This is a genomic window from Neorhizobium sp. P1_A6, assembly GCF_056406795.1.
On sequence record NZ_JBFTZM010000003.1, the window covers coordinates 114,508 to 172,178 of the forward strand.

The window sequence follows — 57,671 nt, forward strand, 5'->3', positions numbered from 1 at the left end:
CGTGCGCATCAACGACCAGGCCGTCAGCGACGAACGCATGACCATCGGCACGGGCGAGATCACCGGCGAAGGTGTGATCAAGCTTTCGCTCGGCAAGAAGAAGCATATCCTGGTGCGTCCGGCCTGAGCCGCGCGTCTCGATAACAAGTTGAAACGGGCCGCGACGAGCGGCTCTTATACGCGGCTCTTTTTATTGGAACTCGAAAATCTGCCGGAAGATGCCGGGCGCGATCAGCGACAGCGGGTTCACGGTCAGCCTCGGCTTTTCGAACGGACCTTCGAGCTTGAAGGTGATGCCGAGCAGGCCGCGATCGCGACCGTTGCCGAGAATGGCACCGATCAGCGGCAGCTCGCCGAACAGGCGGTTCAGGCCGTAGGCCGGCATGAACGTCCCGGTCATCTCCATATTGCCCTTGGCATCGCGCACCAGGCCCTGGAAGGTCGCACCGATCTGTTCGCCGCGCACGACGCCGTTTTCTATGGCAAACGAGCCGTTCCGATAAAGCAGGCTTGCAAAGCCGCGCTGGAATTTGGCCGAATTGACATCGATGTTCTTTTTCGTGGCCGTGTTCAGGCTGCGGCCCTCCTGGTCCGGAGTCGCAACGAGAGACTGGAGTTTGGCCTCGTTGACCAGCGCGAAATTGCGCAGATCGATGGCACCGGTCCACGCATCGCCCTGCGCCTTCAAGCGCAGGTTCAGGAGGCCGCCGCGCATGTTGTCGTAGAGGTTCATGAAGCGGATGATCGCGCCGGCATCGCCGCTGGTGATGGAAATCGTGTCGCCCGCATTCATCTCGCTGACGACCGCCTGTCCGCTTTCCGTCGAGCCGGAAAAATCCGCCGCCGAAATATTGCCGCTACGGCTTGAAAACAGGAACGACACATTCGAGAGCGTCTGGTCATTGAACCCGATCATGCGGTCGAGCTTACCCCGCACGGTGGCGTTGCTCGTATCGTCGCCCGCACGTTTGGCGCCGCTGCCGCTCTTTCCGCCTGCCCGGATCTTGGTGACGACGGGCCGCATATCGACGACGGAGCCGCTGATCGAGACGTCGAAATTGCCCTTGGTGCGTTTGACGCTCACCGCATAATTGTCGGACGGCGAGAGCTGCATATGCGAGAAGTCCGCCGACGTCAGGCTGCCGCCATTGAGCGCGAAGCTCCCGCGCGCGCCAAACCCGTCGCCGGAGAGTTCGAAATTGCGGATATCGGAACGTTCTCCGGTGTCAGACAACTCGAATTGCGCCTTGGCCGGAATGCCGCCGCCCTTGGTCCAGCCGAGCCACGGGATGGAAAGCGTTGCTCGGCTGAGATCGAGCGAGACGGATTGGCGAGTTTCGTCGATCCGCGTCAACTGAGCCGTCACCGGCCCGTCGATCACGTCGGAGAGACCCGGCGCGAGTTTTTCCCGCTGATCGTTGTTGAGGACGGTCTTGACGATCCGCTCGCGCTTGACCGACGACGCCGGACCGACTGGTTCGACCAGTGTGATATCGGCCGGCACATCATCGATCGTCCCCTTGGCGACAAGCCGTGCCGCCAGGTTGTCGATGTCGAGCGTGCCATCCAGGCCGCCGATCTTGCGGCCGGAAAACTGCGGGCCGAGATCGATGTCGTCCAGATCGATATGGGCACTCCAGGTCGGTTTCGGCGGATTGTGCGCCAGGATCAGCCCCATATGGGCCTTGAGGTCGACGCGCGCGTGACCGGAAAAATCCTCCGGCTTGAACTCAGTCCCCTTCAACGCATTGATCGGCCGGAAATTCGCAAGCTCCGTCATCGCATCGGCCGGCCCCGCAATCTTAAGCGAAAGGTCCGCCATCAGCGGTTTTACATAGGTCGAGGGGATCGAGAACCGGCCGCCTTCAACGGCGACGAACCGACCGGATGGAAAGAAGGAAGATGCGCGTGCAATATCGACCTGCATCACCTCGCCCTTCAAGTCGAAACGGCCATCGATGTCGCGTAGCGGAGGCACGTCGCCCGGCAGGTTGATCCGGGTATTGGCGAGATCAAAACCGATCTGCAGCTCGTTCTTGTCGAGCTCCATCGGAATGCCCGGCCCCTTCATCCGGCCGGCCGGAATGAAGACGGCGATCGAGCCATTGGTGATGGTGCCGCCGAACATGTTGTCCATGACCCAATCGCGCGGCTTGCGGGCCATCCAGAACGGCCAGAGCTGCTTGACGCCGGTCACTTCCATATGCGGCAGCTGCGCCCCGAAACTGATCTCGGGAGACTGGTTGCCGAACCGCACTTTGAGAGATCCGGCCATGCGGCCGAGAGGGCTGGAAACCGCCATCTCATCGAACTGAAGCGCGCGATCTGCCGACAGGTATCGCCCATTCGCCTTGAGATCGAAGCGGGCGGGCTGCTCGCTTGCCGAGGCGCCGACGGCTGTTGCGCCGCTGATCAGAACATCGAGGCCGAACCCTGGACGCTTGTCGTCCGGATTGAGCCGGCTGAGATCGATCACCGCGCCAGTGAACGGCAGGATTGTCGGCCCGAAACGGACCTCGGATTTCAGCAGCTCGATCGAGTTCTTCGCGAAATCATAGGCCACGTTGATATTGGCACCGCTCAAAGTCTGCTGGATGCCATCGAAGTAAAAATGGYCGGGAGACTGGCGAAGCGTCGCGGTGATGGCCGGCTTTGCAGCCTCGCGTGAGCGAACCGCCGAAAGATCAAGATCAAGGGAGCCTTCGATCCCCTCGCGCGGCTGACCATCCTCGGTTCGCTGCAGCATGAAAGACGTCACCTCGAGGCCCGTCAGTTTGGCCGAGAGCGACGAACTAACCCCTTCGATGGTCTTCGACGCTGCGATGAGGACGGCTTTGCGGCCGTTGAGGCTGATCGCGCCGTTGATCACCACCTCGCCTTCGGCGCTGCGCGTCAGTTCGAGATCGTCGACGACCAGCATGATCGGCTTGCGTCCGGGCGCTGCCGGCAAGAGGATCTCTATTCCGGCGATGCTGACGGAGCCGGTCCCGGTTCGCTCGATGAGTGCCTTGGCTTCGTCGAGACGCTGGAAAATCTCCTCCAGCAGAGCCGGCATGGCATCGACGCGGACTTCCGAGATCGGCAACGGATCGCCGGAGGGCAATTGCGCCGTGTCGAGACGGATATGTTCCGCCTCCATATGCTTGATCGACACGCGGCCGCCGAGAAGCGCCAGCGGATCGACGGCCATGCGCATGGCGCCGGCACGGCTCAGATGTTCGCCGGTCGCCCGTTCGACGATATCGACGTCACGCGCTTCCAGCGCAAGGCGTAACCTCGAATCGAAACGGATGGCGGTCGAGCCGACGGAAGCGACGTAACGTGGACCGATGGCATTGTTGATGGCGCTCTGGGCACGCGACGAAAGCGTGCTGTCGACCATGCCGCCCTCGATCGCGAAAACGGCGCTGCCGATCGCAATAAACACCAGCAGGAGGAAAAACAGTACCGTCTTGCCGACTCGTTTGCCTCGCCGGCTCGGCGGCGGGCAGTGCACGATAATCGGATCCTCGACCTGTGCGGAGGGTAATTCATGCAGCGGAATGATTTCTTTCCGACTGAAACTGACCCTTTCTCCGCGAATTTCCGATACCAAGTTGAGGACTCATCTTTCTGCATTCGTCGTCGGGCCGGGCGCGACCGCTCTGGACGTCGCTCGGGCGACTATATACCGATTGTGGCGAATATCATCCACGATACCGGCGAAAGAAAGGAAATCCATGGCCGATTTGACTATTGGCGACATCGCACCGGACTTCGACCTTCCGCGCGACGGCGGCGGCTCCGTTTCCCTCAAGGCGTTCGCGGGCAAACCGGTCGTCCTCTATTTCTATCCCAAAGACGACACCGAAGCTTGCACCAAGGAGGCGATCTCGTTCACGGGCCTCTTGCCGGAATTCGAAAAGGCGGGCGCGCCAGTCATCGGCGTGTCGCCCGACAGCGTCAAGAAGCATGACAAGTTCGCCAAGAAGCATGACCTTTCGATTATCCTCGCGGCTGACGAAGACACTGCCCTTGCCAATCTTTACGGCGTCTGGAAGGAGAAGAGCATGTATGGCCGGACCTATATGGGCGTGGAACGCACGACCTTCCTGATCGGCGCGGACGGGCGCATCGCCCGGATCTGGTCGAAGGTGAAGGTAAAAGGCCATGCCGAAGAGGTGCTTGAAAGCCTCAAGGCGCTATAGGCAGGAGACAGATCGATGTCGGGCGAGTTCTCGATCACGTCGCTGAGGGGCGGCGCAACGGCGGCAATCCTGTCGGGCGACCTCGATATCAAGACGCGGCTGGCGCAGGAGACCGCCAGCCGGTGGTTCGAGCGGCGGCTGTCGCTCCGCTCTCCACTCGACCCACCCCTCCCCGAACGTCCCGGCCGGCCGGCAAAGCCGGAGCTGGTGCCGCCGAAGGCGGTCGGCAAACGCTCATTGCATACCGTCAACGGCCGGATCGCAACGCTGCATGCGATCGCCCATATCGAGCTCAATGCCGTCGACCTGGCACTCGACATCGTCGCCCGGTTTGCGACGGAGCCAGTACCGAATTCCTTCTTCGACGGCTGGATGCAGGTGGCTTTCGAAGAGGCTAAACACTTTCGCATGGTGCGGGCCCGGCTGAACCAGATGGGTGCCGACTATGGCGACATGCCGGCCCATGACGGGCTGTGGCAGGCGGCCCATTCCACACGCAACGACCTCACCGCCCGTCTTGCCGTCGTACCGCTCATTCTCGAGGCGCGCGGTCTCGACGTGACACCATCCCTGCAGGCGAAGATGCGCGAGACTGGCGATCTCGAAAGCGCGGCCATCCTCGACGTCATCTACAACGATGAAAAGGGTCATGTGGCGATCGGCGCAAAATGGTTCCGTTTTCTCTGCGCCCGCGAGCGCAAGGATCCGGCAGCGACGTTCCAGCAGCTGGTGCGCGCCAATTTCCGCGGATCGCTGAAAGCGCCGTTCAACGATATCGCCCGGGCCGAGGCGGGCCTGACGCCGTCATTCTACAGGTCGCTAACCTCCACCAGCTACGCCTGAACGCCTCGATTAAAGCGTTCGTTAACCATATCCATGTGTAATCCCGACAATGGGAACAGCGGCCGAACGAGTCGCATCTCCGGGAGATCCGCGTGGCGAAGGGAACCGAAAGCCGGGTGTTTGGGAAACGGGCGCCTCAGCACGTTCTCATTTTCGCCAGCGGTGAGAAGATCCGCCACATGACCATCCGGCCCTGGATGGCCGCGTTGACCTTCTGTTTTCTCGGCGTTTTCGCAATCGGCTATCTTGGCGCCACCTCCTATCTGGTGATCCGTGACGACCTGATCGGCGCGACCATGGCGCGCCAGGCCCGCATGCAATACGATTACGAAGACCGGATCGCGGCGCTGCGCGCCCAGCTCGACCGGATCACCTCGCGTCAGCTCCTCGACCAGCAGGTGGTCGAGCAGAAGGTCGAGAAGCTGCTGGAACAGCAGAACGCCCTGTTTTCGCGCCACGGCAAGCTGGGTTCTCTTTTGAACCGCGCCGAGGAATCCGGCCTGACGACACCCGAAACACCGACGCCGCCCATGCTCCAGCCACCGGCCCAGGAACGCCAGGCTTCGCTTTCCGGCGGCAGCGGCGGCGTCCAGGCAATTGAGAAGCTGCTCTCCGGCAAGACTTCCGCCACCCCGCTCCAGGCGCCAACCGCGCTCGGTTATGCGCCTCTGCGCGAAAACATCGCCGACCGCGCCGACCGGGTTTTCTCCAAGGTGACGCTGTCGCTGAAGAACATCGAGAAGGAGCAGCTTGCCAAGATCGCTGATCTGACCACCGGCGCTTCGGAAACCGCAGACGCTATCGCCGCGATCCTGAAGCGGACCGGCGTCGAGGTGGCATCCGCAGACAGTGGCACTGAAGATGCCACGGACGGCGTTGGGGGGCCCTATGTCGCACCGCAGACCAATATCGGCGCCTTCGATGCCTCGCTCGACGAGCTCGATGCGGCGCTCAGCCGGCTGGAAAGCGTGCGCGAGACGGCGCGCGACCTGCCCTTCGGCAATCCCGCCCCCGGCCGGCCGGTCACCAGCCGCTACGGCAACCGCATAGATCCTTTCCTCGGCCGGATGGCGCTGCATGCCGGTATCGATTTCCAGGCCTCTACCGGCGACGACGTAAAAAGCACCGGCTCCGGCAAGGTAATCTCGGCGGGCGCTGCCAGCGGTTACGGCAACATGGTCGAGATCGACCATGGCCAGGGCATCACCACCCGCTACGGTCACATGTCGAAAATCCTGGTGAAGGAAGGCGACGAGGTTGCCGCCGGAGAGGTGATCGGCAGGGCAGGCTCGACCGGCCGTTCCACCGGCCCGCACGTCCACTACGAGGTCCGCCGAGACGGCAATCCGATCGATCCCGTGCACTTCCTCAATGCCGGCATGAAGCTCACCACCTACCTCAATTGAGGTAAGCTGCCCGCCAAAAGGCAATTCTTCGCCCGCAGAACGATAGCCGGCTTGGTCAACGGCGATCTTCATTCACCAATCCGGCGGCCAATCGCCTTGCTTTCCTTGACTTTTGGACATTTTGGTCCTATGTCGCGGCCAGTTGTCGGCCAGCATGCGTCGACTCCCATAGTGTTCGCATAGAACCGGAACGGAAACAGAATTCCCTTTGACCACATTTGCTGATCTTGGCCTGAGCCAGAAAGTCCTCTCCGCTGTCACCGACGCGGGTTATACGATCCCCACGCCGATCCAGGCAGGGGCAATCCCGCATGCTCTGCAGCGCCGCGATATCTGCGGCATCGCACAGACCGGCACGGGCAAGACGGCCTCCTTCGTTCTCCCGATGCTGACGCTTCTGGAAAAGGGCCGAGCTCGCGCTCGCATGCCGCGGACGCTGATCCTCGAGCCGACCCGCGAACTCGCCGCCCAGGTCGCCGAAAATTTTGAGAAATACGGCAAGAACCACAAGCTCAACGTCGCGTTGCTGATCGGCGGCGTGTCCTTCGACGACCAGGACCGTAAGCTGGAACGGGGCGCCGACGTGCTGATCTGCACCCCCGGCCGCCTGCTCGATCACTGCGAGCGCGGCAAGCTGCTGATGACCGGTGTCGAAATTCTCGTCATCGACGAGGCCGACCGCATGCTCGACATGGGTTTCATTCCGGATATCGAGCGGATCGCCAAGATGATCCCGTTCACCCGGCAGACGCTGTTCTTCTCGGCCACCATGCCGCCGGAAATTCAGAAGCTTGCGGACCGCTTCCTGCAGAACCCGGAACGGATCGAAGTCGCAAAGCCTTCCACCACCGCCAAGACCGTGACGCAGCGCCTCGTCGCCTCGCACAACAAGGATTACGAGAAGCGCGCCGTGCTGCGCGAACTCATCAAGGCGCAGGACGATCTCAAGAACGCAATCATCTTCTGCAATCGCAAGGTCGATGTCGCCGATCTTTTCCGTTCGCTCGAGCGGCACGGCTTCTCGGTCGGCGCGCTGCATGGCGACATGGACCAGCGCTCGCGCACGACGATGCTGCAGAATTTCCGCGACGGCAATATCCAGCTGCTGGTCGCCTCCGACGTTGCCGCACGCGGCCTCGACCTGCCCGACGTCGGCCATGTCTTCAACTTCGATGTGCCGATCCATGCGGAAGACTATGTCCACCGCATCGGCCGCACCGGACGCGCCGGCCGCTCGGGCCGCGCGTTTACCCTCGTTACCCGCTCCGACACCAAATATCTCGCTGCCATCGAGAATCTCATCAATGAGAAGATCGAATGGCTGAACGGCGACATTTCGGCACTTCCCGCGCCGATGGAAAGCCATGAGAGCGAACGCGGTGGCCGCAAGGGTCGCGATCGTGATAAGGACCGCGGCCGCGGCAGACGAAGCGATTCGGGACGTGCTGATTCCGTGCGCGGCGATTCGAGTCACAAGGCTGACACGAAGAGCCAGGATAATCAGATTGAAGCAGTCGAAGAGGCATTTGTGGAAGCTAGGGTGGAAAACGTGAAACCGGAACGCAAGGCAGACAGGAAGCCGCAGAACAATGGCGGCAACCGCAATTCGCGGCCGACACCTGCACCGGCACCCGCAAACGACGACAATCGCGAGCGTCGCCAGCGTTACCACCGCGATCACGACGATGGCCCAACCCCGGTCGGCTTCGGCGACGATATTCCGGCTTTCATGCTGATCGTTGCAAACGGCGGCAAGGCTTAAGACTTCCGTGCCGAGACCCGGCATTGATTTCCCGGGCGTCGGCACTGGGCTCGTGATTCTGCGCGACGACGGCAAGGTTCTGCTTTGCCGTCGTCTGAAGGCGCCGGAAGCGGGCTTCTGGAACATTGTCGGCGGCAAGGTCGATCCGATGGAGCCTTCCTCGCAAGCCGCCCGCCGCGAAGCGGAAGAAGAAACCGGCCTGAAAATCGGCAGGGTCGAGCTTCTTTGCACGGCCGAAGAGATCATCGAAGCCGATCGGCAGCACTGGGTTTCGCTGATCTATATCACCCGCGACTTTACGGGCGAGCCTTCGCTCACGGAGCCAGATAAATTGTCGGACATCGGCTGGTTCGATCCTCATAACCCGCCTCAGCCGCTTTCGGCCTTTTCTGCCAGGGCCTTTTCATATCTCCCAAAATAAGTGCAAACGAAAACCGCTCCGGAGAACCGAAGCGGTCGACTTGATGAAATCATTTTGACAGAATTTCCGGATGCAAGCTTACCGAGAGATTCGGCGGCCGACGTCCCTCAATATGAGGTGGACGGTATGTGCTTCGGACCCTGTCGAGCAAGATGCGAAATCTAGCACTCGGAATCGAAGTTCAGGATTTGGAGTTCGCTCGCACGGCGGCCTCGAAAGCCAGCCGCACCCATTTGCGCATCTCGTCGGGATCGTCGAAGGCTTCTTCAGGCACCGACCAATAAGGCATCAGCACGGTTTTCCCCTTCTTTCCCTCATAAAACCATTGCTTGGCACCGGCGGCTTCGAATTCCGGTGCACTCACCGCATCGGCCTTCAGCATGATCTCGCCGCGCAGGTCGATCGCAACGATCAAACCATCGTGATAGATGCCCTTGCCGCCGAACATGCGGCGGATCGAGACCGGGCCGAGCCCCTCGAACATTTCCTCGATGTCGGGATTGTCCATTCGCTTACCTTTTCAAAATCCCGCCGGCGGCTGTTACCGCTTCGGGCGTATCGACGTCCAGATGCGCGGCAGGGCCGATATCCACATCGACCACCGAAAGTCCTGAATTCTCGATGATCGCACGAGCGCCGACATCGCCTTCCAGCCGCAATACGGCATCATAGGCTACTCGCGGCAGAATGATCGGGTTGCCACGTTTTCCGTCCGACACTGAACGGACCACGACACCGCCGCCGGCTTCCCGGAAGGCGGCGATCAGCATGTTTAGATGCTCCGTCGTGACGCCCGGCATGTCGGCCAGCATGACCAGAATGCCGTCTTTCTGGGCCAGTTCCGGACTTGAGAAACCGGCAACCAGCGAGCTTGCCATACCGGAGGCATAGTCCGGATTAAAGTGAGAGCGGATGCCGAGGCCGGACAGCGCCATCTCGATCTCGTCGCGCCGATGACCGGTCACCGCGACGACGGGCGAGGCCTGCGACGCCAGCAGCATTCCAGCGGTGCGGCGGACGAGCGGAACGCCGTCGAATTCGGCGAGCAGCTTGTGCGGCCCGTCCTTGCCCATGCGTCGCGCTTGGCCGGCCGCGAGCATCAGGGCGCCGACCGAAAGGCTCGCTGCCTTTTCCGACGTGGCATCGCGCGGGCGCGGGCGGGTTGGGATCTCCATCAACAGCCCCCCGACGCCCATGCCGGTGATATCGAAGGAGGTCGGCGTTTCGCCGGCCATCAGCCGGTTCAGCACCCAGTCGAAACCGTTTTCCTTCGGCGAGCGGGCGCAGCCCGGCGCACCCAGCACCGGAACATTGCCGATCCGCCCAAGAACGAGAAGATTGCCGGGGTCGACGGGCATGCCGACCTGATCTACCTCTCCGCCCGCGCGGCGGATGGCGGCGGGAATGACATCGTCAGGATCGGCCACAGCCGAGGCGCCGAAGACGATAATCATAGCCGGCTCATTAATTTCCTCCGGCCGCAGCTGTTGAAGAACCTCGGTAAGGCGTTCGGCGGAATGGGGGATGCGGATCTCTTTTATTAGCCGGCTACCGGATGGCGCAAGCCTTTGCTCCAGCAGCTTGGCGGTGCGGTCCATGACCGACACCTTCAGCGAAGGAAGCTCGGTGGCGACCAGGGTCACCGCGCGGGGACTGAAGGCTTTTACCTCGAAGGCGACCGATTCTACCACCAGCGCCACGGCTTCAGCGACTTTCGCACCGCCAACGGCAAGCGGGATGATCTTGACGGTCGCCACCATGTCGCCGGCACGCACCGCTACATGGTCGGCAAGGCAGGCGAGCGTGATCGCCGGATCGATACGGTTCAGCGCGTCGACCACCCTCTTGTCGGCGACAAAAAGGCCATCCACCTTGGCATAGATGTTGACGCGGCCGGTGGTCGCCTCCGAGAAACGGAGATTGTCCGGGGCGATCGCATCGGCAATCGCCTGGGCAGCGTCGTCCTCCAGCATGTCGTCGGGATCAAGCCGCACTGCGACGACGGATCTGATGCCTTCTACCGAAAGCCGGGCGATGTCCTCCCGCGACAGCATGTGCCCTTTCGAGATGCGGCCGGCCGGCAGTCTGATACTGTGCGCAAGCACTACGCCTTCCGCCTCGTCGAGTTCGAACGTCCCGTATCTCATGGCGTCACCCGGCAGTGACGAGATCACGTCGGCGGAACGCCTGGACGATCTGGGCAAGCGTGGCGAGCGCGATCTCGGCGGGGCTCGCGGCACCGATATCGAGGCCGATCGGCGCGGCGATGCGGCCAATCTCGTTGTCGGTGCGGCCCATTTCCTTCAGCCGCTCGACCCGCTTCGCATGGGTTTTCCGGCTGCCCAGCGCGCCGACGTAAAAACACCCGACCCGTAGCGCTTCGGAGAGGGGAAAATCGTCGATCTTCGGATCATGAGTAACGGCCGCCAGTGCCGTATAGGCGTCGAGCGGGCGGTCCTTCAACACATCTTCAGGCCAGTCGGCGATCAGATCGACGCCCTCGAAACGTTCCTCGGTCGCAAAAGCCGTGCGCGGATCGATGATCGTCAGGTCATATCCGGCGACCGGGGCCAGTCTCGCGAGTGCCTGGCTGATATGCACGGCGCCGATCACCACGATGCGCGGCGGCGGCAGGTGAACATTGAGGAACAGCGACTGTCCTTCGATCTCCGCCGTTCCTGCCTTGCCGCTGCGAAATGCCTTGGCTATCTCTTCGCCGAACGGGCCGGAGGTGGCTTCGCCTTCGAGGATGACCCGAACCTCATCGCTGGCGAGATCGGTTACGACAACGGCAGCCCTGCGCGAACGCCGGGCGGCGTTGAGCTTCGTCAGTACTTCCAGTTGCATCAGCCGAGCCTTTCCACATAAACGCGGATCCGGCCGCCGCAGGACAGACCGACCCGCCAGGCCGTCTCGTCGGCAACGCCGAATTCCAGCATTTTTGGCGCGCCGCTCTCGATGACGTCGATCGCCTCTGTGATGACAGCGCCTTCGACGCAGCCGCCGGAGACGGAGCCTTCGAAATTGCCTTCGCCGTCGATGACGAGATGGCTGCCTGTCGGGCGTGGCGCGGAACCCCAGGTCTCGATCACCGTTGCTATCGCCACGTCGCGGCCGGCCTGCTTCCAACTCTCGGCGGTCAGCAGCGGGTCCAGAATTTCGGAAACAGTCATGCGACCCTCCTCATGTTCAAATAGCGCCGCGGGTCCGCGGCCTTTGTATGGTCATCCGACAATGCAATCGCCAGGTCGGCCAGCGATCGCAGATTGTGGACGGCGCGAAATTCGTCCACATGCGGTAACATGGCACGCACACCGCGTGCCCGTGCCTCGAAACCATCGAACCGCAACAGCGGGTTCAACCAGATCAGACGGCGGCAGGACCGGTGCAGCCTGTCCATTTCCTGCGCCAGCTCCTCGACGCCCTCCCGCTCGAGGCCGTCGGTGATCAACAGCACGACAGCGCCCTGCCCCAGTACGCGGCGCGACCAGAGCCGGTTGAATTCGGCAAGCGTCGCACCGATCCGCGTGCCACCCGACCAGTCGCGCACCGCGTCCGTGCAGCCGGCCAGCGCTTCGTCCGGATCACGGCGGCGCATCTGGCGGGTGACGTTGGTCAGCCGAGTGCCGAACAGGAAGGTATGCACCCGGGTGCGCTTTTCCGTCAGCGCATGCAGAAAATGCAGGAAGATCCGGGTGTACTGGCTCATCGAGCCGGAAATATCGGCAAGCACCACGAGTGGTGGCGGCGCGGTCTTGCGCTCGCGAAACCGCGGCAGAATAAGATCGCCGCCGCTCTTCATCGCCTGGCGCATGGTGGCGCGCGGGTCGATCCTGGGCGGATGATTGAACGACCGGAATCGGCGTGTCGCCACCTTGTCCAGCGGCAGAGCGAGCTTGACCAGTCCACGCCGGGCTTCCGCCAGTTCGGCCGCGCTCATCTGGGCGAAATCCATGCGCTTGAGGATTTCGCCGGCAGAGGTCGTGAAGCGGGAGTCGACTTCGATCTCCGGCGGTTTCTTGCGGTTCGGGGTTTCCGGCTGCTCGGCGGTCAGCGCCTCGCTGACGCGTGTCGCACCGGCCTTCTGCTTTTCCCTTTCGCGATTATCGGCAGCCTTCGGCGACATCATCGCGATCATCTTGCCGACCAGATCGCGGGAGCGCCAGAACAGGCGAAACGCCTCGTCAAACACCGGCTGGTCCTCATGGCGCTTGACGAAAACGGCCGACAGCGCCGCATGGAACTCTTCGCGCGAACCGATGCCGATCGCGTCGACCGCGGCAATCGCGTCGGCGGCAGCGGCAGGCCCGGTCTTCAGCCCGGCACGACGCAATACGCGCGAAAAATAGACGAGATTGTCGGCGAGTCGGCCATCATCACCAGACCTCCCCAGACCAGCGCCGGCCGGGACCGGGGGCGAGATCATTCCGTCGTCGTTCAAGCCTGCCATGGCCCTACCCCGCTGCCAGAAGTTCGGCCTTCACTTCGGAAAGCACCCGTTCGCCCTCTCCGCCTTTGATGCGGGCGATATCGTCCTGGTATTTCAAGAGCGTGCCGAGCGTATCGGCGATCGTTTCCGGATCGAGCGCGATCCGGTCGAGCTCGGTCAGCGCCGTCGCCCAGTCGATGGTTTCGGCGACTCCGGGGTTCTTGAAGAGATCGACTGTCCGCAGCCTCTGCACGTAGGCGACCACCTGCCGCGACAGGGTTTCCGAACATTGCGGTACCTTGCGGCGGATGATCTCCAGTTCCTGTGCCGCATCCGGATAATCGACCCAGTGATACAGGCAGCGGCGCTTCAGCGCGTCGTGGATTTCGCGTGTACGGTTGGTGGTGATGATGACGATCGGCGGCTCCTCGGCCTTGATCGTGCCAAGTTCGGGGATCGTCACCTGGAAGTCGGACAGCACTTCCAGGAGGAAAGCCTCGAAGGCTTCGTCGGTGCGGTCGAGTTCGTCGATCAGGAAGACCGACGCCGGACCGCCCGGCTGGCCAAGCGCCTGCAGCACCGGCCGGCGGATCAGGTGGCGTTCAGAAAACAGATCCGCCTCGATGCGCGAGCGATCCTTGACGCCCGATGCCTCCGAAAGCCGGATATCCAGCATCTGGGCCGGGTAGTTCCATTCGTAGACTGCCGAGGAGATATCGAGACCCTCGTAACATTGCAGCCGGATCAGCGGCCGGTTCAGAGCCTTGGCGAGCGTCTTGGCGATCTCGGTCTTGCCGACCCCGGCTTCGCCTTCGAGGAAAAGCGGGCGTTTCATTTTCAGCGCCAGGAAAATCACCGTGCCGAGCGAGCGCCCTGCCAGATAATCCTCGGCGCCTAAGAGCGCGATGGTTTCGTCAATCGAGGTCGGCAGAGCGCTTTTTGTTCCGTCAGACATGACTACACCCTTTCAAACGGCACCCTATAATGTGCGAAAGCCGCGATCCAGATAGATGAGCGAGGGGTTCGCCTCGCCGAAATGCATGGCCCTCACTTCGCCGAACATGACAAAATGGGTCGAAACCCGCTTGATGTCGGTCAACCGGCAATCGAAGCTGACGACGGCATCGGCAAGAACCGGGGCGCCGGTCGCCAGTGTCTTCCAATCTCCGAGCGCGAACCGCTCGTCCGTCGGAACGCCGCTCAAGCCCGCAAATGCCGTCGCCAGCGCCTGATGATGCGCCGCCAGCGAATTCAAAGCAAAGATGCCGCTCTCTTCGAAAATGGCATTGTTGACGTTGCTGCCGTTCAGGCAGACGAGCACGGTTGGCGGGTTGTCCGATACAGAGCACGCTGCCGTCACCGTCACGCCGCGCCTGACACCTTCGAATTCCGTCGTCACAACCTGGACATGGCCAGCATACCGCGCCATGCCGTTTCGGTAGTGGACGGGATCGAGGAGAGGCTGGTCCGTCAAAGGCATCTCTTGAAAGGCATCCAGGGACTGCCGTCAGTCCTGCATTACTCTTCGAGATATGGTGGCAAAAACTCTTGATGTCCACCGGACTTGCGGCTTTTTACTTGCAAAAGCCGATTCTCTTTGACGGCTGCGACCAGAAGGCTAAATGTCACTTCAAAGAAGAATCCCAGGGAAAACATGACAGCACGACGTTTCATCATCGCCGGACTGCTGGCTTCATTTCTCGGATGCGGATCGGCATCGGCGGCAATGATCGGCGTCGTGGCGCCACGCTCCGGTCCATACGCACCGCTCGGCACCCAGGTCTTCCAAGGCGCCCGCGCGGCAGCGGACGCGGCCGGCGATACGATCGTCGAGATCGACGAAAGTTGCGACGAGAACGGCGGTGCTGCCGCGGCCAAAAATCTGGCCGACGCAAAAGTGTCCGCCGCAATCGGCTTCCTCTGCGTCGAAACGCTTTCCACCGCGCTGCCGCTGCTGAAGGCAGCCCAGATCCCGGCAATTACCATCTCTGTCCGCTCGAAGATCCTGATGGAAGACACGCTGCGCAATGGCTGGCCTTTCTTCCGCATGGCGCCGGCCGAAGGCGACGAGGCGGAAAAACTCTCCGAAACCATTCTCGGCATCTGGAAGGCAGAGCCGATCGCGCTGGTCGAGGACGGCACGATCTACGGCCGCGAGCTCGCGAGCGCCATCCGCCAGCGTCTCGAACCGATGGGCATCACGCCGATCTTCACCGACACCTTCCGGCCGGGCCAGGAACAGCAGGTGGCGCTGGTACGCCGTCTCGCCAAGGCGGGGGCAAGCCATGTGTTCGTCGGCGGCGACCGCAACGACATGGCGATCATTGCCCGCGACGGCGCTTCCGAGAACATTCCGCTCACCCTGCTTGGCGGCGATAACTTGCGTGCAGCAAACCGTCCGGTGCCGCTGCGCGACGGCGTTTTAGCCGTCGCCCTTCCGGATTATGCCGCCCTGCCCTCCGCGGCAGCAGCCGTCGCAGCCCTGCGCGCAAAAAATATCGACGCGACCGGCTACATGTTGTCCGCTTATGCCGCGACCGAACTGGTTCACCAGGCGGCGACTACTGCGGCAGGCCAGCCTCTGGCTCAAACGATCGGCAGCCGTTCCTTCAATACCGTGATCGGCCCGATTGCCTTCGATCGCGGCCATGAACTGAAGGATAATCCGTTCCGCCTGCTCGAATGGCGTGGATCGACGTTCACCCTGTCGCGTCCGGCGACCGAGTGACGTTGTTCCCGTGACATCGCGATGTTAGAGGGACAGCCGACAACCGGAGATTTTCGACCCATGACCCTGGCCGCGCCCCTGCCGATCCGCATCGCCCCGTCCATTCTCGCTGCCGATTTTTCGAAGCTCGGCCAGGAAGTTCGCGACGCCGTCGAAGCGGGAGCCGAATGGGTCCATCTCGACGTGATGGACGGGCATTTCGTGCCGAACATCTCGTTCGGACCCGATGTGATCAAGTCGCTGAGGCCGTATACGACCGCCTTCTTCGATTGCCACCTGATGATCTCACCCGCCGATCCTTACCTCGAAGCCTTTGCCAAGGCCGGATGCGACGGCATCACCGTACATGTCGAAGCGGGGCCACACCTGCACCGCTCGCTTCAGACGATCCGCTCGCTCGGCAAGAAGGTCGGCGTCACGCTCAACCCGGCAACACCGCTCTCGGCGATCGAGAACGTTCTCGACGACATCGACCTGATCCTGATCATGAGCGTCAATCCCGGCTTCGGGGGCCAGAAGTTCATCCCCGCGATGGTCGACAAGATTCGCGATGCCAGGACAATGATCGGCGGCCGGCCGATCGAGCTCGAAGTCGACGGCGGCATTACCGCCGAGACGATCGGCGCAGCAACCGCTGCGGGCGCCAATGTCTTTGTTGCAGGATCTGCGGTTTACAAAGGCGATGGAATCGCGGCCTATCGTGAGAATATCGCGCGGCTGAAAGCTGCGGCGGAGGACGGACGCAGATGATGTCAGGCTTGCGATCTTCGGTTCCGGCATTTGCGGCGATAATGTTCGCCGGTTCCACATCGGCTGCCGATATCGCAAGCGTCCGCCCGATCGGCTTTTCTTCCGACGGCGCCGTTTTCGCCTTCGAGGAATATGGCATCCAGGACGGATCCGGTTTCCCCTATGCCAATATCTTCGCGCTCGACCTCAACAAGGATACCTATCTGCCGGGTACGCCGTTCCGGGTCCGGCTGGAAGAAGACGGGGCGACGATCGCCAAGGCCCGCTGGCAGGTCCACAACGACGCGGATGTGATGGTCGAAACTCACGAGCTCGCCAATCATCCGGGTGAACTCGTCGCCTTCAATCCGATCACCGAGATCGGCGCCGACCCGCATCAGCTCCGCTATCGCGGCGTGCCGGCCCTGCCTCCTGTCGGAGAAGCCAATACGCTTGTTCTCGAGGAGGTCCCTCAGCCTCTCGATCCGCAATGCGAGGGCATAGTCGAAAAGACGGTCTCCCTGCGCCTGCGCTTTACCGAACGGAACGGAAAACCGGTCGACGACATGGTCCACGAAGACCAGCGCATTCCCGCCTCACGCGGCTGCGTCACCGGGTACCGGCTCGCCGGCGTCGTCACCGGCTCATCGCTCGAAGGTGCTCCGGTCGAAGTCGCGTTGGTCATGGTCCTCAGCGCCGGTTTCGAGGGCCAGAACGGACGCTGGATCGCCGTTCCGGTCAAAACGACGCCCTGATCTCGTTTGATCGGCCTCAAAAACTTGAGCTTCGCCGCGCTTCTTGCTACAGCGCAGCCGACACTCGTGAAGGAAACGACAAATCCATGATCTCCCGTTACTCGCGGCCCGAAATGGTGGCCATCTGGTCGCCCGAAACCAAGTTCCGCATCTGGTTCGAGATCGAGGCTCATGCCTGCGATGCGCTTGCGGCGATCGGGGTGATCCCGAAATCGGCGGCGGAGACGATCTGGGAAAAGGGCGGCAGCGCCACATTCGATGTCGCGCGCATCGATGAGATCGAGGCCGTCACCAAGCATGACGTCATCGCCTTCCTGACCCATCTTGCCGAATTCGTCGGTCCGGACAGCCGCTTCATCCACCAGGGAATGACGTCTTCCGACGTGCTCGACACCTGTTTCAGCGTGCAGCTGGTGCGCGCCACGGATCTGCTGCTTGCCGATATCGACAAGTTGCTCGAAGCGCTGAAGCGTCGCGCCTTCGAGCACAAGGATACGGTCACGATCGGCCGCAGCCACGGCATCCACGCGGAGCCAACGACGTTCGGCGTCAAGCTCGCCCAGGCCTATGCGGAATTCGACCGCAACAAGACGCGCTTGCTCGAAGCCCGCGACGAGATCGCCACCTGCGCGATTTCCGGCGCCGTCGGCACCTTTGCCAATATCGATCCGCGCGTCGAGGAACATGTCGCCGCCGCCATGGGCCTGAAGCCGGAACCGGTCTCGACCCAGGTCATTCCGCGCGACCGTCATGCCATGTATTTCGCGATATTGGGCGTCATCGCCTCGTCGATCGAACGGCTGTCGATCGAGGTCCGCCACCTGCAGCGCACCGAAGTGCTCGAAGCGGAAGAATTTTTCTCGCCGGGCCAGAAAGGCTCGTCAGCGATGCCGCACAAGCGCAATCCGGTGTTGACCGAAAACCTGACGGGCCTCGCCCGCATGGTGCGCTCCTATGCCTTGCCTGCGATGGAGAATGTGGCGCTTTGGCACGAGCGTGATATTTCGCACTCCTCGGTCGAGCGCATGATCGGCCCGGACGCGACGGTGACGCTCGATTTCGCCTTAGCGCGCATGACCAGCGTGATCGACAAGCTGCTCGTCTATCCTGAGAACATGATGAAGAATATGAACAAGTTCCGCGGGCTTGTTCATTCGCAGCGGGTGCTGCTTGCCCTTACGCAAGCCGGCGTCTCTCGCGAAGATGCCTATCGCCTCGTACAGCGCAACGCCATGAAGGTCTGGGAAGAAGGCAAGGATTTCCTCGAAGAGCTGCTGGCGGACCAGGAAGTCCGCGCCGCACTGTCCGAAGCGGACCTGCGCGAGAAATTCGACCTCGGCTATCACACCAAGCATGTCGACACGATCTTCCGCCGGGTTTTCGGCGAGGCTTGATCTTGACCCTCGGCGAACACAGATAGGCGCCATGAAGGCATCCGAAGCAGATATATTGATCGTCCCCGGCTACACCAATTCCGGGCCACATCACTGGCAGACCCGTTGGGAGCAGAAGCTGACGACGGCCCGCCGGGTCGAGCAGGACCAATGGTCAAAGCCGGTGCGCGAGGACTGGATTGCACGGGTCGCCGAAGAGGTGAACTGCGCGACGCGGCCCGTCGTCATCATAGCCCATTCGCTCGGCATCCCGACCGTCATTCACGCCATTCCGCTGTTCACGAAACCGGTGGCCGGCGCCTTTTTCGTGGCCCCGCCGGAAGTGGACAATCCGTCCATCCGGCCCAGGCACCTGCAGACCTTCGGGCCCTACCCGCGCGATCCGCTCCCCTTCCCGTCGCTGACGATCGCGAGCCGCAACGATCCGTTCGGCTCCTATGAACACGCGGACGACATCGCGTCTGCCTGGGGTTCGATGCTCGTCGATGCCGGAGAAGCTGGCCATATCAACCAGGATTCCGGCCATGGCCCCTGGCCCGAAGGCACAATGGTTTTTGCCCAGTTCCTCAGCCGCCTGAAGCCATAAAAACATGGTGCAATGGGCGGCGCCCCATAATTTCAGGGTGTGTCAATTCGAACAGCATTTTTAAGCCGGACTTAATTGACACTTGCTAAGGTGCCCGCTCGTTTTGTAGCGCCAGGCTGTGCCGATGCCGTCAAATGTTCTCTCGCGCCTATTGGACTCCGGCCTAGGAGACGAGATCGGCGTTCTTGAGACAGTGTTCCAGGCGGCCCCGTTTCCGATTGCCATCGTCGACCACGCCGCTACGCTGTTGTTTGCGAATGGCACATTCAGACGCGAATGGATGGGCGACGGCCGTCAGCCGGCGGCTTTGTCAGCCATCCTGCATCCGGGTGACCAGGACAGTTTCCATCGGACGATCCAGGGCCTGTCTCTCGATTCTCCCGCGGAACGCCTGGAACTGCGCGTCCCGGATCCGAACGGTTCGCAGCGATGGGTGGTAGCCACCTTCGCGCCGCTCGGCAAAAACCTAAAAGGTCAGATTCTCTCTGCGGTCCACCTGACCGACATCACCGATCAGAGACGGCAGGTCGAAGAGCTTATCGAACGTGAAAGCCGTTGGGACAACGCGCTTGTCAGCTCCGTCTCGGGGGTCTGGGATCACAATTATGCGACCGGCCAGAAATATTACTCGCCGGTGTGGCGGCAGATCCGCGGAATGTCGCCGGAGGATCCACTGGCCGCCAGCACGAAGGAATGGCTGGAGCTCGTGCATCCGGACGACCACGACCATGTCATTCATGCCATCGAGCGGCAGAATGCCGGCGATCCGGCCTATGCCGTCTTCGATTATCGCGAACGCCACAAGCAAGGCCATTGGATCTGGATCGAATGCCGGGGTGCGTGCGTCGAATGGGACGCGAACGGCAAGGCGACCCGCGTCGTCGGCACGGACACGGATATCACCGCCCGCAAGGCCGCGGAGGAGACAACCGCACAGATGTCGCGACGGCTCGACATGGCCCTCGAAATATCCGGCATCGGCGTCTACGAATCCGATTTCTCCACCGGCGAGGTCGAGTGGGATGAGCGGATGTTCCGTATCTATGGGCTGGCAAAGAGCGAGGAAGTGAAGATCGGCGGGCTCTGGGAGAGCTTCCTGCACCCGGACGATGCCGCCCGGGTCCAGGCAAACGTTCTCGACAATATCGAGGAGGGCAAACGCTTTTTCGATGAATACCGCGTGATACTACGGGACGGCTCCGAACGTGTGATACGCACCCGCACCATGTCCTTCATCGACGGTAACGGTCACCAGAAGATGGTCGGCGCCAACTGGGATGTCACCGCCGATGTGACGCTCCACCGCGAACTGGAACGGGCAAAGACCCTTGCCGAGGCGCGCAACCGCGAACTCGAAGCCGCCCGCAGCAGCATCGAGCACAATGCGATGCATGACTACCTGACCGACCTTCCGAACCGGCGTTACCTCGACGAGATGCTGGATCGCATGGCGGCGGAATGCGCCCGCGACCGGCACGGCATCGCAATCCTGCATATCGACCTCGATCGCTTCAAGCAGATCAACGACACGCTCGGCCACAGCGCCGGCGACACGATGCTGAAGCATGTGGCGAAAGTTCTCAAAGGCACGATCCGCAAGGGAGATTTCGTCGCCCGTATCGGCGGCGACGAGTTCGTCATCCTGTCGAAATTCGAAGGTTCGCCACGCAAGCTCTCGCATCTGGCCGACCGCATCATCAAGGAACTGCGCAAGCCGGTATCCTATGAGGGCCACGACTGCCGTTTCGGTGCCAGCATCGGTATCGCCTGCCATACGGGAGCGGATGTGGATGCGAGACAGCTTCTCCTGAACGCCGATATCGCGCTCTACCGGGCCAAGAACCGGGGCCGCAACCGGCATGAATTCTTCTCGGCCGATACCCAGAATGAGATCATCAGCACGAAGCGGATTTCAGACGAGATCCTTCTTGCTCTCGAGCGTGACGAATTCATTCCGTATTATCAGCTACAGTTCGATGCGGCGACGCTGGAGATTTCCGGCGTGGAAACGCTGGCGCGCTGGATGCACCCGGAGCGGGGCATGCTGTCTCCAGACAAATTCCTCGAAATGGCCGAAGAGCTCGACGTCGTCTCGGTCATCGACGGAACCATACTCGACAAGGCGCTTGCCGATTTCCGCGATTGGCGCAGCAATGGCCTCTCGATCCCAAAACTCTCGGTCAACGTTTCATACCGGCGGCTGCACGATGCCTCGCTGCCACGGAAGCTCAAGAAGCTGAAGATCGAGCCGGGGACCGTATCCTTCGAGCTCCTGGAATCGATCTTCCTCGACGATTGCGACGACGATATCCTGAAGAACCTCGCCCGGATCAAGAAGCTCGGCATCGATATCGAGATTGACGACTTCGGCACCGGCCATGCGTCGATCATCAGCCTCCTCCGGCTCAATCCGCGTGCGCTGAAGATCGACCGCGAGCTCGTCCGTCTCGTCTCGCAGTCGCAAAAGCAACGCAAGATGGTCGGATCGATCATCGAGATCGGCAAGTCGCTGAATATCGAGGTCGTCGCGGAAGGCGTCGAGACCACGGAACAGATTCGTATCCTGCGCGATCTCGGCTGCGATGTCCTGCAGGGTTATGCGCTCGCAAGGCCGATGCCGCGCAGCAGCATTCCGGATTTCATACTTTCGGGCCGTTGGCGCACGGGCGAAAGCACACAGCCCGACGGCCGCAAGCGACACGCCACGGACAACTGAGCCGGTCTCATCCACAAAAACAGAAAGCTGCGCCCGACCGGACGCAGCTTCTATATCAGTCTGGTGAAATGCAGCTTACTGGTTCTCGATCTGATCGACCGCCTGAGCCAGAAGCTCCAGCATCTTGGAGCGGATATCCTGGTCCGAGATGGAAACGCCGGCGGCATCGAGATCGCTACGCAGCTTGCGGAAGACATCCTCGTCACCCGCTTCCTCGAAGTCGGCAACGACGACTTCCTTTGCGTAAGCTTCGGCATCCGTCTTGCCGAGCAGGCCGGCCGCCCAGAGACCTGCGAGCTTGTTGCGACGGGCAAGTGCCTTGAACTTCAATTCAAGATCCAGGGCAAACTTGTTTTCAAAGGCTTTTTCGCGATCGCTGAGGCCACTCATCTCGGGTCTCCCAAAGTGAACTTTTATGGGCCCCCCTTAATCAAAAGACGAGCGAAGCGCAATCGGCGGTTTGCCGATTCCGACACTGGCGGACGCGGAATCCCGATACGAAATTGACGAATGGCAATTACATCACAGGAAAGCTTCGGCTTCGCGTAAAGAGCAGCTACCGCATCCAGCATCATGCCCTCGCTTCCTTGGCCGCCCCCATCGGCAGGTTGTGCATCCAAGTCCATAGCTCGTTACCGGAAACGACGATACCGGCGGCGTCGAAATCATGACGCAATTGGGTGGCTATGTTCCTGCAGAGCTTTACCGTCGAGGCGGAAAACCCTGATCCGAACCCGGCCCGCCTGTGTCGGCAATGCAAGCCGAGGCCCCTTAAGACCCCGGCGACGAGATTCCGCGCGAAACTGCGAGCTGCGGTCATGGGCAAATTTGCCCCAAACGCCCTTGGCGCCATCACGACGAAGGTGCACATCATGATCCCCTGTTTTCCCTGTTTATTGCCGCTCGTGGGATCCGGACATCCTAATTGCTAGAGCAAAACCTTTGAAAACCTGTGTAGTCTGGAGGTCAACGATTCTTGGTTACGCTTCGCCAACCCCTCGCCTACAAAGGTTTTGGAGGCCCGCATTGTGAAACCCGTTCTTTTCCGATAAGGGACCGCTCAAACATCATCCATTGCGTCCGGCAGGGCGCCAACAACGAGATAAAAATCATGAACCGTCGCCGCCGTATCTACGAAGGCAAGGCCAAGATCCTTTATGAAGGCCCTGAGCCCGGCACGCTGATCCAGTTCTTCAAGGACGATGCCACAGCCTTCAACAAAAAGAAGCACGGCGTCATCGACGGCAAGGGCGTCCTCAACAACCGCATTTCGGAATACCTCTTCACCCATCTGAACAAGATCGGCATCCCGACGCATTTCATCCGCCGGCTGAACATGCGCGAACAGCTGATCAAGGAAGTGGAGATGATTCCGCTCGAGATCGTGGTGCGCAACGTCGCCGCCGGCTCGCTCTCGACCCGCCTCGGCATCGAGGAAGGCATGGTCCTGCCGCGTTCGATCATCGAGTTCTACTACAAGTCCGATGCGCTCGCCGATCCGATGGTTTCCGAAGAGCACATCACCGCTTTCGGCTGGGCGAACCCTGCCGAGCTCGACGACATCATGGCGCTTGCCATCCGCGTCAACGACTTCCTCTCCGGTCTCTTCCTCGGCGTCGGCATCCAGCTCGTCGATTTCAAGATCGAATGCGGTCGCCTGTTCGAAGGCGACATGATGCGCATCATTCTCGCCGATGAGATTTCGCCGGACAGCTGCCGTCTCTGGGACATCGAGACCAAGGAAAAGATGGACAAGGACCGTTTTCGGCAGGACCTGGGTGGTCTGGTTGAAGCCTATTCGGAAGTGGCCCGCCGTCTCGGCATCATCAATGAGAACGAACCTGTCCGCGGCACCGGACCGGTTCTCGTCAAGTAATTCGGGGGTAGATCAGTGATCAAGGCACGCGTGACGGTCACGCTCAAGAACGGCGTTCTCGATCCGCAGGGCAAGGCCATCGAAGGCGCGCTCGGCAGTCTCGGCTTTTCCGGCGTCGGCCATGTCCGCCAGGGCAAGGTCTTCGACCTGGAGCTCGAGGGCGCCGACAAGGCGAAGGCCGAGGCGGACCTGAAAGCCATGTGCGACAAGCTGCTGGCAAACACTGTGATTGAGAACTATACTATCGCCCTCGACTGAAGGTTGCGGAGCGTGTGATGGCTGAAGTCACGAACGAAATGCTCTACGAGGAGATGCTGGAGCTCGACGAGCGTAGCAAGCAGATGCTTGAGTCGCTTGAGGAGCTTGTCAGTTTCATGAAGGAGACGAACCGCGAGCTTGCCGAGGGGCAAGCGCGAACCGAAGCCTTGAAGAAGAAGCTTTTCGGCGAGCGTTTCGATCGGTACGGGGCATATTGTGGCTGACGTTTCCCAGGAACTCATCAATGAGCTTCTGCAACGACTCCATCAGCGAGCTGACAAGTCGGATACCGCCATTCGCGATCTTCGGAATGAGATGAATTCGATGCGCTTGGTCGTTCACGCGCATCAGAGCGATATCAACAACCTCTATACCATGTTGCATCAGCTGGATGCCAGGTTGGAGAGAATCGAAAACCGCCTCGAACTGCGCGAGCTCGCCGAGGCCCAGGCAAGGTTTGAACCGCACCCATGAAATCCGCCGTCGTTCAGCTTCCCGGTCTCAATCGCGATCGCGACATGATCGCCGCCCTCACCAAGATCTCCGGCAAGGCGCCGATCACCGTCTGGCAGACCGAGACCGACATCCCGGATGATGTCGATCTCATCGTCATTCCGGGCGGCTTTTCCTACGGCGATTATCTGCGTTGCGGCGCGATCGCGGCCCGYATGCCGGTGATGCAGGCGATCAAGGACAAGGCGGACAAGGGCGTCAAGGTACTCGGCGTCTGCAACGGGTTCCAGATCCTCGTTGAAGCCGGCATGCTGCCCGGCGCGCTGATGCGCAATTCCTCGCTGAAATTCGTCTGCAAGGAAGTGAAGCTCGAAGTGGTCAATGCCGACACGGATTTCACCCGGGCCTATGAAAAGGGCCAGGTGCTCCGTTGCCCGGTCGCCCATCACGACGGCAATTATTTCGTCAATGCGGAGACGCTATCGGGCATGGAAGATCGTGGCGAAATCGTTTTCCGTTATGCCGAAGGCACCAACCCGAACGGCTCGCTGAACGATATCGCCGGCGTCATGAACAGCCGCGGCAACGTGCTCGGCATGATGCCCCACCCGGAAAACCTGATCGAAGCCGCCCATGGCGGCAATGACGGGCGCGGAATTTTCGCCTCGGCGCTCGATGTCATCGCCGCGACCGCCTGAACCTTCATCTTATCCGGATCGATCCTAGAACGACCGAAACCACGTCAGGACGTTTTGATGCCGTTCTCCCATCGCCTGCCCGCCATGTCGTCTCTCGTGATCCTCGGCGTGGCGCTGTCCGCCTGTCAGCCGGGGCGTCCGGCGGCGGTGACGGCCAACCGCGCCGCGCTTCCGACCATGGAACGCGTGGCGCTGGCCGCCAATAGCTGCTGGTTCAAGTCGGGCGATGCAGCGTTCAAGCCCTACCGCCTGGCACCGGAACTCAATTCCTTCTCCGGCCGGCCGCGCATTCTCGCCGTACCGCGCAACAGCCCTGAGTCGCGTCCGATGCTGGTCGTCCAGGCGGAAGGCAACCCCGCCCGCCTCGACGCTTTCGGCCCGATGATCAACGGTCCCGATGGGGAGAGGATCAAGCGCGATGTCCTGCGTTGGGCCGGCGGCGCGACGGGCTGCTGATATTAACCATCTGTATTTACGCATTAATATGTAATCTGTTGCACGCCTGCACCGCCCTGTCCAAATCGTCACATTTTTTGGCCACAAGTGATAACACAGTGTGAACGGTGCTGGACGGCGTCAAAGTGCCATTGTACCACTTCGATCTGGAAGAGTGGGCGAGCGCACCGAGTGCGGATCGCACCGGTCGCCAGTATGGCGGCGCTTATGAGGGCGGTGTAATGAACAAGGCATTTTTCGCATCTGCAATCGGAGCCATCATTCTGGCTTCGGGCATATCGTCCTCGGCATTTGCTCAGGAACGTCTGTTCGATGAAGTGCGAATCGGCGTCTCCGGTTCGATTCAGAGCGCGAGCACTTTCGAGAAGGGTGCCTTCCCGTCCGCTACCGTCTTCTTCGACCCCTTCGACCAGCGTCACGCCGAGAGCTTCATGGACCACATGCTGCGTCCGCGCGTCCATGTCGGCGCGATCGTGTCGACGGCAGGCGAAGCAAGCCAGGTGTTTGCCGGCTTCACCTGGACTGCACCGATCACCGACCGCATCTTCGTCGATCTCGGCTTCGGCGGCGCCTTCAACAACGGCAATCTCGACAAGCCGAATGACGGTCCGAAGGTCGGCTGCCATGCGCTCTTCCACGAGTCGCTCGGCCTTGGGTACAACATCACCAACAACTGGCGTGTGCTGGCAACCGTCGAGCACTCCTCGAATGCCAACCTCTGCGACTATAATGCCGGCCTCTCCTATGCAGGCGTCGCCGTCGGCTACAAGTTCTGATCCAGATCGCGTATTTTCCAACTGAGGCGCCGGTTTTCCGGCGCTTTTTGTTTTCCGGCTCCGACACCGTAACGCTGCATAGCCGTATTTTCCTGTCGCGCCGCTTTGCGACTTAGGCTAAAGAGCGCCAAGAGCTTGGCCCTTCAATCCAGAGAAGATCATGACCATTCCGAACAGTATCGCGATCACTCCCGAACTCGTCGCCTCGCATGGCCTCAAGCCCGACGAATATCAGCGGATTCTCGATCTGATCGGACGCGAACCGACTTTCACGGAACTCGGCATCTTCTCGGCCATGTGGAACGAGCACTGCTCCTATAAATCCTCCAAGAAATGGCTGCGCACGCTGCCGACCAAGGGACCGCGCGTCATCCAGGGTCCCGGCGAAAACGCCGGTGTGGTCGATATCGACGATGGCGATTGCGTCATCTTCAAGATGGAGAGCCACAACCACCCGTCCTATATCGAGCCTTATCAGGGCGCGGCGACGGGCGTTGGCGGCATTCTGCGCGACGTCTTCACCATGGGCGCCCGGCCGATCGCGGCACTGAACGCGCTGCGCTTCGGGGCACCCGATCATCCGAAAACCAAACATCTCGTGTCTGGCGTCGTTGCCGGCGTCGGCGGTTACGGCAATTCCTTCGGTGTGCCGACTGTCGGCGGCGAGGTTGAGTTCGATCCGCGCTACAACGGCAATATCCTGGTCAACGCGTTTGCGGCCGGGCTTGCCAAATCCAACGCCATCTTCTTATCGGAGGCAAAGGGCGTCGGTCTGCCGGTCGTTTATCTCGGCGCCAAGACCGGCCGCGACGGTGTCGGCGGAGCCACGATGGCATCGGCCGAGTTCGACGAATCGATCGAGGAGAAACGCCCGACCGTCCAGGTCGGCGATCCCTTCACCGAAAAATGCCTGCTGGAAGCCTGCCTTGAACTTATGGCGACCGGCGCTGTCATCGCGATCCAGGACATGGGTGCCGCCGGCCTCACCTGCTCGGCGGTCGAAATGGGCGCCAAGGGCGATCTCGGCATCGAACTCGATCTCGACAAGGTGCCGGTGCGCGAAGACCGGATGACGGCCTACGAGATGATGCTGTCGGAAAGCCAGGAGCGCATGCTCATGGTGCTGCAGCCGGAAAAGGAAGACCAGGCCAAGGCGATCTTCGTCAAATGGGGCCTCGATTTTGCGATCGTCGGCAAGACCACCGACGACCTGCGCTTCCGTGTCCTGCATCAGGGCGAGGAAGTCGCCAACCTGCCGATCAAGGATCTTGGCGACCAGGCTCCGGAATACGATCGGCCGTGGGTCCAGTCGAATGTTCGTGCACCCCTGCCCGCCTCGCAGGTCGCGGCACCTGCGGATTATAACCAGGCGCTGCTGAAACTCGTCGGCTCGGCCAATCAGTCCAGCCGTCGCTGGGTCTGGGAACAGTATGACACGCTGATCCAGGGCAACTCGCTGCAGCGCCCGGGCGGCGATGCCGGCGTGGTGCGCGTCGAGAACCACCCGACCAAGGCGCTCGCCTTCTCCTCCGACGTTACGCCGCGTTATGTCGAGGCCGATCCGTTCGAGGGCGGCAAACAGGCGGTTGCCGAATGCTGGCGCAATATCGTCGCAACCGGCGCTGAGCCGCTCGCCGCCACCGACAACCTCAATTTCGGCAATCCGGAAAAACCTGAAATCATGGGCCAGCTCGTCGGCGCCATCAAGGGCATCGGCGAGGCCTGCAGGGCGCTGGATTTCCCGATCGTTTCCGGCAACGTCTCGCTCTACAACGAGACCAACGGCGTCGCGATCCTGCCGACCCCGACGATTGCCGGCGTCGGCCTGCTGCCCGACTGGCAGAAGATGGCGAAGATCGGTTCTGCCAACGACGGCGACAAGCTGATCATGATCGGAACCGACGGCACCCATCTCGGTTCATCGATCTATCTGCGTGACATTCTCGACACCAACGACGGTCCGCCGCCGGAAGTCGATCTGAAGGCCGAGCGCCGCAACGGCGATTTCGTCCGTTCGCTCATCCGCAACGGCCAGGTAACGGCCTGCCACGACATTTCCTCGGGCGGCCTGGTGATTGCGCTTGCCGAAATGGCGATGGCATCGGCCAAGGGTATGAAGGTCGGCATCAAGGAACAGCGCGGCCCGGCCCATGCGCTGCTATTCGGCGAAGACCAGGCCCGCTACGTGATCGCAGTGCCTGCCGATCTTGCCAATTTCGTGCAGGCCAGCGCCGAGAGCGCCGGCGTACCGTTCCGCCCGCTCGGTACCGTCGGGGGCGCCAGCCTGATCGTCGACGGCCTCATCGACATTGCGGTCCCGCAGCTCACGGACACCCACGAAAGCTGGTTCCCAGCCTTCATGGCCTGACCCGTCCAGCCCTTTCGATACCCAAGCCCGCGATTTCCAGATCGCGGTTTGTTTGCACAGGTGAACAAATTTGAAGCGCGGGGGATTGATGGACTCGGACTGTCCCGGTAAGCGTTGCGGCTTTCTGAATTAGGAAAGTAAGCCCAAAAAAATGCTTATGCCGATTTTGACCTGGTTGAGGTCATCGGGCCCGACCTGGCACTACAAGCGCATCTGGCTCGATGCACTGATCATCACCCTTTGCCTGAACGTTCTGGCCTGGATGATTTTTTCGAAGATGGGAATGACCACCCACGACATCTTCGATGAAGATGGACCCATCGAAGACATTCAGTCCGCTTCGCTTGCCATCACCGCCCTTTTTGCCGTCATGGCGGCCTTGGGTACGCGGATATTGGCCCGCTTCGTCGCAATCACGACGGCCTGCATCTCCGTCGTGTTCTTCATGCGCGAGATGCCAATATGCCGCGGAAGTATGACAATTTATTGTGTGTCGAAGACCTGGCTGCCGATTATTATCGGCGCAGCCGCTCTCATCCTGCTGATTGCGACGATCGTGTTCGAATATCGCCATAGAGGAGGCGTTCTCCGGGCCATTCATCCACGCCTTTCCTGGCCGCTGGCCCTGATTGCCGCCACTCTCGGCATTAGCCAGCTGGCTGAACATTTCGATATCGTGGTGATGGAGGAGAGCTTCGAATCCTACGGCTTCATGATCCTGACCCTGAGTTCCATCTGGCTTTTTCGCTTCTCCCGGACCCAGCATCTTCCGCCGCTCAGAACCCGAGCCAAAGCCAACCTCCACAAGGTGAAACACGTATTATTACACCATTGAGGCGGAGCCCTTCGATCCAGCTTTGACCGCAGAGCGGCTTTGAGGCAGTGTATCCTGACAAAAGGTTTCGCGGTTTTGAGTCCCGCGGAGAGAAAAGGGATGACATCATGGCTATGAGACCCGGTGAAATCGAAGACCTGATCAAGGCCGGCATTCCCGGTGCCAAGGTCACCATCCGGGATCTTGCCGGCGACGGCGACCACTATGCCGCGGAAGTGGTGGCGGAAGCCTTCCGGGGAAAGAGCCGGGTGCAGCAGCACCAGATGGTCTACGAGGCTCTGAAGGGCAATATGGGCGGCGTGCTGCATGCGCTGGCGTTGCAGACCTCCGCTCCGGCGGAGTGAGGGATGTCAGTCCGGGCTAAGGTTCAAAGCCGGGGCTACGCGAAACAATAAGCGCATTCCGACGGACTATTCCGCTGGAATTCCCGATGCTGGATTGCTATTTAAGGCAGATCACGCAGCGCAGCGGCCCTTGAAACCGCATGTGAAAGGATAGGACATGAGCGGAATTACCGATTTTATCGCCAACGAAGTGAAGACCAACGACGTCGTTCTCTTCATGAAGGGCACCCCGCAGTTCCCGCAATGTGGTTTCTCCGGTCAGGTCGTGCAGATCCTCGACTATCTCGGCCTGGACTATAAGGGCGTCAACGTGCTCGCCGATGCGGAGATCCGCCAGGGCATCAAGGACTATTCCAACTGGCCGACCATTCCGCAGCTTTACGTCAAGGGCGAGTTCGTCGGCGGTTGCGATATCGTCCGCGAGATGTTCCAATCCGGCGAATTGCAGACTCACCTGCAGGAACAGGGCATCGGCGTTCGCGGCGCGGCCTGAGATTTTCCGGACTGCTGTCCGGGATATTTTAAAAGATATTTTTCAAGGCGCCGCTCCCAACGGCGCCTTTCACGTTGTTTAGGAAACTGCTGTGACAAATCCTTCACAAACTGCCCCGGCCCGCCTGCGCGGCATGGGTCGGGTCGAGTTCATCGCGATGATGGCGATGCTGATGGCCATTAATTCGCTTGCCATCGACATCATGCTTCCCGGATTGCAGGAGATCGGCGCATCGCTTGGCGTCGTCAACGAAAACCACCGCCAATATGTGGTTTCAGCCTATCTCTTCGGCCTCGGCGCCGCGCAGATCATCTATGGATCGATCTCCGACCGTTTCGGTCGCAGAAATCCGATGCTCTTCGGCCTCGGCCTCTATTTCGTCTGCGCGGTCGGCGCCGTCATCGCGCCATCATTCGGAGCGCTGTTGGCCCTTCGCTTCATCCAGGGCGCAGGAGCGGCCGCAACGCGGGTGATTTCCATCTCGATCGTGCGCGACGTATACGGCGGTCGCGCCATGGCGGAAGTCATGTCGCTGATCATGATGGTCTTCATGGTCGTGCCGGTCATCGCGCCGGCCACGGGCCAGGTGATCATGCTGTTCGGCAACTGGCACCTGATTTTCGTGTTCATGGCGGTCGCCTCGCTCTGTATCGGCTTCTGGATGTATTCGCGCCTTCCGGAAACGCTTGATCCGGCCGATGTGCGTCCCTTCACCATTTCGTCGATCCTGCACGCCTTCCAAATCGTTCTGACCAACCGCCTTGCCCTCTGTTACACGATTGCCAGCACATTCATTTTCGGCGCCATGTTCGGCTTCATCAACTCGGCCCAACAAATTTATGTCGGGATCTACGACGTCGGCGTCTGGTTCCCGCTGGTCTTCGCCTGTGTGGCGGTGTTCATGTCGGCGGCATCCTTCCTGAACGCCAGGTTTGTCGGGCGTTTCGGCATGCGGCGCCTTTCGCACGGCTCGCTGCTTGGCTTCATCAGCATCACATTCGTCTGGATGCTCGTGCAGATCTTCGGGCCTCAGCCCATGCCGCTCGTGATCTTCATCGCGTTTTTCGGGCTCTCGATGTTCCAGTTCGGCTGGATCGGCTCGAACTTCAATTCGCTCGCCATGGAGCCGCTTGGCCATGTCGCCGGGACGGCGTCCGCCGTGCTCGGCTTCATGAGCACAGTCGGCGGCGCGCTGATCGGCGTCGCGATCGGCCAGTCCTTCAACGGTACGGCACTGCCGCTGGTCGCAGGTTTCTTCACCGTCTCGATCATCGGGCTGATCTTCGTGCTGATCGGCGAAAAGGGAAAACTTTTCCAGCCGCACAATCCGAAGATCTGAGAAGCATTCAGCCTTTCGGGGGATGCCTCCCCCGGAAGGCACCATTTGTTCCCCACAAGACCGACTTCAGAAGAATTCGTCCAGCAGTCGAAACCATGCAAGACGGTCGCGGTCGATATCTCCGCCGTAGCGGATCAGGAAGATCTCGTCCCACGGACTGCCGAGGTTGTATCGGATACTGTGCTGGGCAAGCGCCAAATCCTGATAACGATCCGAGACGCCGAGCCGGCCGCAATCGACAAAGCCGGAAAAAATGCCGCGATCGGCAATGAGGTTCGGCAGGCAGGCATCACCATGGGCGACGACCATATCCTCGATCGCCGGCCGTCCCTTCTCGAGCCGGCGTATCAGATCCGCGATCGGGGTACCCAGCCGCTCCGCATCGAAATCATCTTCGTCCACCAGCCCAGCCTCGACGCGGGTTCGCGCTAACTCTATCCGTGCGACGACGCGGTGATCGAACGGGCACGATCCCGGTTCGAGCGAGTGCAATCTATGCAGGGCCTGTGCGACAATTTCGACGATGTCCTCCGGCGGCAGATTCGCTTCGGCCAGATTGGAGCCGGGCACCGCCGACAGGAGAAGCCAGTGGCGCGCCTCCTCGGTGATCTCATCAATGACGATGGGACACGGAATACCGCTTGTGCCGAGCCAGCGCAGCCGGGCAGCTTCACCGGGCAAATCCGCGAAGGGGCTCACCGCCTCCGTCTTGACGAAAAAACCCTCGCCATCCGCTGCCGTCAACCGATGGACCGAGGCAGCGGAGCGACCGATCACGATGTCGTATCGCATGACGGCCTAGCCGTTCCCGCCATGCCTCGGGGAGTTACGAAAGAGGGTGCACCATGCCCTGGCCTTCCCGTGTTGTCGGTCGCGTCGGTGATCAGCCGATGATCTCGTTACGCAGCATCTGCCAGCTTTCCTTGTCGGTGGCGAGCAGCAGGCCTCCGTCGACATGGTGGGGCATGTAAGGAGAGCCGTCGAAGCGCGCGACGTAACCGCCCGCCTCCGTGCCGATCAGCGTGCCAGCCAGATGGTCCCAGGGCATCAGCTTGTTGTAGAGCACGAACTGCACATGCCCGCCGGCGAACGTGCGGTATTCATGGGCCGAGCAGCGATAGTTGGCGAAGAACCGGACTTTGGCGAGATTGCCGAGGATCCGCTCCCGCTCGCCGCCGAAGAAATATCCGGGCGAGGCCATACCGATCATGGCTTCGATCGGCCGGGCGTCGGCGACCGAAAGCCGGATCGCCTCGCCGTCCGGACGCCGCAGGAACGCGCCGGCGCCCCTTTCCGCCATGACCCAGTCGTCGCCCATCGGATCGTAGATGATGCCGGCAACCGTCTCGCCCTTCCAGACGACGGAGGCCATGACGCCGAAGGCCGGAATGCCCGAGGCGAAGTTGAACGTGCCATCGACCGGATCGACGACCACCGTGAATTCCGCATCGGCAAGCTTGGCGAGCAGCGACGGATCGGCCGCCACCGATTCCTCACCGATGAAGAGCGCGCCGGGCGCGAAAGCTTCGAGTTCTCGGCGGATCATCCGCTCGGCGGCCTCGTCGGCCTCGGTCACCAGGTCGGACGGCTCGCTCTTGGAGCGGACGTCGCCGCTGCGCAGCCGCCGGAAACGCGGCAGGATTTCGGCCTTGGCGGCAAGGCGCAGAAGATCGGCAAGCTTCGTGATGTCGAGCGGAAGGGTCATGACAATGGTCTCATGGGGGATTGGTGCGCGAAGGCTGGCTGGGGGAATTCAGAGACTTTGGGCGGCTTGAAGCCCCGAGAAATCGAAGAGTTTCGGATCGAGCAGGTGCGACGGGTTCACATGGGCGAGCGCGCGCAACATCGTATCCTTGCGGCCCGGCATGCGGGCCTCGATATCGGCAAGCATCGCCTTCATCGCATTGCGCTGCAGGCCATCCTGCGAGCCGCAGAGATCGCAAGGGATGATCGGGAACTGCATGGCGGCGGCGAATTTCGCAAGATCGTTCTCGGCGCAATAGGCAAGCGGCCTCAGCACCATCATGTCACCCTCATCGTTCAAGAGCTTTGCCGGCATACCCGCGAGCCTGCCGCCATGGAAGAAGTTCATGAAGAAGGTTTCGAGGATATCTTCCCGGTGATGGCCGAGCACCAGTGCATCACAGCCCTCCTCGCGGGCGATGCGATAGAGGTTGCCGCGCCGCAGCCGGGAACAGAGCGAGCAATAGGTAGCCCCTYCCGGCACCTTTTCCTTCACGATCGAATAGGTATCGCGATATTCGATGCGGTGTTTTACGCCGATCGAGGCAAGATATTCCGGCAGAACGTGTTTGGGGAAGTTCGGTTGGCCCTGGTCGAGATTGCAGGCAATCAGCTCGACCGGCAGCAGGCCGCGCCATTGCAGATCGAGCAGCACGGCGAGCAGCGAATAGGAATCCTTGCCACCGGAAAGCCCGATCAGCCAACGCTTCTGGCCATTCAGCATGCCAAAATCGTCAAAGGCCTGGCGCACCTGCCGGAGCAGGCGCTTGCGCAATTTGTTGAACGAGACGGAGCTTGGCGCATCCCAAAAAAGCGCTGGCACGAGGCCATTTTCGACCTCATCCAACTCGTCGTCGATCTTGGCCGTCACGCCCATTGGTTTTCCTTTGAAGCCGAAAAGCGGGCGACGCCCGCTTCCGGTGTTTGTCGTCAGGCGCCAAGAGCGGCTGCGACCGCTTCGAGCGCCTCATTGGCCTTGGCGCCATCGGGTCCGCCGGCCTGGGCCATATCGGGACGGCCACCACCGCCCTTGCCGCCAAGCGCCACGGACGCGACCCGGACCAGATCCACGGCGCTGAAGCGCTCGACCAGATCCGGCGTCACCGCGACCACGGCGCTGGCCTTGCCGTCTTCCGAAACACCGATCAGCGTGACGACGCCGGAGCCGAGGCTCGCCTTGCCTTCATCCGCCAGGCCCTTCAGGTCCTTGGCATCGATGCCGTTGAGCGCCTTGCCCATGAACTTGATGCCGCCGATCTCCCTGAAATCGCCGGCCGAACCGCCCTGCCCGCCGCCCATGGCGAGCCGGCGCTTGGCATCCGCGAGTTCCTTCTCCAGCTTGCGGCGCTCGTCGATCAGCGCCTCGACGCGCGAAACCAATTCCGCCGGCTGCACCTTCAAGGCACCTGCCAGCGTCTTCACCCGCTCATCCTGCTCGGCAAGATAGAGACGCGCCGCCTCGCCCGTCACCGCCTCGACGCGGCGAACGCCGGCGCCGACGGCGCTTTCGCCGAGAACGCGGACAAGGCCGATATCGCCGGTCGAATTGACATGGGTGCCTCCGCAGAGCTCGATCGAATAAGCCTTGCCGGCCTTGGGGCCTTCGATTGCCTTGCCCATCGCGACGACACGAACTTCGTCGCCGTACTTTTCGCCGAACAGCGCCATGGCGCCTTCCGCGATCGCATCATCGACGCTCATCAACCGGGTCGTGACCGGCGCGTTCTGGAGGATGATGGCATTCGCCATGTCCTCGACCTTCTGCAATTCTTCGGCCGACATCGGTTTCGGATGCGAAACGTCGAAACGCAGGCGCTCGGGCGCGACGAGCGAACCTTTCTGGGCCACGTGCGTGCCGAGCACTTCGCGAAGCGCCTCATGCAGCAGATGGGTGGCCGAATGGTTGGAGCGCAGGCGCGAGCGACGGTCGTGATCGACCGTCAGCGCTGCGGCATCCCCGACCTTCAACGTGCCCTCGGTGACGGTCGCGATGTGGACGAATACGCCCTCGCCCTTCTTCTGGGTATCCGAGACATTCAGCCTGGCGTTGTCGGTCGCAATCACGCCGGTATCGCCCATCTGGCCACCGGATTCGCCATAGAACGGCGTCTGGTTGACGACGATCTGGATCTGTTCGCCGGCGGACGCGCTGTCGACAGCCTTGCCGTCGCGGACGATCGCCTGCACCACGCCTTCAGCGGTTTCCGTGTCATATCCAAGGAATTCGGTAGCCCCGTGCTTTTCCTTGAGCTCGAACCAGATCGTTTCCGTCGCCTTGTCGCCGGAACCGGTCCAGTGCGAGCGGGCTTCCGCCTTCTGGCGCTGCATGGCGTCGGTGAAACCGGAAATATCGACGCCGATTTCGCGGGCGCGCAAAGCGTCCTGCGTCAGGTCGAGCGGGAAACCGTAGGTGTCGTAGAGCTTGAAGGCGGTCTCGCCATCGAGCATATCGCCCTTGTGAAGCGTGTTCGTCGCATCCGACAGCAGCGAAAGGCCGCGCTCCAGTGTCTTGCGAAAACGGTTTTCCTCGAGCTTCAGCGTTTCGGAAATCAGCGATTCGGCACGGACCAGTTCCGGATAGGCGCGGCCCATCTGCTGGATGAGCGCCGGCAGCAGCTTCCAGAGCAGCGGATCGCGAGCACCGAGCAGCTGCGCGTGGCGCATGGCGCGGCGCATGATGCGGCGGAGCACGTAACCGCGGCCTTCGTTCGAGGGCAGCACGCCGTCCGCGATCAGAAATGCGGAGGAGCGTAGATGGTCGGCGATGACGCGGTGGCTGCCGCGATGTTCGCCTTCCGCCTTGACGCCGGTCGCCTCTTCCGAGGCCGAGATCAGCGCTCGGAACAGGTCGATGTCGTAATTGTCGTGCTGGCCCTGCAGGACGGCTGCAACACGTTCCAGTCCCATGCCGGTGTCGATCGACGGGCGCGGCAGGTCGATCCGCTCTTCCTTCGTCACCTGCTCGTACTGCATGAAGACGAGGTTCCAGATCTCGATGAACCGGTCGCCATCCTCTTCCGGCGAACCGGGAGGGCCGCCCCAGATATGGTCGCCATGATCATAGAAGATTTCCGAGCACGGGCCGCAAGGACCGGTATCGCCCATCGCCCAGAAATTGTCGCTGGTCGGAATGCGGATGATCTTGTCGTCCGAAAGACCGGCGATCTTCTTCCAGAGGCCGAAAGCTTCGTCATCGGTGTGATAGACGGTCACCAGGAGCCGCTTGGCGTCGAGGCCGAATTCCTTGGTGATCAGGTTCCAGGCAAGCTCGATGGCATTCGCCTTGAAATAGTCGCCGAAGGAGAAATTGCCGAGCATTTCGAAGAAGGTATGGTGACGGGCGGTGTAACCGACATTATCGAGGTCGTTATGCTTGCCGCCGGCACGAACGCATTTCTGGGCGGTCGCGGCGGTCGAATAGGGGCGTTTCTCAAGACCAGTAAACACGTTCTTGAACTGAACCATGCCGGCATTGGTGAACATCAGTGTCGGATCGTTGCGCGGCACCAGCGGACTGGAGGACACGACCTCGTGCCCGTTCTTTCGGAAATAGTCGAGGAAGGTCGACCGGATTTCATTCACGCCGCTCATGCTACGCCCTTTTTACCGCCGGATGCGGTCCTATTATTCGAAAACCAGAGGCTTGTATCGCCCACACCCCCAACTGTCCAGCCGCCCCGCCGCCTCACCGAACGAGAAACCGGCCGCGCATCTTTCCATGCGCGGCCGGTTCAAAATAATCCGCCGGAGAAATCCCCGAGTGCGGCGGAACCGCTTTACATATCCGCGGCCGCGTCGCCGTCGTCAGCGTCTGGACCGCCATTCTGCAGGAAGCGGTCGGCGATAAGGCCGGCATTCTGGCGAAGCGACGTCTCGATTTCGCGCGCAAGCTCAGGGTTGTCGCGCAGGAACGTCTTGGCATTCTCGCGGCCTTGGCCGAGACGCTGGCTGTTATAGGAGAACCAGGCACCGGACTTCTCGACGATGCCGGCCTTGACGCCGAGATCGACGAGTTCGCCGGTCTTGGAAACGCCTTCGCCATACATGATGTCGAATTCGACCTGCTTGAAGGGAGGCGCCATCTTGTTCTTGACGACCTTGACGCGAGTCTGGTTGCCGACCACTTCCTCGCGTTCCTTGACCTGACCGATTCGGCGGATGTCGAGGCGAACCGAGGCGTAGAATTTCAGTGCATTGCCGCCGGTGGTGGTTTCCGGGGAACCGAACATCACGCCGATCTTCATGCGGATCTGGTTGATGAAGATCACCATCGTATTCGACTTGGAGATCGAAGCGGTGAGCTTGCGCAGCGCCTGGCTCATCAGGCGTGCCTGAAGGCCCGGCAGGCTGTCGCCCATCTCGCCCTCGATTTCGGCACGTGGCGTCAGAGCCGCAACCGAGTCGATAACGAGGACATCGACGGCACCGGAACGGACCAGCGTGTCGGTGATTTCAAGTGCCTGCTCGCCAGTATCCGGCTGCGAGATCAGAAGGTTCTGCAGATCGACGCCAAGCTTGCGGGCATAGACCGGATCAAGCGCGTGTTCGGCGTCGACGAAGGCGCAGATGCCACCCTTCTTCTGGGCTTCGGCAATCGTCTGCAGCGCAAGCGTCGTCTTGCCGGAGCTTTCCGGACCGTAGATTTCAACGATGCGGCCCTTCGGCAGGCCGCCAATGCCGAGCGCGATATCCAGGCTGAGAGAGCCGGTCGAAACCGTCTCGATCTCGACAATGCTCTCGTTTGCACCGAGCTTCATGATCGATCCCTTACCGAAGGATCGTTCGATCTGCGACAATGCCGCTTCCAGCGCCTTACTCTTGTCCACGCCTTTATCCTCTACGAGCCGCAAACTATTCTGTGCCATCTGGTCCCACCTTTAGGTTATTGCCGCCGCGCACGCAATGAAGCAGCTGATAAAGGTGATGTACCTATTTTGTTCTCATTTGGCAAGGGTCGCTCAAGAGATTGAGTCAAAATAGATATTTCGATTTCGTTCTCATGATGTTCACGCCCGCTGTGGGTGTGGAAAATTCCCGTTTGAAATCAAGGCTGCGCCGCAATTTGACGAGGGAATCGCGGCGTTTGAAATTTATGAGGGACGATCCGATTCTCACTCCGAATCGAGCATTTCCCGGACCGCCACGGCAAGCTGCTTCAGCGAGAAGGGCTTCGGCAGGAAGCCGAATTTCGCGTCGGCGGGCAGGTTGCGGGCAAACGCATCCTCCGCATAACCGGAAACGAAGATGAACTTCATGTCCGGATAGGTCTTGCGCAGTTCCGTCAAAAGCGTCGGCCCGTCCATTTCAGGCATGACGACGTCGGAGACGACGATATCCACCTGGCCCTGGAGCTCTTCCATGATGTCGAGCGCCTCGGTGCCGGAACCCGCTTCGTGCACGGTGTAGCCACGGGTTTCCAGCATGCGCTTGCCGCCTCGGCGGACGGCCTCCTCATCCTCCACGAGCAGGACAACTGCCGACTTTCCGGTGAGGTCGAGGTCGTCGGATGCAGGCGTCGACACGACAGGCGCGAGAGCTGCCGGCGGCGCCTGCGTACCGGTTGCGGTAACGTCCTGGACAACGACGGGCGTTTCGGGAATGTGGCGTGGGAGAAACATGCGGAAACTCGTGCCGCGGCCGACTTCCGATTCGGGATAGATATAGCCGCCGGACTGTTTGACGATGCCATAGACCATCGAGAGGCCGAGGCCGGTCCCCTTGCCGACTTCCTTGGTGGTGAAGAACGGTTCGAAGATCTTGTCCATGATTTCGGGCGAAATGCCCGTGCCGGTGTCGGAAACCTCGACCATCACGAAGTCCTCGGCCGGCAGATCCGCCTGGTTGAAACCGCCCGCATCCTCGGCGGATACATTGCGGGTCTTGATCAGGATCGTGCCGCCCTGGGGCATGGCGTCGCGCGCATTGACGCAGAGATTGATCAGCACCTGCTCGAATTGCGACAGGTCGGTGCGCACCGGCCAAAGATCGCGGCCGTAATCCACTTCAAGCTTCACATTGGTGCCGGAAATCAGCCGGTCGACCAGCATGCGCAGGTCGCCGACGACGTCGGTGAGGTTCAGCACCGCCGGCCGCATGGTCTGCTTGCGAGAGAAGGCGAGCAGCTGGCGCACCAGCACGGCGGCACGGTTGGCGTTGCGCTTGATCTCCATCAGGTCGGCAAAGCTCGCATCCGAGGGACGCGCCTGCAGGAGGAGGTGGTCGGAGGACAGAAGAATCGCCGTCAGGACGTTGTTGAAGTCGTGGGCGATGCCGCCCGCCAGCGTGCCGACGGCATTGAGCTTCTGGGTCTGCGCCATCTGGGTTTCGAGCGCCTTCTGCTCCGTCGTCTCGACGGCATAGACGATCGCGGCCTCTTCAGGCGCTTCGTCGCTCTCGTCGATCACGGCGTTCACATAAAAGCGCACATAGCGGTTCTCGTCACCGGGATGGCGCGAATCGATCGGGGCGATATCGCCCTGCCCGTCCTTCGCAGCGGCAATCGCCTGCATCAGATGCTGGCGGGAATTGTCGTGCACGATGCGGTCGAGTTCGATACCGGCATCCACGTCGTCGCGGGAAACGACGCCGGCAAACAGTTTGAGGAACGGCGCATTGATGCGCAGGATCCGGCCTTCGCCATCGACGGAGGCGATCGCCATCGGGGTATTGTTGAAGAAGCGCGTGAAACGCATCGCGGAGGCGGACTGGTCGCCCTCGCCGCCCTTCGGCCGCGCCAGCACGATGGTGCGGCTTTCGCCCGGTGCGCCGTCGCGGGTGGCGCTGACATTGTGCACCAGGCGCACGGGCAGGCTCTGGCCGTTGGCACGGCGCAGATCGAGATCGAGCGTTTCGGTGCGCTTCAGACCGGGTGCTGCCTGCACCGACTGGATCAGCGCCATGCCTTCGCCAGCCACCAGATCGGCAATCGTCACCGAGCGCGGCACGAACTTGGTCAGGTCGATGCCGAGCCATTCGGCAAGCGTGGCGTTCAGATAGAAGATCTCACCCTTCTTGCCGGCGGAGAAGAAACCGGCGGGCGCGTGGTCGAGATAGTCGATAGCGTTCTGCAACTCGCGGAAGAACCGTTCCTGGTCGTCGCGCTCCGAGGTGATGTCGGTGATCTGCCAGATGTCGAGCTGGCCCTTGCGGCTGTCGGCGGGCGTCAGCAACCGTGCCTTGAGACGGTACCAATGGGCACCGGAACCATTGCCGGTCGTCCGTCCGATCGGCTGGAGAAGCCGGAACTCCTCATGGCCTTCCCGGCCTTCGCGCAGAGCCGTCGTCAGCCGGTAGAGCGCCTCGGTCGATTCGCGGGTCTTGGACAGAAGCGCTTCGAGCGACTGCACGTTGCTCGCCTTGGTCGCACCCGTCATCCGGCCATAGGCGGCGTTGGCGTAGAGAATGCGGCCCTTGGTGTCGGTGATCAGAATGCCGTCGGGATGGTTGGCGAGGAAACCGCGGGCCAGCTCGTCGGAACGCGACTGCGGCATGACCTCGACGAGGCCGATGATCGACGACACCAGGAAGAAGATGCCGACCATGGCGAGAATGCCGAGCAGGCCGAGCACCAGCTCGTTGTCGAGCGCATGCTGGAACATCACGAAGCCGGCAGCCACGCCACAGAGAACGAGCGCCAGAAGGACTATCCGGACGATGGTGCCGCCACGCGTCCCTTTTTCCACCAGGGGCGCATCGTAGTTGCCGCTCTGCTGCAACTTCGTCATCAATTCCTCGCATTTCGACCGGCGCTGCGGCCATGAACATTCAGGGATCAGGAATCCCGCGATTCCTTATTAGCAAGTTGCAGGTTAAGCAAAAAGCTCTGCTGGGCCACAAAACCCGGGACAGTTTGGCGGAGTGACCTATCTTTGCTTTTCTGCGCTGTCTTTCAGCGCGGGACAGTGACAGTTAGCAGCTTGCTTCGGTAGGAAAAAAGTCGTTTTTTACCGCAGCGTTCATATGAGGAGTGGCAAGAGATGTTAGATGACCTGATGGGCGCCTATGGAGGCCGCCTGGTGATCGCAGTCGTCGGCGTCGGCATTGGGCTCGTCGTCCTCATCGGCGCGCTCTGGCTCATGCGCGGCCGCGCCGGCCCGTCCCCCTTCGTGCGCGGCGGCAAAAACCGTCAGCCGCGGCTTCAGGTGCTGGATGCAGCGGCCGTCGACGCGCGCCGTCGCCTGGTCCTCATCCGCCGCGACGGGGTCGAACACCTGATCATGATCGGCGGGCCGACCGATATCGTCATCGAAAGCGGAATTTCCACGGCGGCACCCGCCATGCCGGCGACCGTGGCAAACCGGTTCCAGCCCCTGGACATGACGGTTCCCGTTCAAGCCGCACCCGCTATGGAAGCCCGGCCGGCTCCCGTCGCCGAACCCCGCCCTGCCCAGATCCCCCGTCCCGCGGCTCCGGAAACGCGCATCGAGCCGGCACGGGAAAGCGTCGTGCCGCCGCGCGAGGCCCCGCGCGCCGCTGCGCCTTTGGCGGCAGCAGCAGCTCCCGTCACCGGGGCCATGCCGATGAGCGGAACCCTTGCTCCGCGGCCCGCCCCGCCTGTCATGGCCAACAATGCGGCGGCTGCCGAGCCGGCGGCCGCCCCGAGGATAGAACCGCCCGCCCGTCAAGCCCCGGAAGTAAAGTCCGAACAGTTGCGGCCGATCGCGGCCCTCGCAGCCGCGGCCCCGCCACCTAGCCCAGCTCCTGCCCCCGCTCCTCTCCAGGTTCCGGCTTTCGACGACGCCGCCGATGTGCTCGATGCCGCCCGCGAACGCGTCTTCCAGGAAGCGCCCGAGCCCCGCGTCGTGCCGGTCAGCGCCGCAATCGTGCCGCCTGCCCTGCAATCGGCCGCCGACAAGCCGAAACAGCTCGGCAGCGATTTCGAGCGGATTCTCGAAGAGGAAATGGCCAACAACCTCGCAGCCCGCGAGTCGGCCATCATCCCCCAGCCGAGCCGTCAGATACAGCCGAGGAACCCCGGCGTGCCGCCGGTCACCGGTGCGACACCGGAACCGAGCCTGCAGTCGGAAGTCGCCCGTATCTTCGGTGAAATGTCGGTCACCCGCGATAAGTGAGCGGGCGCCCCCGCCATTTTGGGCCCAAGAAAAAAGGCACGGAAAAACCGTGCCTTGAATTCGTTTATGGCTGATCAGGCGAATTATTCGTCCCGATAGACCTTTTCACGGCGCTCGTGGCGTTCCTGCGCTTCGATCGACAGTGTGGCGATCGGACGAGCGTCGAGACGCTTGAGGCCGATCGGTTCGCCCGTTTCCTCGCAGTAACCATAGGTGCCGTCCTCGATGCGCTGCAAGGCGGCATCGATTTTGGAGATCAGCTTGCGCTGACGGTCACGGGCTCGAAGCTCGATAGCTCTGTCGGTTTCGGAGGAAGCCCGGTCGGCGAGATCGGGGTGGTTGGCGCTCTCTTCAGCCAGATGGCCGAGCGTTTCGCGCGCTTCTCTCAGAATATCGTTTTTCCAGGCGATCAGTTTTGCCCGGAAATACGCTTTCTGGTTTGCATTCATGAACTCGTCGTTTTCAGAGAGCACATAATTGCTAAGATCGATCTTCTCACTCAACGCGATTCTCCTGAAGAACATCTCATGCGGCGCTCTATATCCTATCCTCCCATCCGGATTCAAGCCTCGCGCTCAGTATTAAGGCATTTTTAAAACTGTCATAAAAATCCGCTAAACGGCTATTTTTTAAGCTTTTATTCTGAATGTCCAAAACTCTTCTCCACAGGCGCACGAGCCCGGCTGGGCTATTTCAGAACATCTGCGGCAGTTGACGAGTCTCATGCCGAAAGGGTACCCATCGCTTCCATCCTCTTAACAGCGGTGCCGGGCATGACGATGATCACTCCTCCTCCTTCCCGCATCTATCTCCTGCGCCACGCCAAATCCGGCTGGGCGGAACCGGGACAGCACGATTTCGATCGCCCTCTCGACAATCAGGGCTTCGCACAGGCCGAGATCGTTGCCGACAAGGCTGCAGATCGCAACTATCGGCCTGATATCCTTATCAGTTCCACCGCCATGCGGTGCCGCCAGACCGCCGAAGCCATCCGCCGCGCGATCAGCGAGGAGATCGAGCCTGTCTTCATCGACGAACTCTATAACGGCTCGCTCGGCACCTATCTCGCCATTCTCGCAGGCCAAAGAGACAGCAACTCGGTGATGCTCGTCGGCCATAACCCGACCATGGAAGAGGTTTTGGAAGGGTTGATCGGCGCCGACCAGATGGTGGCGGCGGTCCCGGGCGGTTACCCGCCTGCCGGCCTTGCGGTGCTCGATTATCGCGGTTTTGTCGCCGGCTCGGATGCCGCCTGGACACTGACCGACTTCCTGACGGCCTGACCAGGACCCGAACGACGGCTTTGCGGCCTCGCAACGGCTTCCTATATAGGCGTAAACTCTGGACCCGGAACGACGCCTTGCCGCCTTCGCTTACCAGCTTCTCGGATGACGCGCGCATCGCGCTCGACAATCTCGCCGACCGTGCCTCGGGCCTCGTGCATCCGACGATCAGGCTCGGCGTGACCGGCCTGTCGCGAGCCGGCAAGACCGTTTTCATCTCGTCGCTCGTCCACAATCTCCTGAACGGCGGGCGGCTGCCGCTCTTCGAAGCGCTCCGGTCGGGCCGGGTGTCGGCGGTGCGGCTTGAGCCGCAGCCGGACGACGCCATCCCGCGCTTTCAATACGAAGACCATATCCAGGCCCTGGTGCGCGACCGCATCTGGCCGGATTCGACCCGCGCCATCTCGGAACTGCGGATCACCCTCGACTACCAGAGCGCCAGCGGCTGGGGGCGGATGTTTTCCCGCGGCCGGCTGTCGATCGACATCGTCGATTATCCCGGCGAGTGGCTGCTCGACCTGCCGCTGCTGGCGCAGGATTTTCGCACCTTCAGCGATAATACCGCAGCACTTGCCGGGACCGGCATCCGCGAGGAATTGTCGCGGGAATGGCTCGCCCTCGCAAACGGCGTAGATGCGGACGCCCCGGCTGACGAAATGACCGCGAAACGGCTGTCGGAAGCCTTTGCGGGCTACCTCAAGGCCTGCAAGGCGGACGAACGGTCGCTTTCGACCCTGCCGCCCGGCCGGTTCCTGATGCCCGGCGATCTCGAAGGCTCGCCGGCGCTGACCTTCGCGCCGCTGCCGAACATGTCCGACACCAAGGCGCCGAAGGGCTCGCTGCGGGCGATGATGGAGCGCCGTTACGAGGCCTACAAGAACGTCGTGGTCAAGCCGTTCTTCCGCGAGCATTTCGCCCGGCTCGACCGTCAGATCGTGCTGATCGACGCGTTGCAGGCGATCAATCGCGGTCCCGAAGCGGTGCAGGATCTGGAACGGGCGCTGACAGATGTGCTCGCCTGTTTCCGCCCCGGCCACAACAGTTTCTTCTCTTCCCTGATCGGCCGCAGGATCGACAAGGTTCTGGTCGCCGCCACCAAGGCGGATCACCTGCATCACGAAAGCCATGATCGCCTGGAACGGCTCACCGGCCGGCTGGTCGATCGCGCAGTCAAACGGATCGGCATGGCCGGCGCCGGCATCGAGGTTATGGCGATCGCATCGGTGCGCGCCACCCGCGAGGCGACCGTCAAGGAAGACAATCATCTCCTGCCAGTCATCGTTGGCACGCCTAATGCGGGCGAGATGATCAACGGCGAACGCTTTGATGGAAACAAGAAAACAGCGATATTTCCCGGTGACTTGCCGGAAGATCCTGAAGCATTTTTTCAGCAGCTGGATTCGGTCAATGCGGAGCTTCCGGAGATCAACGTGGTGCGCTTTCGCCCACCGGCGCTCGAAGAGGCGAATGGCGGCATGAAGCTCTCGGTACCACATATCCGGCTCGACCGCGCCATGCAATTCCTGTTCGGAGACCGCCTCGCATGAGACCGCCCGAATCACCTCAGAACGGCAAGCGCCGACCCGCATCTTTCTCGGTTGAAGAGGAAAGTGTCGCCCGAAACGAAACCTTGCCCGTCCCTCGCCGCAGCCCGCGCAGCTTCGAGGACGGCGTCGTCGTGACGCCCGACGAACAGGATCCGTTCGTGACGCCGCCCGAACTCGCCGCGGAGGCCATCCCGGTCGCCGAGCCCCGGACGCGCAAGAAATTCTCCTTCGTCAATCTGGCGACGGCGGCCTTCGGCACCTTCCTGTCGCTCGCTTTTGGTCTATGGGCCGATAGCGTCGTCCGCGACCTGTTCACCCGTGCCGACTGGTTGGGATATGCAGCACTCACAGCGCTTGCCATCGGGCTCGTCGCAGTTACCGTGATCGTCGGCCGCGAAATCTTCGGCATGATGCGACTTTCCGCGGTCCAGACCCTGAAAGCGCAAGCGGAAGAGGCGGCGCTTTCCCCTCGCCCGACTGCCGCGCGTGCCGTCGTCGCCACGCTTGCGAAACTTCTCAGTCACCGGGCGGAGACCGCCAAGGGTCGCGCAAACCTCGACGCCACGAAGGACGAAATCATCGATGGCCCCCAGCTTATCGAGCTTGCGGAACGGGAGCTCCTGGCGCCGCTCGACCGCAAGGCCCGTGCTCTCATTCTCGGATCGTCCAAACGTGTTTCTGTCGTCACCGCCATCAGCCCACGTGCCGTTGTCGACCTTGCCTACGTGCTCTTCGAAGTGACACGGCTGATCCGCGCCATGGCCGAACTTTACGGCGGCCGGCCGGGCACGCTCGGCCTGTTGCGACTGATGCGGGACGTCATCGCCCATCTCGCCGTAACCGGCTCGATCGCCGTCGGCGATGGCGTTGCGCAACAGGTCCTCGGGCATGGGCTCGCTTCCAGACTGTCGAAGCGGTTGGGCGAAGGCGTGATCAACGGCCTCTTGACCGCGCGAATCGGCATCGCCGCCATGGATCTTTGCCGGCCGCTGCCCTTCCGGGCGGTGAAAAGGCCCGGAATCAGCGATTTCATCTCGGATATTGCGGCAGTCGGCGGGCGAAAAGATGAACAATAGAAGGGTCGACCATGGCCCAAATCCGGCCATGGTCACCAGTCGTTAACCATTCCCACCTAAATTACGGGACACTTAAAGTTGCTGCTCGTCAGGGGAAAGTTCATGTATTCGCGCTTCTTTTCGCTTCTGGGCGGGTTCGCCATTCTGACAGTCGCGACCACTTCCGCCATGGCGCCGCAGGCTGAAGCCGCTCCGCGCGACAAGGCATTCTTCCAGTCGGTCGCCGGCGTCTGGAAAGGTCCCGGCGAAATCGTCGCCGGCAAATACAAGGGCACGAAATTCAGCTGCAACCTGACCGGTGCGGCAATCCCGGACAGTGATGTCGGCATCAAACTCGATGGGACCTGCCGTGTCGGCGTGTTTCAGCAACCGATGTCGGCCACCATCGCCCAGAGCGGCCGCGGTTACACCGGCAAGTTTCTGGATGGCGCCGAGGGCAAGGGACTGGACATCATTTCCGGCTCGGTCAGCGGCGACAAGGTCGTCATGGGCATCAACCGCAATCAACTCAACGGCGCGATGGTCGCGAGCCTGCGCGGCGAGAACAAGATGAACATCACCATCTCGATCAAGGTCGAAGACCAGATGGTTCCGGTGATCGGGCTCAGCCTAGACCGCGACATGGATTCGATCGCCGTCGGCTCGATCAAGCAATAAGATCTGCTGAGCCTTCAGGCGTCCCGCCACCAATCCCGGCTGTCGCGTGCGACCTTGATGCCGGCGATGTCGGCACCCCCAAGCCAGTCACGCACTTTCCTTCCCTTCACCAGAAGATCCGGGGCGATGTCGGCAAGCGGCATCATCACGAAGCCTCGGTCGGTCATGCGTGGATGCGGCACTTCCAGTTTTTCGGTTCTCTGCTCGCGCGCCCCGTAGGTCAGGATATCGATATCGATGGTGCGCGGTCCCCAGCGCTCCAGCCGGACGCGCTTCATACCGCGCTCGATCGACAGACAGACGTCGAGAAGGTCCTCCGGCTCCAATGAAGTCTCCACCAGAACGCAGCAGTTGAAAAAATCCGCCTGGTCGGTCTTGCCCCAGGGCGGTGTCGAATAGAGTTTCGAGACGGCCACGACGCGACAGTCCTCGCGCGCATCGAGCTGCCGGAGCGCCTCGGCCATGGACGACGGCGGGTCGCCGATATTGCCGCCAAGCCCAAGAGCCGCGACTTCGAGCGTCTTTTCACGCGAAATGCTCAACACGCACCTCCGCATAATCGAGGATGCCGGGGATCGGCACGCTCGGCTTGCGCACGGCGATCTCCACCCGACGGATCTGCGGCGACCAGGCGCACAGCGCCCTGCCGATATCCTTGGCAAGCGTCTCGATAAGGTTGCGGCGGTGGCCGGTCACCACCTTCTCGACGATTTCATAGGCGATGCCGTAATGCACCGTGCTTGCGACATCATCGTTTTCAAGCGCCTCATCCGCCTCCACGTCCATGACGACATCGATGAAGAAACGCTGGCCAAGCGTTGCCTCCTGCTCGAAGGCACCGTGCCTGGCGTAGAATGCGCAGTTTTTCAGCGTGATCGTGTAGGTCGCCATCAAAGGCCCTCTCTTGCGTTAGAAGCGGAGGCCGCGGCAAGCACCGCGTCCGCCATCGCCAGCGCATCGCGGTTGGCGGCGACATTGTGGACGCGGAAGATCGAAGCGCCCGCAAGCCGCAGGATCGCCGTGGTCGCGGCGGTGCCGACGTCACGCTCGTCCGCCTTTTCCCGTCCCGTCAGCGCGCCGATGAAGCGTTTGCGCGAGGTTCCGGCGAGCAGCGGGAAACCGAGCCTATGCAATTCGGCAAACCGCGCCATCAATTCCAGGTCGTCGTCACGGTCCTTGGCAAAGCCGAAGCCGGGATCAAGCACGATCGCCTCCTCGGAAATACCGGCGCTGCGAGCGATCTCGAGAGACTGCTGCAGGAAAAATTCCTGGTCAGCGATCCTGTCGGGCCGCTTTTCCTGTTCGCGCCCGCGGCCGGTATGCATGATGCAGACCCCGGCAGATGTTTGAGCCGCGACGGTGGCGATCTCCGGCTCGCGCTGCAGGCCGTGGACGTCGTTGACGATATGGGCACCTGCCGCCATCGCCAGACGCGCGGTTTCGGCGCGGTAGGTATCGATCGAGATCAGCGCATCCGTCTCCGCGGCGAGTTTTTCGATCACCGGCAGGACGCGGTCCTGCTCTTCGGCCGCCGATACCTCGGCCGCGCCGGGCCTCGTCGATTCGCCGCCGATATCGAGAATAGCTGCGCCGTCGCGGACACAGGAAAGGGCATGAGCCACCGCGGCATCGACATTTCCGTATCTTCCGCCGTCGGAAAAGGAATCCGGCGTGACATTGATGATCGCCATAATCTGGCCTTGGCGGCCGAGTTCAAGGGCACGACCGCGCCCGACACGCCAGGTGCTGTTGCGCTGCGATATCACCGGCCGGCCGTCTGTCGAAGGGTAACGCAAAATTTGATGCCTTTGTGTTGCGCTCAGGCTGGCTATGCCCCAAGGTCCCCATAAGTTCAACGTCGCAGGCCATAGAATGTTCTCCATGCGCAGAGTCCGCCGGTTTTTCGGTGTCTTTCTTCTCCTCTGCGCGATCCCTGCGACGGCCACGGCAGAGCCGATCATCAACAAGACCTATTCCTATTTCCGGATCGGCGGCCGCACGGCCGAGGACCTCGACAAGGAATTGGAAAATCGCGGCCCCATCACCCGCGGCACCGGCCATCGCCATCCGGGCGCCACGGAAATCAAGTTCGGCGGCGATGTCACCTATGTGGAAAAGGGTGGCCGCTGTTCGGTCGGCGGCGCACGGGTGACGCTTCGCACCCACATCATCCTGCCCCGCTGGGGCAATCGCGGCCGGGCCACGCCCGAGCTCGGCTTCATCTGGGATACGCTGTCGAAGGACATCAAGCGCCATGAGGAGCGGCACGCGGAAATCGCCCGCAACCACGCGCGTCAGCTCGAACGGGAACTGCTGGGTCTTCCTGTCAACAGAACCTGCGATGCACTGGAAAAACAGGTGGCCGAGACGACCCGCCGGGTTCTCGAAGCGCATGACGGGGAGCAACTCCGATTCGACCAGATCGAAGCGGCCAATTTCGACGCCCGGATGATGCGGCTGCTGCAGTACCGCATGAAGCGCTCCGGAAATTAGTCCCCTCTCCTAAGAATCAGGTCAGCGAACCGTTGCGAAGCTTTTTCCAGGCTTGCGCCATCCCTCGTCAATGACGGGTGATTTATGGTGATAGTCTAAAATACGAATCTCGGATATAACCTAAGACATAGCTTACTTACCGACGCTTCGAAAAACGAAGCAGATGAGGTAGATAGCCGCAAGATCAGCGTGACCCTCCGGTTCCGGGACCGATGTGTCGAACGCAGTTGCTTCAGGTGTTCCTGAGTTTTGATTTCCTGTGTTTAGTTCTCCTGGCGTGTCTTCAAGCCGCAGGTGTTTCCTCCCTCCCCTGCTGGTGATGCGCCCGCCTTGCCTCGCTTGCCGCTTTTGCGGAGCGAGGCTTTTTTTTGCCCGGAAACAGGCAATCGGGAAAATGAAGATCAGCTACGATCAGGCCTGGCGCTCGGGCACGTTGACCACGAGCCCGTCGAGATCCGCCTTGACCTTGATCTGACAGGAAAGGCGCGAGTTCGGCTTCACCTCGAAGGCGAAGTCGAGCATGTCTTCCTCCATGGGAGCCGGCGGGCCGACCTTTTCCGTCCAGGCCTCGTCGACATAGACATGACAGGTAGCGCAGGCGCAGGCGCCGCCGCATTCGGCCTCGATGCCCGGGACGGAATTGCGAACCGCATTCTCCATAACGGTGGAGCCTGGCTCGGCTTCGATATCGAAGCGCGTTCCGTCAAAGGCAACGATGGTCAGTTTCGTCATGATAGGGAAATCCGGAATGTTGAAGGGTCAGGGCACACTATTTGAGCGTGCTGTCTTCCAATAAAAGCCCGGCGCAGTCAACATTTCGGGGCGCCGCCGGCTGTTCAATCGGCGCCTCGCCCAAACGATTCGCTCAGCGGCAGAGTTTGTTGATGAAGTTTTCGGCCTCGATGACTGCGGCAGCGACCGCAGCCCGCAAGGAGGCGTCGGAGGCATTGTCTTCAAGGCGCTCGGCAGCGGCGGAAACCTTGAAGGCGCCGACCGCACCGGCAGCGCCCTTCAGACGGTGTGCGGCTGCGACGACGTAGGCGCTATCGGCGCTTGATATATCGTGCAGCGCGCGGCGCGCCTGGCGTGCAAACATCTGGAGCACTTCGACTTCAAGGGTCTTGTCGCCCATGGTCTGGGTCGCGAGATGGACGAGGTCGATCGGACGGGACTGCGAGGGGCAAGCGCCCCGGAGGGTTTCCGGAGCTTCGAACGCGATACTGACGGCTGCCATTGCCATGAACCTGTTTTCCCTGTTGTTCTTCTGATAATGTCCCGAATTGTGCGGGCCAATCGCAGCTATCCCGTTAAATTCCGGCACAATCTGGGCCGGTTTCTTCCCATATGGTTAATTTCTGCTAAGCTCCCGGGATTTTAGGAGTTTTGCATCTTCGCATGGTTTAAATTCTGTTAACAACATTCCACAGCATCATTCGAAGGCAGGCGTCATAATTGTGCAGGGTGGCCGAATGTGCCACTACAATACGCCTAAGGTGGCGAGGAATATCGTCCTTTTGCCCCGGGTGGTAGGTTGGTAAGCTTTCATTATCATCCGTTTGAAAGAACGGCCATCCGACTTGAAAATGAATAGGAAACTGGAAGTCCGCTTTGTGGGTGGAGAGTTTCCGGCAGGCAGCGTTCCATCTGTCGGTCTGCGGGCGGCAGCGCGTCAGATGGGATTTGCCGGGCGAGTATGTAACGAGGCGTAACCGCATGGCAAAGAACCCTAGCAGCGAGTCGATCGATGAGACGGCGTTCCAGGCGTTGGAAGATGCCCTAAAAATCAACTTCAACGATGATCAGTCGCGCCAAAGATCAGTGCCCCATGCCTCGGAGGCAAGAGTGTCAGACACTAACAAACCGCGTCAGACCCAATACCAGGATGATGCCGCCGAATCATACAGGTCGGCCGCTACTGAAACCGCTGCCAAATCCCCCACATTCCAGCCTGCCAACGATTCGGGGAAGCGCAGTTCGACGGCGATCCTGCGGACGCTGGAAGGCGGCGCAATGCGCTCGTCGATCCGCAATGCGGTGATCGTCTCGATCCTCTGGGCAATCGGCGGTATCGCCCTCGGGCAGATGATCTACGGCAACCAACTCTGGCAGATCACCTCGGTCGAGGGCGTTCTGGCTGCGCCCGGCATCGTCGCGCTCGCGGTCTGCATCTTCGTCCCGATCATGCTGTTCTTCGCCTTCGCGATCATGATGGCTCGCGCTCAGGACCTCAGGACCGCCGCCCGCTCGATGGCCGAGGTGGCGCTTCGCCTTTCGGACCCGGAGACCGTTGCCTCCGAGCGGATCATGAGCGTCGGTCAGGCCGTGCGCCGCGAAGTATCGGCGATGAACGAAGGTATCGAGCGCACCATCGCCCGCGCCGCCGAGCTCGAAACGCTCGTGCATTCGGAAGTGAATGCGCTGGAGCGGAGCTTTACCGACAACGAATTGCGCGTTCGCGGCCTCGTCCATGAACTCGGCGCCGAACGGGACGCCATCGTCAACCACGCCGAGCGTATCCGTTCGTCGATTGCCGGCGCCCATGACCAGCTCAAGGAAGAGCTGTCGCTCGCGACCGAAGAAATCTCCATTCGCCTGGCAACCTCCGGCGAAGCCTTCGCCTCGATGATCGAGACGCGCGGCGCGGCGCTGATGGAGAAGTCCAACGCCGCCGGCGAAGCGCTCGGCAGCCTGCTGACCACCAAGACCGAAAACCTGCTGCAGACGCTGAATTCCTCCGGTTTCGCACTCGCCCACGAGTTCGACGAGCGGATGGAAGCGATCAACACCGTGCTTTCGCAGCGCGGCCAGGCGCTTCTCAACGAATTCCAGACGCGCGCCTCCTCGCTCGACGCCAATACCGAAAAGCTCAACGCGGCACTTGCCGACCGCACCCGCCAGCTGAACGAGACGCTGCTTGCGCGCACGCGGGAAATCACCGACGGACTTGCCGAAAGCGAACAGACGCTCACCGGCTCGCTTGGCGGCATCCTTGCGGCACTCAACAGCTCGCTCGAAGAAAAGAGCTCGTCCTTCCGCCAGAGCCTGCAAAGCACCGTCGAAGACGTGGTCCTCGACCTCGACATGCGCTCCGGCTTCTTCGAAGAGCGCCTGCAGACGACCGTCGGCCTGCTCAGCACGACCTTCGACGACAGCATCTCGCAATTCACCTCCGCCTTCGACCAGCGCGCCGGCACGCTCGACAGCAAGCTGATGGACAGCCTTGCCCGCATCAACGAGACGGTGGCCAGCGGTTCGGACGCGATCGAGAACATTCTCTCGTCCAGCGTCGAGCGCATCAGTTCCTCGCTCACCGATCAGTCGCTTGCGCTCGAGACGACGCTTGGCACCGGCCAGGAAATGCTGGACTCCATGCTCGGAAGCCGCTCGCGCGAACTGTCCGACGCATTGTCGGCCCGCAGCAGCGAAATTCAGGACACGCTGTCGTCCCGCGCTGCCGAAATCCAGGATGCGCTCGTGACGCATACCGGGGAACTCCAATCCGTGCTTGTCTCGCGCACCGGAGAACTCCAGGACGTGCTTGGAACTCGGACAACCGAGCTCCAGAGCGTGCTCGCCTCCGGAACCAGCGAACTTCACGACGTGATCGGCGGCCGCGCCACCGAACTTCAGAACGCATTCACCGCACGCGCCAGCGAACTCCAGAGTGTGCTCACCTCGGGCACCGGCGAGCTTCAGGATGTGCTTGCCTCGCGCACCGGTGAACTGAAGGGCGTATTCGCCTCCGGCACCAGCGAACTTCACGCAGGCTTTGCGAACGCGCATCAGAATATCGAAACAACGCTTGCCGAGCGCAGCAGCAGCCTGCTCGGCACGCTTTCCGAAAACCAGGCCAAGTTCGAACAGAGCCTGGCAATCCGCTCGGGCGCCATCATCGCTGCACTTTCCGGCAGCCACGATCATCTGACCGAGGTGCTCAGCCAAAAGTCTGCCGCAATCGAAACACTGATGTCCGGTGCGCCGGAGCGGCTGGCCGGCATGTTCGACGAAAAGTCGGAGCACATCTCCCGCACGCTTGCGACAAGTGAACAGCGGATCGGCGACGAGCTCGGCCGGCGTGCGTCCGAGATGCAGTCGTCGCTCGATGCCAATCGCGAGCGGATTTCCGAAATCCTCGAAGACAAGTCGATGGAAATCGCGACGTCCTTCGCGCTCGGTGAAGATCGCCTCGCCGGCATGCTGGACGACAAGTCGGAATCGATCGCCCGTGCGCTTTCGGAGACCGAACAGCGCATGAGCGGCGACCTCGCCCGCCGTACCTCTGAAATCAACGAATCGCTCGGCATCAACCGCGACAGGCTTGCAGAAATCCTCGACGACAAGTCGATGGAAATCGCCACCTCCTTCGCACTCGGCGAGGACCGCCTCGCCGGCATGCTGGACGAAAAGTCGACGGCCATCGCCAATACCTTCATCGATGCCGACGTCCGCATCGAGCAGTCCTTTGCGGCCCGCGCGGAGACCATCCGCAACGCCTATGCCGACAGCCAGGTCAATCTCGACCAGTCGCTCGATAACCGGACGGCGGAGCTTGCCCGCATTCTCGAAAGCGGCGGCGATCGCCTCGAACAGACGGTCGGCGGCGCAAGCAGCCGTATTGAAACGGCGCTCACAAGCGGCGCCCAACGTTTCGAAACGGGCATGGCGGATGGACTGGAACGGGTCGAAGCCGTTCTCGGCTCAACGCAGGAGCGTATCGCCGCGACCATCGGCCTTGGCCATCAGCAGCTGGAAACGACACTCGGCTCCGGTTACGAACAGATCCGCGACACTCTGGAAGAACGCACGAATTCGATCGCGACCACGCTCGGCGACGCACAGAGCCAGATCGGGACCCTGATGCAGGACCAGGCGACGTCGCTCGGCACCTCGATTGCCGCAAGTGCCGGAATGCTGGAAATGTCGCTCGAAACCCAGCAGAATGCTCTGCGCGATGCGATCGATACGGCAGGTCAGTCTCTCGAAGAACGTCTGCGCGACAATGTCGGGACGCTTGCCGTCCGGCTCTCCGATGCTGCCGGCGAAATCGGCCGGTCGGCCGACGCATTCTCCAACCGCATCCGGCAGACGGTCGGCGGGGTTCAGGGCGCACTCGAGGAAACCGGCAGCCGCATCGAATCGACGTTCGGCGGGCTCGAAGGCCGTATCCGCGGCGAGATTCTCGAGGCGGCTCAACTCGTCGACGAGGCCGGCGCCAATCTTTCGGCCACGCTCACCAACCGCACGGCTGACCTCGAACGCGTGGCCACCGAGGCTTCGGATCGTATCACCGACACCATGGACGGCCGCACCGCCCGTATCGAGGAACGACTCGGCACGATCGACCGCGCTCTGACGATCGGCCTCGACAACGTCACCAAGACCATCGAAAGCAAGGCTGTCGGCCTCGCCTCCACACTGCGCGAAGCAGTCGGCGCCGCAGCCCAGAGCATGGACAGCGAAGCCACCCGCTCCGCCGAAGTGCTGGCCCGTGCCGGCGCCGAATTCACCGAGGAACTCAGCAATCGCAACGCCGAGTTCACCAAGGCGATCGAGGAACGCTCGACCCAGATCGTCGGCCGGATTTCGGAAACCCAGAACCGGCTCGCCGGCCAGGCGGCAACCGTAGCGCTCGCTTTCTCCGAAGCCGGCAATGCGATCGTCCACAAGGTCGCGGAGGCCGACAGCCTGGTGAAGCGCCAGGTAACGGCAATTTCCGAGGCGCTGGACGATGCGCAGAAGGCTCTCGACTCGCGCGGCGACGGCATCCGCACCACGCTCGCCGATACCGCAAGCCACCTCGATAGCGCGATGGACGCCGTCGACCGGGCACTCGCGGCCCGCGGTGAAGCCATTCACTCCGCCCTCGACGCCCGCGCCCGTGACCTGAATTCCATGCTCGCCGGTCGCTCGGCTGAATTAACGCGGCTTCTCGACGAAAAGGCGAAGCCGATGGTCGAGGAATATGCCGCGACCGGCCGCAACGCCATCGAACAAATGACGACTGCTGCCCAGCAGGGTGCCGAACGGCTTTCCGCCGTGGCGCAGGAGACGACGGCACGGATTTCCTCTGCTGCGGAAGACACGACCGCACGGCTCTCCGCCGCGACAGAAGAAACGACCACGCGGCTTTCGTCTGCGACGGACGAATCGACGGCACGTATCCGCAACGAGAACTCGGCGCTGGTCGATGCGATCGCCGCACGGACCAACGAGACGCTTGCCGCCATCACGCAGCGGACCGAAAGTGCGGCCGGCACCATGCGTCATGTCGAACAGGGCCTGTCAGCCAGCGTCAACAGCCTCATCGACAAGCTGGCGGAAAGCAATTCGAACATTTCCGCGATGGTCCAGGAGACGGCGAAGGAACTCGGCAGCACCGCCGACGCCGTCGCCCATCACCTTTCGGAAGCTGACCGCAAGCTGAGCGTGACGGCCAACCGTTTCGTGCAGTCGGCGACCAACTCCGCCGATATCGTTTCCGGCTCGACCCGCATGCTCGAGGACAATATCGGTCGCATGTCGGACGTCTTCGGCAACACGCTCGATCAGGTCAGCAGCCTTGTCGGCCGTTTCGACGACCATTCACGCGTGCTTGTCGAAGCATCCGAACTCCTCGGTGCAGCACAGTCCAACCTCGCCAGCACACTGGACGAACGTCAGGACGCGCTGCGCAACCTGTCGACCGGTCTCGTCAAGCGGTCCGAGGAAATCGAGACGACGATGCGCGGCATGACGAGCCTCGTCGACAGCGCGTTCGAGCGGGCGGAAGAACGTTCGCTGCAGGTCGGCTCGCGGCTTCGCGAAAGCCTGCATGCTTCGTTTGCCGATATCGGCCGGACGCTTGGGGAAACGCAGCATCGTGCCGAAGTCACGGCCGATGCAATGCGCGAAGCACTGATCAGCGCCGGCAGCGATGCCAACCACGCCATCGAGACGACGCTCTCCGATGCCGAGAAGCGCACCCGCGATCTCTCCGAGCGGATGCGCGGCAGCATCTCGCAGTCGCTCAGCGACGTCGAACAGCTGCTGTCGGATGCTACCACCCGCTCCGGCAGCGCTGCCGAACAGCTGCGCGATACGCTGAGGGAATCGGTCGAGGAAGCCATCAACCGCTTCTCCGGCGCAACCGACGAGATCCGCCGCTCGGCGCAGGATATCCGCCGCGAGCTGGATACGACCCGCACCGAACTGAAGCGCGGCGCCTTCGACCTTCCGGAAGAAGCCAAGGAAAGTGCAGCCGCGATGCGGCGTGCCGTTGCCGAGCAGATCAAGGCACTACAGGACATCTCGGCGCTGGTCGGACGTTCGACGCAGAACTTCGAAATCTCCGAGGCTTCCGCACCACGCCAGGCGCCTGCTCCCGCTCCGCAGCCGGCTCCTGCCCGTCCGCAGCCACAGCCCGCTGCCGCAGCCATCCCGCAGCCGGCGCCGCCTGCACCCCGCAGCGATCCCTATGCCGGAAACGCGTTGCGCGGCACGCTGCCGCTCGACCGGCCGACACAGGCGCCCGTCGCCCGCGCACCCGAACAGGCACAGCGCGGCGGCACCGACGGCGGCTGGATCAGCGATCTGCTGCGCGGCGCATCGCGTGACGAGTTCACCGAGACGCAAGCCACCGCACCGCGTCAGCAACAGCCGCCGGCACCGCGTGCGGCCGAGCCGGCCCCCGCTCCGCGCGGCAACGGCGACAACCGCAATCCCCGCCATATGGTGGAATCGCTGAACTCGCTGTCGGTGGATATCGCCCGCGCCATCGATCATGACGCATCGGTCGACCTGTGGCGGCGTTACCAGCGCGGCGAACGCGACGTCTTCACCCGTCGCCTCTACACGCTGAAGGGTCAGCAGACCTTCGACGAGATCAAGCGCAAGTACGACCGCGAACCGGAATTCCGCACCGCCGTCGACCGCTATATCGCCGATTTCGAAAAGCTGCTCGCCGACGTCGC

51 protein-coding genes and 1 pseudogene (2 of these 52 only partly in view) are annotated in these 57,671 nt (G+C 61.6%); 31 read left to right on the top strand and 21 right to left on the bottom strand.

Going from position 1 to position 57,671, the window contains the following annotated elements; translation table 11 throughout:
• Nucleotides 1-127 carry the final stretch of a tyrosine--tRNA ligase gene (tyrS, locus tag AC1D3C_RS07435; protein WP_477482455.1) on the top strand. It extends 1,127 nt beyond the left edge of the window, so 127 of the gene's 1,254 nt are visible here — the last part of the coding sequence; the start codon falls outside the window, past its left edge; its stop codon occupies nucleotides 125-127.
• A gap of 63 nt (nucleotides 128-190) precedes the next feature.
• Here the strand turns inward: tyrS and AC1D3C_RS07440 are convergent, their stop codons facing one another.
• Entirely contained in the window at nucleotides 191-3,496 is a 3,306-nt protein-coding gene (locus AC1D3C_RS07440) for a hypothetical protein (RefSeq protein ID WP_477482456.1), read from the bottom strand.
• A gap of 223 nt (nucleotides 3,497-3,719) precedes the next feature.
• Here AC1D3C_RS07440 and bcp point away from each other — a divergent pair, with 223 nt between their 5' ends.
• The 5 genes from bcp to AC1D3C_RS07465 all read left to right on the top strand — a co-directional run bounded on the left by bcp (nucleotide 3,720) and on the right by AC1D3C_RS07465 (nucleotide 8,619).
• Nucleotides 3,720-4,187 (top strand): thioredoxin-dependent thiol peroxidase, encoded by a 468-nt coding sequence (bcp, locus tag AC1D3C_RS07445; protein WP_477482457.1) that lies wholly within the window; start codon nucleotides 3,720-3,722, stop codon nucleotides 4,185-4,187.
• A 15-nt stretch (nucleotides 4,188-4,202) separates the two neighbouring features.
• Entirely contained in the window at nucleotides 4,203-5,030 is an 828-nt protein-coding gene (locus AC1D3C_RS07450) for a ferritin-like domain-containing protein (protein ID WP_247032912.1), read from the top strand.
• Nucleotides 5,031-5,122: 92 nt separating this feature from the next.
• A complete protein-coding gene (locus tag AC1D3C_RS07455) occupies nucleotides 5,123-6,436 on the top strand; it encodes a M23 family metallopeptidase (protein ID WP_247032911.1) in 1,314 nt (437 codons plus the stop codon).
• A 208-nt stretch (nucleotides 6,437-6,644) separates the two neighbouring features.
• Complete coding sequence (locus AC1D3C_RS07460; RefSeq protein WP_038542912.1) at nucleotides 6,645-8,198, top strand: DEAD/DEAH box helicase; 1,554 nt, start codon at nucleotides 6,645-6,647, stop codon at nucleotides 8,196-8,198.
• Between the two features lie 7 nt (nucleotides 8,199-8,205).
• Complete coding sequence (locus AC1D3C_RS07465) at nucleotides 8,206-8,619, top strand: NUDIX domain-containing protein (RefSeq protein ID WP_477482458.1); 414 nt, start codon at nucleotides 8,206-8,208, stop codon at nucleotides 8,617-8,619.
• A 181-nt stretch (nucleotides 8,620-8,800) separates the two neighbouring features.
• Here the strand turns inward: AC1D3C_RS07465 and AC1D3C_RS07470 are convergent, their stop codons facing one another.
• The 7 genes from AC1D3C_RS07470 to AC1D3C_RS07500 are packed head-to-tail and all read right to left on the bottom strand — an operon-like array spanning nucleotide 8,801 to nucleotide 14,528.
• Nucleotides 8,801-9,127 (bottom strand): TfoX/Sxy family protein, encoded by a 327-nt coding sequence (locus tag AC1D3C_RS07470; RefSeq protein ID WP_477482459.1) that lies wholly within the window; start codon nucleotides 9,125-9,127, stop codon nucleotides 8,801-8,803.
• A gap of 4 nt (nucleotides 9,128-9,131) precedes the next feature.
• On the bottom strand, nucleotides 9,132-10,766 hold the full coding sequence (locus AC1D3C_RS07475) for an NTP transferase domain-containing protein (protein WP_477482460.1): 1,635 nt from the start codon (nucleotides 10,764-10,766) through the stop codon (nucleotides 9,132-9,134).
• 4 nt (nucleotides 10,767-10,770) lie between these two features.
• Nucleotides 10,771-11,466, bottom strand: coding sequence for an XdhC family protein (locus AC1D3C_RS07480; protein WP_477482461.1), 696 nt, complete (start codon nucleotides 11,464-11,466; stop codon nucleotides 10,771-10,773).
• The gene (locus AC1D3C_RS07485) at nucleotides 11,466-11,792 is read right to left on the bottom strand and encodes an XdhC family protein (RefSeq protein WP_105440564.1); all 327 of its coding nucleotides are present in this window, start codon (nucleotides 11,790-11,792) and stop codon (nucleotides 11,466-11,468) included. The genes AC1D3C_RS07480 and AC1D3C_RS07485 overlap by 1 nt, the downstream gene beginning before the upstream one ends.
• A complete protein-coding gene (locus AC1D3C_RS07490; protein ID WP_477482681.1) occupies nucleotides 11,789-13,045 on the bottom strand; it encodes a vWA domain-containing protein in 1,257 nt (418 codons plus the stop codon). The genes AC1D3C_RS07485 and AC1D3C_RS07490 overlap by 4 nt, the downstream gene beginning before the upstream one ends.
• A 28-nt stretch (nucleotides 13,046-13,073) precedes the next feature.
• Nucleotides 13,074-14,003, bottom strand: coding sequence for an AAA family ATPase (locus tag AC1D3C_RS07495; protein ID WP_477482462.1), 930 nt, complete (start codon nucleotides 14,001-14,003; stop codon nucleotides 13,074-13,076).
• 24 nt (nucleotides 14,004-14,027) lie between these two features.
• On the bottom strand, nucleotides 14,028-14,528 hold the full coding sequence (locus AC1D3C_RS07500; RefSeq protein WP_477482463.1) for a flavin reductase: 501 nt from the start codon (nucleotides 14,526-14,528) through the stop codon (nucleotides 14,028-14,030).
• Nucleotides 14,529-14,702: 174 nt separating this feature from the next.
• Between AC1D3C_RS07500 and AC1D3C_RS07505 the strand changes: the two genes are divergently transcribed.
• The 6 genes from AC1D3C_RS07505 (at nucleotide 14,703) to AC1D3C_RS07530 (ending at nucleotide 21,956) form a co-directional block, all read left to right on the top strand.
• Nucleotides 14,703-15,776: an ABC transporter substrate-binding protein gene (locus AC1D3C_RS07505; RefSeq protein WP_477482464.1), complete on the top strand. Its 1,074-nt coding sequence runs from the start codon at nucleotides 14,703-14,705 to the stop codon at nucleotides 15,774-15,776.
• 60 nt (nucleotides 15,777-15,836) lie between these two features.
• Nucleotides 15,837-16,526, top strand: coding sequence for a ribulose-phosphate 3-epimerase (gene rpe, locus AC1D3C_RS07510; protein WP_038542892.1), 690 nt, complete (start codon nucleotides 15,837-15,839; stop codon nucleotides 16,524-16,526).
• A complete protein-coding gene (locus AC1D3C_RS07515) occupies nucleotides 16,523-17,260 on the top strand; it encodes a DUF2259 domain-containing protein (protein ID WP_477482465.1) in 738 nt (245 codons plus the stop codon). Before rpe ends, AC1D3C_RS07515 begins: the two co-directional genes overlap by 4 nt.
• An 86-nt stretch (nucleotides 17,261-17,346) precedes the next feature.
• Entirely contained in the window at nucleotides 17,347-18,654 is a 1,308-nt protein-coding gene (purB, locus tag AC1D3C_RS07520) for an adenylosuccinate lyase (protein WP_247037938.1), read from the top strand.
• A gap of 31 nt (nucleotides 18,655-18,685) precedes the next feature.
• Nucleotides 18,686-19,240 (top strand): RBBP9/YdeN family alpha/beta hydrolase, encoded by a 555-nt coding sequence (locus AC1D3C_RS07525; RefSeq protein ID WP_038542882.1) that lies wholly within the window; start codon nucleotides 18,686-18,688, stop codon nucleotides 19,238-19,240.
• Between the two features lie 124 nt (nucleotides 19,241-19,364).
• Nucleotides 19,365-21,956, top strand: coding sequence for a sensor domain-containing protein (locus AC1D3C_RS07530; protein ID WP_477482466.1), 2,592 nt, complete (start codon nucleotides 19,365-19,367; stop codon nucleotides 21,954-21,956).
• 75 nt (nucleotides 21,957-22,031) lie between these two features.
• Here the strand turns inward: AC1D3C_RS07530 and AC1D3C_RS07535 are convergent, their stop codons facing one another.
• Entirely contained in the window at nucleotides 22,032-22,346 is a 315-nt protein-coding gene (locus tag AC1D3C_RS07535) for a DUF1476 domain-containing protein (RefSeq protein WP_038542878.1), read from the bottom strand.
• Nucleotides 22,347-23,067: 721 nt separating this feature from the next.
• Here AC1D3C_RS07535 and purC point away from each other — a divergent pair.
• The 12 genes from purC to AC1D3C_RS07595 all read left to right on the top strand — a co-directional run bounded on the left by purC (nucleotide 23,068) and on the right by AC1D3C_RS07595 (nucleotide 31,852).
• A complete protein-coding gene (gene purC, locus AC1D3C_RS07540) occupies nucleotides 23,068-23,832 on the top strand; it encodes a phosphoribosylaminoimidazolesuccinocarboxamide synthase (protein ID WP_038542873.1) in 765 nt (254 codons plus the stop codon).
• A gap of 15 nt (nucleotides 23,833-23,847) precedes the next feature.
• Nucleotides 23,848-24,090 (top strand): phosphoribosylformylglycinamidine synthase subunit PurS, encoded by a 243-nt coding sequence (gene purS, locus AC1D3C_RS07545; RefSeq protein WP_038542871.1) that lies wholly within the window; start codon nucleotides 23,848-23,850, stop codon nucleotides 24,088-24,090.
• Between the two features lie 17 nt (nucleotides 24,091-24,107).
• Complete coding sequence (locus tag AC1D3C_RS07550; RefSeq protein ID WP_477482467.1) at nucleotides 24,108-24,314, top strand: hypothetical protein; 207 nt, start codon at nucleotides 24,108-24,110, stop codon at nucleotides 24,312-24,314.
• A complete protein-coding gene (locus AC1D3C_RS07555) occupies nucleotides 24,307-24,564 on the top strand; it encodes a hypothetical protein (protein WP_038586704.1) in 258 nt (85 codons plus the stop codon). Before AC1D3C_RS07550 ends, AC1D3C_RS07555 begins: the two co-directional genes overlap by 8 nt.
• Nucleotides 24,561-25,241 (top strand): phosphoribosylformylglycinamidine synthase subunit PurQ, encoded by a 681-nt coding sequence (gene purQ, locus AC1D3C_RS07560; protein WP_477482468.1) that lies wholly within the window; start codon nucleotides 24,561-24,563, stop codon nucleotides 25,239-25,241. Before AC1D3C_RS07555 ends, purQ begins: the two co-directional genes overlap by 4 nt.
• A 57-nt stretch (nucleotides 25,242-25,298) precedes the next feature.
• A complete protein-coding gene (locus AC1D3C_RS07565) occupies nucleotides 25,299-25,697 on the top strand; it encodes a hypothetical protein (RefSeq protein ID WP_038542865.1) in 399 nt (132 codons plus the stop codon).
• A 221-nt stretch (nucleotides 25,698-25,918) separates the two neighbouring features.
• Complete coding sequence (locus tag AC1D3C_RS07570) at nucleotides 25,919-26,473, top strand: acyloxyacyl hydrolase (RefSeq protein ID WP_477482469.1); 555 nt, start codon at nucleotides 25,919-25,921, stop codon at nucleotides 26,471-26,473.
• Between the two features lie 160 nt (nucleotides 26,474-26,633).
• Nucleotides 26,634-28,841, top strand: a complete 2,208-nt coding sequence (purL, locus tag AC1D3C_RS07575; protein WP_477482470.1) for a phosphoribosylformylglycinamidine synthase subunit PurL — start codon at nucleotides 26,634-26,636, stop codon at nucleotides 28,839-28,841.
• Between the two features lie 157 nt (nucleotides 28,842-28,998).
• Nucleotides 28,999-29,676 carry a hypothetical protein gene (locus AC1D3C_RS07580; RefSeq protein WP_477482471.1) on the top strand — a complete coding sequence of 226 codons (678 nt, stop codon included), beginning with the start codon at nucleotides 28,999-29,001 and terminating at the stop codon, nucleotides 29,674-29,676.
• Between the two features lie 107 nt (nucleotides 29,677-29,783).
• Nucleotides 29,784-30,020 (top strand): BolA family protein, encoded by a 237-nt coding sequence (locus AC1D3C_RS07585; protein ID WP_007770085.1) that lies wholly within the window; start codon nucleotides 29,784-29,786, stop codon nucleotides 30,018-30,020.
• A gap of 157 nt (nucleotides 30,021-30,177) precedes the next feature.
• Entirely contained in the window at nucleotides 30,178-30,513 is a 336-nt protein-coding gene (grxD, locus tag AC1D3C_RS07590; protein WP_038542857.1) for a Grx4 family monothiol glutaredoxin, read from the top strand.
• A gap of 91 nt (nucleotides 30,514-30,604) precedes the next feature.
• On the top strand, nucleotides 30,605-31,852 hold the full coding sequence (locus tag AC1D3C_RS07595) for a multidrug effflux MFS transporter (RefSeq protein WP_405029379.1): 1,248 nt from the start codon (nucleotides 30,605-30,607) through the stop codon (nucleotides 31,850-31,852).
• 66 nt (nucleotides 31,853-31,918) lie between these two features.
• Here AC1D3C_RS07595 and AC1D3C_RS07600 read toward each other — a convergent pair.
• The 6 genes and pseudogenes from AC1D3C_RS07600 to cckA all read right to left on the bottom strand — a co-directional run bounded on the left by AC1D3C_RS07600 (nucleotide 31,919) and on the right by cckA (nucleotide 41,319).
• A pseudogene (locus AC1D3C_RS07600) lies at nucleotides 31,919-32,639 on the bottom strand (APH(3') family aminoglycoside O-phosphotransferase).
• 96 nt (nucleotides 32,640-32,735) lie between these two features.
• Nucleotides 32,736-33,557: an inositol monophosphatase family protein gene (locus AC1D3C_RS07605; protein ID WP_477482472.1), complete on the bottom strand. Its 822-nt coding sequence runs from the start codon at nucleotides 33,555-33,557 to the stop codon at nucleotides 32,736-32,738.
• A 48-nt stretch (nucleotides 33,558-33,605) separates the two neighbouring features.
• Nucleotides 33,606-34,472 (bottom strand): tRNA 2-thiocytidine(32) synthetase TtcA, encoded by an 867-nt coding sequence (ttcA, locus tag AC1D3C_RS07610; protein ID WP_477482473.1) that lies wholly within the window; start codon nucleotides 34,470-34,472, stop codon nucleotides 33,606-33,608.
• Nucleotides 34,473-34,525: 53 nt separating this feature from the next.
• Nucleotides 34,526-37,186, bottom strand: coding sequence for an alanine--tRNA ligase (alaS, locus tag AC1D3C_RS07615; RefSeq protein WP_477482474.1), 2,661 nt, complete (start codon nucleotides 37,184-37,186; stop codon nucleotides 34,526-34,528).
• Nucleotides 37,187-37,371: 185 nt separating this feature from the next.
• Complete coding sequence (recA, locus tag AC1D3C_RS07620) at nucleotides 37,372-38,460, bottom strand: recombinase RecA (protein ID WP_038542844.1); 1,089 nt, start codon at nucleotides 38,458-38,460, stop codon at nucleotides 37,372-37,374.
• 246 nt (nucleotides 38,461-38,706) lie between these two features.
• Nucleotides 38,707-41,319 (bottom strand): cell cycle histidine kinase CckA, encoded by a 2,613-nt coding sequence (gene cckA, locus AC1D3C_RS07625; RefSeq protein ID WP_477482475.1) that lies wholly within the window; start codon nucleotides 41,317-41,319, stop codon nucleotides 38,707-38,709.
• A 252-nt stretch (nucleotides 41,320-41,571) separates the two neighbouring features.
• On the opposite strand from cckA, the gene AC1D3C_RS07630 reads away from it, so the two are divergent.
• Complete coding sequence (locus AC1D3C_RS07630) at nucleotides 41,572-42,666, top strand: flagellar biosynthetic protein FliO (protein ID WP_477482476.1); 1,095 nt, start codon at nucleotides 41,572-41,574, stop codon at nucleotides 42,664-42,666.
• Nucleotides 42,667-42,749: 83 nt separating this feature from the next.
• On the opposite strand, the gene dksA is transcribed toward AC1D3C_RS07630, so the two are convergent.
• Entirely contained in the window at nucleotides 42,750-43,169 is a 420-nt protein-coding gene (dksA, locus tag AC1D3C_RS07635; protein ID WP_007771163.1) for an RNA polymerase-binding protein DksA, read from the bottom strand.
• A 270-nt stretch (nucleotides 43,170-43,439) separates the two neighbouring features.
• Between dksA and AC1D3C_RS07640 the strand changes: the two genes are divergently transcribed.
• The 4 genes from AC1D3C_RS07640 (at nucleotide 43,440) to AC1D3C_RS07655 (ending at nucleotide 47,229) form a co-directional block, all read left to right on the top strand.
• Nucleotides 43,440-43,949, top strand: coding sequence for a SixA phosphatase family protein (locus tag AC1D3C_RS07640; RefSeq protein WP_247138042.1), 510 nt, complete (start codon nucleotides 43,440-43,442; stop codon nucleotides 43,947-43,949).
• A gap of 77 nt (nucleotides 43,950-44,026) precedes the next feature.
• Nucleotides 44,027-45,496, top strand: coding sequence for a YcjX family GTP-binding protein (locus AC1D3C_RS07645; RefSeq protein WP_477482477.1), 1,470 nt, complete (start codon nucleotides 44,027-44,029; stop codon nucleotides 45,494-45,496).
• Nucleotides 45,493-46,572, top strand: coding sequence for a YcjF family protein (locus AC1D3C_RS07650; RefSeq protein WP_477482478.1), 1,080 nt, complete (start codon nucleotides 45,493-45,495; stop codon nucleotides 46,570-46,572). Before AC1D3C_RS07645 ends, AC1D3C_RS07650 begins: the two co-directional genes overlap by 4 nt.
• Nucleotides 46,573-46,674: 102 nt before the next feature.
• Nucleotides 46,675-47,229 (top strand): hypothetical protein, encoded by a 555-nt coding sequence (locus tag AC1D3C_RS07655; RefSeq protein WP_477482479.1) that lies wholly within the window; start codon nucleotides 46,675-46,677, stop codon nucleotides 47,227-47,229.
• Nucleotides 47,230-47,243: 14 nt separating this feature from the next.
• Here the strand turns inward: AC1D3C_RS07655 and folK are convergent, their stop codons facing one another.
• Genes folK through folP form a run of 3 tightly spaced genes read right to left on the bottom strand, consistent with a single transcriptional unit; the run spans nucleotide 47,244 to nucleotide 49,025 of the window.
• Nucleotides 47,244-47,771 (bottom strand): 2-amino-4-hydroxy-6-hydroxymethyldihydropteridine diphosphokinase, encoded by a 528-nt coding sequence (folK, locus tag AC1D3C_RS07660; protein WP_477482480.1) that lies wholly within the window; start codon nucleotides 47,769-47,771, stop codon nucleotides 47,244-47,246.
• Nucleotides 47,755-48,120 (bottom strand): dihydroneopterin aldolase, encoded by a 366-nt coding sequence (gene folB, locus AC1D3C_RS07665; RefSeq protein ID WP_477482481.1) that lies wholly within the window; start codon nucleotides 48,118-48,120, stop codon nucleotides 47,755-47,757. The genes folK and folB overlap by 17 nt, the downstream gene beginning before the upstream one ends.
• Entirely contained in the window at nucleotides 48,120-49,025 is a 906-nt protein-coding gene (folP, locus tag AC1D3C_RS07670) for a dihydropteroate synthase (protein ID WP_477482482.1), read from the bottom strand. Before folP ends, folB begins: the two co-directional genes overlap by 1 nt.
• Before the next feature lie 76 nt (nucleotides 49,026-49,101).
• Between folP and AC1D3C_RS07675 the strand changes: the two genes are divergently transcribed.
• Nucleotides 49,102-49,722: a DUF922 domain-containing Zn-dependent protease gene (locus AC1D3C_RS07675; protein ID WP_477482483.1), complete on the top strand. Its 621-nt coding sequence runs from the start codon at nucleotides 49,102-49,104 to the stop codon at nucleotides 49,720-49,722.
• Between the two features lie 411 nt (nucleotides 49,723-50,133).
• Here the strand turns inward: AC1D3C_RS07675 and AC1D3C_RS07680 are convergent, their stop codons facing one another.
• Complete coding sequence (locus tag AC1D3C_RS07680) at nucleotides 50,134-50,454, bottom strand: 2Fe-2S iron-sulfur cluster-binding protein (RefSeq protein ID WP_038542828.1); 321 nt, start codon at nucleotides 50,452-50,454, stop codon at nucleotides 50,134-50,136.
• 133 nt (nucleotides 50,455-50,587) lie between these two features.
• Complete coding sequence (locus tag AC1D3C_RS07685; RefSeq protein WP_038549175.1) at nucleotides 50,588-50,956, bottom strand: Hpt domain-containing protein; 369 nt, start codon at nucleotides 50,954-50,956, stop codon at nucleotides 50,588-50,590.
• Nucleotides 50,957-51,435: 479 nt separating this feature from the next.
• Between AC1D3C_RS07685 and AC1D3C_RS07690 the strand changes: the two genes are divergently transcribed.
• Nucleotides 51,436-57,671, top strand: partial view of an apolipoprotein A-IV repeat region-like domain-containing protein gene (locus AC1D3C_RS07690; RefSeq protein ID WP_477482484.1) — the 5' portion only. The gene runs 100 nt beyond the window's last position; only the first 6,236 of its 6,336 coding nucleotides appear in the window; it begins with the start codon at nucleotides 51,436-51,438; its stop codon lies off the right edge, out of view.

What these genes read in the sequence shown, in the direction of transcription:
- bcp (WP_477482457.1), top strand. Translation starts at nt 3,720, where the DNA reads ATGGCCGATTTGACTATTGGCGACATCGCACCGGACTTCGACCTTCCG.
- AC1D3C_RS07450 (WP_247032912.1), top strand. Translation starts at nt 4,203, where the DNA reads ATGTCGGGCGAGTTCTCGATCACGTCGCTGAGGGGCGGCGCAACGGCG.
- AC1D3C_RS07470 (WP_477482459.1), bottom strand. Translation starts at nt 9,127, where the DNA reads ATGGACAATCCCGACATCGAGGAAATGTTCGAGGGGCTCGGCCCGGTC.
- AC1D3C_RS07475 (WP_477482460.1), bottom strand. Translation starts at nt 10,766, where the DNA reads ATGAGATACGGGACGTTCGAACTCGACGAGGCGGAAGGCGTAGTGCTT.
- AC1D3C_RS07480 (WP_477482461.1), bottom strand. Translation starts at nt 11,466, where the DNA reads ATGCAACTGGAAGTACTGACGAAGCTCAACGCCGCCCGGCGTTCGCGC.
- AC1D3C_RS07485 (WP_105440564.1), bottom strand. Translation starts at nt 11,792, where the DNA reads ATGACTGTTTCCGAAATTCTGGACCCGCTGCTGACCGCCGAGAGTTGG.
- AC1D3C_RS07490 (WP_477482681.1), bottom strand. Translation starts at nt 13,045, where the DNA reads ATGATCTCGCCCCCGGTCCCGGCCGGCGCTGGTCTGGGGAGGTCTGGT.
- AC1D3C_RS07495 (WP_477482462.1), bottom strand. Translation starts at nt 14,003, where the DNA reads ATGTCTGACGGAACAAAAAGCGCTCTGCCGACCTCGATTGACGAAACC.
- AC1D3C_RS07500 (WP_477482463.1), bottom strand. Translation starts at nt 14,528, where the DNA reads ATGCCTTTGACGGACCAGCCTCTCCTCGATCCCGTCCACTACCGAAAC.
- AC1D3C_RS07505 (WP_477482464.1), top strand. Translation starts at nt 14,703, where the DNA reads ATGACAGCACGACGTTTCATCATCGCCGGACTGCTGGCTTCATTTCTC.
- rpe (WP_038542892.1), top strand. Translation starts at nt 15,837, where the DNA reads ATGACCCTGGCCGCGCCCCTGCCGATCCGCATCGCCCCGTCCATTCTC.
- AC1D3C_RS07515 (WP_477482465.1), top strand. Translation starts at nt 16,523, where the DNA reads ATGATGTCAGGCTTGCGATCTTCGGTTCCGGCATTTGCGGCGATAATG.
- purB (WP_247037938.1), top strand. Translation starts at nt 17,347, where the DNA reads ATGATCTCCCGTTACTCGCGGCCCGAAATGGTGGCCATCTGGTCGCCC.
- AC1D3C_RS07525 (WP_038542882.1), top strand. Translation starts at nt 18,686, where the DNA reads ATGAAGGCATCCGAAGCAGATATATTGATCGTCCCCGGCTACACCAAT.
- AC1D3C_RS07530 (WP_477482466.1), top strand. Translation starts at nt 19,365, where the DNA reads ATGCCGTCAAATGTTCTCTCGCGCCTATTGGACTCCGGCCTAGGAGAC.
- AC1D3C_RS07535 (WP_038542878.1), bottom strand. Translation starts at nt 22,346, where the DNA reads ATGAGTGGCCTCAGCGATCGCGAAAAAGCCTTTGAAAACAAGTTTGCC.
- purC (WP_038542873.1), top strand. Translation starts at nt 23,068, where the DNA reads ATGAACCGTCGCCGCCGTATCTACGAAGGCAAGGCCAAGATCCTTTAT.
- AC1D3C_RS07550 (WP_477482467.1), top strand. Translation starts at nt 24,108, where the DNA reads ATGGCTGAAGTCACGAACGAAATGCTCTACGAGGAGATGCTGGAGCTC.
- AC1D3C_RS07565 (WP_038542865.1), top strand. Translation starts at nt 25,299, where the DNA reads ATGCCGTTCTCCCATCGCCTGCCCGCCATGTCGTCTCTCGTGATCCTC.
- AC1D3C_RS07570 (WP_477482469.1), top strand. Translation starts at nt 25,919, where the DNA reads ATGAACAAGGCATTTTTCGCATCTGCAATCGGAGCCATCATTCTGGCT.
- purL (WP_477482470.1), top strand. Translation starts at nt 26,634, where the DNA reads ATGACCATTCCGAACAGTATCGCGATCACTCCCGAACTCGTCGCCTCG.
- AC1D3C_RS07580 (WP_477482471.1), top strand. Translation starts at nt 28,999, where the DNA reads ATGCCGATTTTGACCTGGTTGAGGTCATCGGGCCCGACCTGGCACTAC.
- AC1D3C_RS07585 (WP_007770085.1), top strand. Translation starts at nt 29,784, where the DNA reads ATGGCTATGAGACCCGGTGAAATCGAAGACCTGATCAAGGCCGGCATT.
- grxD (WP_038542857.1), top strand. Translation starts at nt 30,178, where the DNA reads ATGAGCGGAATTACCGATTTTATCGCCAACGAAGTGAAGACCAACGAC.
- AC1D3C_RS07605 (WP_477482472.1), bottom strand. Translation starts at nt 33,557, where the DNA reads ATGACCCTTCCGCTCGACATCACGAAGCTTGCCGATCTTCTGCGCCTT.
- alaS (WP_477482474.1), bottom strand. Translation starts at nt 37,186, where the DNA reads ATGAGCGGCGTGAATGAAATCCGGTCGACCTTCCTCGACTATTTCCGA.
- recA (WP_038542844.1), bottom strand. Translation starts at nt 38,460, where the DNA reads ATGGCACAGAATAGTTTGCGGCTCGTAGAGGATAAAGGCGTGGACAAG.
- cckA (WP_477482475.1), bottom strand. Translation starts at nt 41,319, where the DNA reads ATGACGAAGTTGCAGCAGAGCGGCAACTACGATGCGCCCCTGGTGGAA.
- AC1D3C_RS07630 (WP_477482476.1), top strand. Translation starts at nt 41,572, where the DNA reads ATGTTAGATGACCTGATGGGCGCCTATGGAGGCCGCCTGGTGATCGCA.
- AC1D3C_RS07640 (WP_247138042.1), top strand. Translation starts at nt 43,440, where the DNA reads ATGACGATGATCACTCCTCCTCCTTCCCGCATCTATCTCCTGCGCCAC.
- AC1D3C_RS07650 (WP_477482478.1), top strand. Translation starts at nt 45,493, where the DNA reads ATGAGACCGCCCGAATCACCTCAGAACGGCAAGCGCCGACCCGCATCT.
- AC1D3C_RS07655 (WP_477482479.1), top strand. Translation starts at nt 46,675, where the DNA reads ATGTATTCGCGCTTCTTTTCGCTTCTGGGCGGGTTCGCCATTCTGACA.
- folB (WP_477482481.1), bottom strand. Translation starts at nt 48,120, where the DNA reads ATGGCGACCTACACGATCACGCTGAAAAACTGCGCATTCTACGCCAGG.
- AC1D3C_RS07675 (WP_477482483.1), top strand. Translation starts at nt 49,102, where the DNA reads ATGTTCTCCATGCGCAGAGTCCGCCGGTTTTTCGGTGTCTTTCTTCTC.
- AC1D3C_RS07680 (WP_038542828.1), bottom strand. Translation starts at nt 50,454, where the DNA reads ATGACGAAACTGACCATCGTTGCCTTTGACGGAACGCGCTTCGATATC.
- AC1D3C_RS07685 (WP_038549175.1), bottom strand. Translation starts at nt 50,956, where the DNA reads ATGGCAGCCGTCAGTATCGCGTTCGAAGCTCCGGAAACCCTCCGGGGC.